40 protein-coding genes, 3 tRNA genes and 2 rRNA genes (1 of these 45 running past the window's edge) are annotated in these 45,247 nt (G+C 58.3%); 24 read left to right on the top strand and 21 right to left on the bottom strand.

Translation table 11 applies throughout. The features are described 5' to 3' along the window. The 6 genes from ACF0H7_RS26805 to ACF0H7_RS26780 all read left to right on the top strand — a co-directional run bounded on the left by ACF0H7_RS26805 (window position 1) and on the right by ACF0H7_RS26780 (window position 7,339). Window positions 1–76 (top strand) — tRNA-Ala (locus tag ACF0H7_RS26805). Window positions 77–322: 246 nt separating this feature from the next. Next, window positions 323–3,213: ribosomal RNA gene (locus tag ACF0H7_RS26800) — 23S ribosomal RNA — on the top strand. Window positions 3,214–3,349: 136 nt separating this feature from the next. Further along, window positions 3,350–3,465, top strand: a 5S ribosomal RNA gene (gene rrf, locus ACF0H7_RS26795). Window positions 3,466–3,761: 296 nt separating this feature from the next. Then, window positions 3,762–4,436 carry a paraquat-inducible protein A gene (locus ACF0H7_RS26790; protein WP_397449847.1) on the top strand — a complete coding sequence of 225 codons (675 nt, stop codon included), beginning with the start codon at window positions 3,762–3,764 and terminating at the stop codon, window positions 4,434–4,436. Then, complete coding sequence (locus tag ACF0H7_RS26785) at window positions 4,423–5,046, top strand: paraquat-inducible protein A (protein WP_397449846.1); 624 nt, start codon at window positions 4,423–4,425, stop codon at window positions 5,044–5,046. The genes ACF0H7_RS26790 and ACF0H7_RS26785 overlap by 14 nt, the downstream gene beginning before the upstream one ends. Continuing rightward, entirely contained in the window at window positions 5,039–7,339 is a 2,301-nt protein-coding gene (locus tag ACF0H7_RS26780; RefSeq protein ID WP_397449845.1) for an MlaD family protein, read from the top strand. The genes ACF0H7_RS26785 and ACF0H7_RS26780 overlap by 8 nt, the downstream gene beginning before the upstream one ends. Window positions 7,340–7,449: 110 nt before the next feature. Here ACF0H7_RS26780 and mksF read toward each other — a convergent pair whose 3' ends face one another. From mksF to mksB, 3 genes are read right to left on the bottom strand one after another with little or no spacing between them, the layout of a single operon-like run. Beyond that, entirely contained in the window at window positions 7,450–10,284 is a 2,835-nt protein-coding gene (gene mksF / locus ACF0H7_RS26775) for an Mks condensin complex protein MksF (protein ID WP_397449844.1), read from the bottom strand. Beyond that, window positions 10,281–10,994 (bottom strand): Mks condensin complex protein MksE, encoded by a 714-nt coding sequence (gene mksE, locus ACF0H7_RS26770; RefSeq protein ID WP_397449843.1) that lies wholly within the window; start codon window positions 10,992–10,994, stop codon window positions 10,281–10,283. Before mksE ends, mksF begins: the two co-directional genes overlap by 4 nt. Then, window positions 10,984–12,261: an Mks condensin complex protein MksB gene (gene mksB, locus ACF0H7_RS26765; RefSeq protein WP_397449842.1), complete on the bottom strand. Its 1,278-nt coding sequence runs from the start codon at window positions 12,259–12,261 to the stop codon at window positions 10,984–10,986. The genes mksE and mksB overlap by 11 nt, the downstream gene beginning before the upstream one ends. A 154-nt stretch (window positions 12,262–12,415) precedes the next feature. Between mksB and ACF0H7_RS26760 the strand changes: the two genes are divergently transcribed. Beyond that, window positions 12,416–13,204: an energy transducer TonB gene (locus ACF0H7_RS26760; protein WP_397449841.1), complete on the top strand. Its 789-nt coding sequence runs from the start codon at window positions 12,416–12,418 to the stop codon at window positions 13,202–13,204. A 22-nt stretch (window positions 13,205–13,226) separates the two neighbouring features. Then, window positions 13,227–13,679: a ribosomal protein S18-alanine N-acetyltransferase gene (gene rimI / locus ACF0H7_RS26755; protein ID WP_397449840.1), complete on the top strand. Its 453-nt coding sequence runs from the start codon at window positions 13,227–13,229 to the stop codon at window positions 13,677–13,679. Between the two features lie 3 nt (window positions 13,680–13,682). On the opposite strand, the gene ACF0H7_RS26750 is transcribed toward rimI, so the two are convergent. Continuing rightward, a complete protein-coding gene (locus ACF0H7_RS26750) occupies window positions 13,683–14,090 on the bottom strand; it encodes a serine kinase/phosphatase (RefSeq protein WP_397449839.1) in 408 nt (135 codons plus the stop codon). 151 nt (window positions 14,091–14,241) lie between these two features. On the opposite strand from ACF0H7_RS26750, the gene can reads away from it, so the two are divergent. Further along, on the top strand, window positions 14,242–14,883 hold the full coding sequence (can, locus tag ACF0H7_RS26745) for a carbonate dehydratase (RefSeq protein WP_397449838.1): 642 nt from the start codon (window positions 14,242–14,244) through the stop codon (window positions 14,881–14,883). Between the two features lie 48 nt (window positions 14,884–14,931). Here can and ACF0H7_RS26740 read toward each other — a convergent pair whose 3' ends face one another. Further along, the gene (locus tag ACF0H7_RS26740; protein WP_397449837.1) at window positions 14,932–16,101 is read right to left on the bottom strand and encodes a hypothetical protein; all 1,170 of its coding nucleotides are present in this window, start codon (window positions 16,099–16,101) and stop codon (window positions 14,932–14,934) included. 155 nt (window positions 16,102–16,256) lie between these two features. Then, the gene (locus tag ACF0H7_RS26735; protein WP_397449836.1) at window positions 16,257–17,615 is read right to left on the bottom strand and encodes a diguanylate cyclase domain-containing protein; all 1,359 of its coding nucleotides are present in this window, start codon (window positions 17,613–17,615) and stop codon (window positions 16,257–16,259) included. Window positions 17,616–17,990: 375 nt separating this feature from the next. Between ACF0H7_RS26735 and ACF0H7_RS26730 the strand changes: the two genes are divergently transcribed. Continuing rightward, window positions 17,991–18,590: a flavin reductase family protein gene (locus ACF0H7_RS26730; RefSeq protein WP_397449835.1), complete on the top strand. Its 600-nt coding sequence runs from the start codon at window positions 17,991–17,993 to the stop codon at window positions 18,588–18,590. A gap of 81 nt (window positions 18,591–18,671) precedes the next feature. Here the strand turns inward: ACF0H7_RS26730 and ACF0H7_RS26725 are convergent, their stop codons facing one another. After that, a complete protein-coding gene (locus tag ACF0H7_RS26725) occupies window positions 18,672–19,547 on the bottom strand; it encodes a Kdo hydroxylase family protein (RefSeq protein ID WP_397449834.1) in 876 nt (291 codons plus the stop codon). Window positions 19,548–19,901: 354 nt separating this feature from the next. Here ACF0H7_RS26725 and ACF0H7_RS26720 point away from each other — a divergent pair, with 354 nt between their 5' ends. The 5 genes from ACF0H7_RS26720 to ACF0H7_RS26700 all read left to right on the top strand — a co-directional run bounded on the left by ACF0H7_RS26720 (window position 19,902) and on the right by ACF0H7_RS26700 (window position 24,088). After that, window positions 19,902–20,207, top strand: coding sequence for a hypothetical protein (locus ACF0H7_RS26720; protein ID WP_397449833.1), 306 nt, complete (start codon window positions 19,902–19,904; stop codon window positions 20,205–20,207). Window positions 20,208–20,289: 82 nt separating this feature from the next. Next, window positions 20,290–20,766 carry a WbuC family cupin fold metalloprotein gene (locus ACF0H7_RS26715; RefSeq protein WP_397449832.1) on the top strand — a complete coding sequence of 159 codons (477 nt, stop codon included), beginning with the start codon at window positions 20,290–20,292 and terminating at the stop codon, window positions 20,764–20,766. Between the two features lie 149 nt (window positions 20,767–20,915). Beyond that, complete coding sequence (hflK, locus tag ACF0H7_RS26710) at window positions 20,916–21,950, top strand: FtsH protease activity modulator HflK (RefSeq protein WP_397449831.1); 1,035 nt, start codon at window positions 20,916–20,918, stop codon at window positions 21,948–21,950. Beyond that, window positions 21,947–22,831, top strand: coding sequence for a protease modulator HflC (gene hflC, locus ACF0H7_RS26705; RefSeq protein ID WP_397449830.1), 885 nt, complete (start codon window positions 21,947–21,949; stop codon window positions 22,829–22,831). The genes hflK and hflC overlap by 4 nt, the downstream gene beginning before the upstream one ends. 15 nt (window positions 22,832–22,846) lie before the next feature. Then, entirely contained in the window at window positions 22,847–24,088 is a 1,242-nt protein-coding gene (locus ACF0H7_RS26700; RefSeq protein WP_397449829.1) for a TerC family protein, read from the top strand. Here the strand turns inward: ACF0H7_RS26700 and ACF0H7_RS26695 are convergent. Beyond that, the gene (locus tag ACF0H7_RS26695; protein WP_397449828.1) at window positions 24,082–25,755 is read right to left on the bottom strand and encodes a SulP family inorganic anion transporter; all 1,674 of its coding nucleotides are present in this window, start codon (window positions 25,753–25,755) and stop codon (window positions 24,082–24,084) included. The two genes, ACF0H7_RS26700 and ACF0H7_RS26695, sit on opposite strands and share 7 nt — an antisense overlap. A 139-nt stretch (window positions 25,756–25,894) precedes the next feature. Between ACF0H7_RS26695 and ACF0H7_RS26690 the strand changes: the two genes are divergently transcribed. Further along, entirely contained in the window at window positions 25,895–26,203 is a 309-nt protein-coding gene (locus tag ACF0H7_RS26690; protein ID WP_397449827.1) for a DUF1272 domain-containing protein, read from the top strand. A gap of 156 nt (window positions 26,204–26,359) precedes the next feature. Beyond that, entirely contained in the window at window positions 26,360–27,469 is a 1,110-nt protein-coding gene (locus ACF0H7_RS26685) for a DUF2817 domain-containing protein (protein ID WP_397449826.1), read from the top strand. Between the two features lie 211 nt (window positions 27,470–27,680). On the opposite strand, the gene ACF0H7_RS26680 is transcribed toward ACF0H7_RS26685, so the two are convergent. Further along, window positions 27,681–27,757 (bottom strand) — tRNA-Met (locus ACF0H7_RS26680). A 173-nt stretch (window positions 27,758–27,930) separates the two neighbouring features. Between ACF0H7_RS26680 and ACF0H7_RS26675 the strand changes: the two genes are divergently transcribed. Next, window positions 27,931–30,129: a methyl-accepting chemotaxis protein gene (locus ACF0H7_RS26675; RefSeq protein ID WP_397449825.1), complete on the top strand. Its 2,199-nt coding sequence runs from the start codon at window positions 27,931–27,933 to the stop codon at window positions 30,127–30,129. 193 nt (window positions 30,130–30,322) lie between these two features. On the opposite strand, the gene ychF is transcribed toward ACF0H7_RS26675, so the two are convergent. From ychF to ACF0H7_RS26635, 8 genes are all read right to left on the bottom strand, one after another. Then, window positions 30,323–31,423 (bottom strand): redox-regulated ATPase YchF, encoded by a 1,101-nt coding sequence (gene ychF, locus ACF0H7_RS26670; protein WP_397449824.1) that lies wholly within the window; start codon window positions 31,421–31,423, stop codon window positions 30,323–30,325. Window positions 31,424–31,444: 21 nt separating this feature from the next. Continuing rightward, window positions 31,445–32,029: an aminoacyl-tRNA hydrolase gene (gene pth, locus ACF0H7_RS26665; protein ID WP_397449823.1), complete on the bottom strand. Its 585-nt coding sequence runs from the start codon at window positions 32,027–32,029 to the stop codon at window positions 31,445–31,447. Window positions 32,030–32,194: 165 nt separating this feature from the next. Beyond that, the gene (locus ACF0H7_RS26660; protein WP_397449822.1) at window positions 32,195–32,788 is read right to left on the bottom strand and encodes a 50S ribosomal protein L25/general stress protein Ctc; all 594 of its coding nucleotides are present in this window, start codon (window positions 32,786–32,788) and stop codon (window positions 32,195–32,197) included. A gap of 137 nt (window positions 32,789–32,925) precedes the next feature. Then, on the bottom strand, window positions 32,926–33,867 hold the full coding sequence (locus ACF0H7_RS26655) for a ribose-phosphate pyrophosphokinase (protein ID WP_397449821.1): 942 nt from the start codon (window positions 33,865–33,867) through the stop codon (window positions 32,926–32,928). 45 nt (window positions 33,868–33,912) lie between these two features. Further along, window positions 33,913–33,987 (bottom strand) — tRNA-Gln (locus ACF0H7_RS26650). A 34-nt stretch (window positions 33,988–34,021) separates the two neighbouring features. Beyond that, window positions 34,022–34,873 (bottom strand): 4-(cytidine 5'-diphospho)-2-C-methyl-D-erythritol kinase, encoded by an 852-nt coding sequence (gene ispE, locus ACF0H7_RS26645; RefSeq protein ID WP_397449820.1) that lies wholly within the window; start codon window positions 34,871–34,873, stop codon window positions 34,022–34,024. Between the two features lie 2 nt (window positions 34,874–34,875). Continuing rightward, complete coding sequence (lolB, locus tag ACF0H7_RS26640) at window positions 34,876–35,493, bottom strand: lipoprotein insertase outer membrane protein LolB (RefSeq protein WP_397449819.1); 618 nt, start codon at window positions 35,491–35,493, stop codon at window positions 34,876–34,878. Window positions 35,494–35,497: 4 nt separating this feature from the next. Then, window positions 35,498–37,225 (bottom strand): tetratricopeptide repeat protein, encoded by a 1,728-nt coding sequence (locus ACF0H7_RS26635; RefSeq protein ID WP_397449818.1) that lies wholly within the window; start codon window positions 37,223–37,225, stop codon window positions 35,498–35,500. A gap of 229 nt (window positions 37,226–37,454) precedes the next feature. Between ACF0H7_RS26635 and hemA the strand changes: the two genes are divergently transcribed. From hemA to ACF0H7_RS26605, 6 genes are all read left to right on the top strand, one after another. After that, window positions 37,455–38,732: a glutamyl-tRNA reductase gene (gene hemA, locus ACF0H7_RS26630; RefSeq protein WP_397449817.1), complete on the top strand. Its 1,278-nt coding sequence runs from the start codon at window positions 37,455–37,457 to the stop codon at window positions 38,730–38,732. Next, entirely contained in the window at window positions 38,729–39,811 is a 1,083-nt protein-coding gene (gene prfA, locus ACF0H7_RS26625; protein ID WP_397449816.1) for a peptide chain release factor 1, read from the top strand. The genes hemA and prfA overlap by 4 nt, the downstream gene beginning before the upstream one ends. After that, a complete protein-coding gene (gene prmC / locus ACF0H7_RS26620; RefSeq protein WP_397449815.1) occupies window positions 39,812–40,642 on the top strand; it encodes a peptide chain release factor N(5)-glutamine methyltransferase in 831 nt (276 codons plus the stop codon). It abuts the gene before it with no gap. Further along, the gene (locus ACF0H7_RS26615) at window positions 40,636–41,391 is read left to right on the top strand and encodes a molybdopterin-synthase adenylyltransferase MoeB (RefSeq protein WP_397449814.1); all 756 of its coding nucleotides are present in this window, start codon (window positions 40,636–40,638) and stop codon (window positions 41,389–41,391) included. The genes prmC and ACF0H7_RS26615 overlap by 7 nt, the downstream gene beginning before the upstream one ends. A gap of 5 nt (window positions 41,392–41,396) precedes the next feature. Beyond that, entirely contained in the window at window positions 41,397–42,194 is a 798-nt protein-coding gene (gene murI / locus ACF0H7_RS26610; protein WP_397449813.1) for a glutamate racemase, read from the top strand. Window positions 42,195–42,311: 117 nt separating this feature from the next. Next, entirely contained in the window at window positions 42,312–42,836 is a 525-nt protein-coding gene (locus ACF0H7_RS26605) for an acyloxyacyl hydrolase (RefSeq protein ID WP_397449812.1), read from the top strand. A gap of 122 nt (window positions 42,837–42,958) precedes the next feature. Here ACF0H7_RS26605 and ACF0H7_RS26600 read toward each other — a convergent pair whose 3' ends face one another. The 4 genes in view from ACF0H7_RS26600 to ACF0H7_RS26585 are tightly spaced (at most 54 nt apart) and all read right to left on the bottom strand, a layout consistent with a single transcriptional unit that may run on beyond the window. Next, the gene (locus ACF0H7_RS26600) at window positions 42,959–43,273 is read right to left on the bottom strand and encodes a YkgJ family cysteine cluster protein (RefSeq protein WP_397449811.1); all 315 of its coding nucleotides are present in this window, start codon (window positions 43,271–43,273) and stop codon (window positions 42,959–42,961) included. Window positions 43,274–43,327: 54 nt separating this feature from the next. Further along, window positions 43,328–43,840: a DUF2878 domain-containing protein gene (locus ACF0H7_RS26595; protein WP_397449810.1), complete on the bottom strand. Its 513-nt coding sequence runs from the start codon at window positions 43,838–43,840 to the stop codon at window positions 43,328–43,330. Next, window positions 43,833–45,095, bottom strand: a complete 1,263-nt coding sequence (locus tag ACF0H7_RS26590) for a class I SAM-dependent methyltransferase (RefSeq protein WP_397449809.1) — start codon at window positions 45,093–45,095, stop codon at window positions 43,833–43,835. The genes ACF0H7_RS26595 and ACF0H7_RS26590 overlap by 8 nt, the downstream gene beginning before the upstream one ends. Further along, window positions 45,082–45,247, bottom strand: the 3' portion of a protein-coding gene (locus ACF0H7_RS26585) for a DUF1365 domain-containing protein (RefSeq protein ID WP_397449808.1). The gene runs 635 nt beyond the window's last position; the window shows 166 of its 801 coding nt (coding positions 636–801); its start codon lies off the right edge, out of view; the stop codon is at window positions 45,082–45,084. Before ACF0H7_RS26585 ends, ACF0H7_RS26590 begins: the two co-directional genes overlap by 14 nt.

Below are 45,247 nucleotides of genomic sequence, written 5' to 3'. Positions count from 1 at the left end.
GGGGCCATAGCTCAGCTGGGAGAGCGCCTGCCTTGCACGCAGGAGGTCAACGGTTCGATCCCGTTTGGCTCCACCATTTACTGCTTCTGCGTTAGAGTTTAGAAATGAACATTCCATCCTGGTGATGGTGAATGTTGATTTCTAGTCTTTGATTAGATCGTTCTTTAAAAATTTGGGTATGTGATAGAAATATAGACTGGATGGCACTTTCACTGGTGTTCATTCAGGCTAAGGTAAAATGTGTGAGTTCTCTTAATCGAGAACAAGCAAATTTTCGGCGAATGTCGTCTTCATAGTATAACCAGATTGCTTGGGGTTATATGGTCAAGTGAAGAAGCGCATACGGTGGATGCCTTGGCAGTCAGAGGCGATGAAAGACGTGGTAGCCTGCGAAAAGCTTCGGGGAGTCGGCAAACAGACTGTGATCCGGAGATGTCTGAATGGGGGAACCCAGCTGTCATAAGACAGTTATCTTATGCTGAATACATAGGCATAAGAGGCGAACCAGGGGAACTGAAACATCTAAGTACCCTGAGGAAAAGAAATCAACCGAGATTCCCTTAGTAGTGGCGAGCGAACGGGGACCAGCCCTTAAGTTGTATTGAGATTAGCGGAACGCTCTGGAAAGTGCGGCCATAGTGGGTGATAGCCCTGTACGCGAAAATCTCTTTGCAATGAAATCGAGTAGGACGGGGCACGAGAAACCTTGTCTGAATATGGGGGGACCATCCTCCAAGGCTAAATACTACTGACTGACCGATAGTGAACTAGTACCGTGAGGGAAAGGCGAAAAGAACCCCGGAGAGGGGAGTGAAATAGATCCTGAAACCGTATGCGTACAAGCAGTGGGAGCCCACTTTGTTGGGTGACTGCGTACCTTTTGTATAATGGGTCAGCGACTTATTTTCAGTGGCGAGCTTAACCGAATAGGGGAGGCGTAGCGAAAGCGAGTCTTAATAGGGCGTCTAGTCGCTGGGAATAGACCCGAAACCGGGCGATCTATCCATGGGCAGGTTGAAGGTTGGGTAACACTAACTGGAGGACCGAACCGACTACCGTTGAAAAGTTAGCGGATGACCTGTGGATCGGAGTGAAAGGCTAATCAAGCTCGGAGATAGCTGGTTCTCCTCGAAAGCTATTTAGGTAGCGCCTCATGTATCACTGTAGGGGGTAGAGCACTGTTTCGGCTAGGGGGTCATCCCGACTTACCAACCCGATGCAAACTCCGAATACCTACAAGTGCCGAGCATGGGAGACACACGGCGGGTGCTAACGTCCGTCGTGAAAAGGGAAACAACCCAGACCGTCAGCTAAGGTCCCAAAGTCATGGTTAAGTGGGAAACGATGTGGGAAGGCTTAGACAGCTAGGAGGTTGGCTTAGAAGCAGCCACCCTTTAAAGAAAGCGTAATAGCTCACTAGTCGAGTCGGCCTGCGCGGAAGATGTAACGGGGCTCAAACCATGCACCGAAGCTACGGGTATCACTTAGGTGATGCGGTAGAGGAGCGTTCTGTAAGCCTGTGAAGGTGAGTTGAGAAGCTTGCTGGAGGTATCAGAAGTGCGAATGCTGACATGAGTAACGACAATGGGTGTGAAAAACACCCACGCCGAAAGACCAAGGTTTCCTGCGCAACGTTAATCGACGCAGGGTTAGTCGGTCCCTAAGGCGAGGCTGAAAAGCGTAGTCGATGGAAAACAGGTTAATATTCCTGTACTTCTGGTTATTGCGATGGAGGGACGGAGAAGGCTAGGCCAGCTTGGCGTTGGTTGTCCAAGTTTAAGGTGGTAGGCTGGACTCTTAGGTAAATCCGGGGGTCTAAGGCCGAGAGCTGATGACGAGTTGCCATTAGGCGACGAAGTGGTTGATGCCATGCTTCCAAGAAAAGCTTCTAAGCTTCAGGTAACCAGGAACCGTACCCCAAACCGACACAGGTGGTTGGGTAGAGAATACCAAGGCGCTTGAGAGAACTCGGGTGAAGGAACTAGGCAAAATGGCACCGTAACTTCGGGAGAAGGTGCGCCGGTGAGGGTGAAGCATTTACTGCGTAAGCCCATGCCGGTCGAAGATACCAGGCCGCTGCGACTGTTTATTAAAAACACAGCACTCTGCAAACACGAAAGTGGACGTATAGGGTGTGACGCCTGCCCGGTGCCGGAAGGTTAATTGATGGGGTTAGCTAACGCGAAGCTCTTGATCGAAGCCCCGGTAAACGGCGGCCGTAACTATAACGGTCCTAAGGTAGCGAAATTCCTTGTCGGGTAAGTTCCGACCTGCACGAATGGCGTAACGATGGCGGCGCTGTCTCCACCCGAGACTCAGTGAAATTGAAATCGCTGTGAAGATGCAGTGTATCCGCGGCTAGACGGAAAGACCCCGTGAACCTTTACTATAGCTTTGCACTGGACTTTGAATTTGCTTGTGTAGGATAGGTGGGAGGCTTTGAAGTGTGGACGCCAGTCTGCATGGAGCCAACCTTGAAATACCACCCTGGCAACTTTGAGGTTCTAACTCAGGTCCGTTATCCGGATCGAGGACAGTGTATGGTGGGTAGTTTGACTGGGGCGGTCTCCTCCTAAAGAGTAACGGAGGAGTACGAAGGTGCGCTCAGACCGGTCGGAAATCGGTCGTAGAGTATAAAGGCAAAAGCGCGCTTGACTGCGAGACAGACACGTCGAGCAGGTACGAAAGTAGGTCTTAGTGATCCGGTGGTTCTGTATGGAAGGGCCATCGCTCAACGGATAAAAGGTACTCCGGGGATAACAGGCTGATACCGCCCAAGAGTTCATATCGACGGCGGTGTTTGGCACCTCGATGTCGGCTCATCACATCCTGGGGCTGAAGCCGGTCCCAAGGGTATGGCTGTTCGCCATTTAAAGTGGTACGCGAGCTGGGTTTAGAACGTCGTGAGACAGTTCGGTCCCTATCTGCCGTGGACGTTTGAGATTTGAGAGGGGCTGCTCCTAGTACGAGAGGACCGGAGTGGACGAACCTCTGGTGTTCCGGTTGTCACGCCAGTGGCATTGCCGGGTAGCTATGTTCGGAATAGATAACCGCTGAAAGCATCTAAGCGGGAAACTAGCCTCAAGATGAGATCTCACTGGGACCTTGAGTCCCCTGAAGGGCCGTCGAAGACTACGACGTTGATAGGTGGGGTGTGTAAGTGCTGTGAGGCATTGAGCTAACCCATACTAATTGCCCGTGAGGCTTGACCATATAACACCCAAGCAATTTGCTTAGAGACAAGCAAATGCAGGTGTGAAGACGCAAACGACGAAAATTTGCAGCACACAGATTGCTATCACATACCCGATTTGCTGAAACGTTGAAAGACGTGTCAGTACCCGAATTTCTTGACGACCATAGAGCATTGGAACCACCTGATCCCATCCCGAACTCAGCAGTGAAACGATGCATCGCCGATGGTAGTGTGGGGTTTCCCCATGTGAGAGTAGGTCATCGTCAAGATTAAATTCCGAAACCCCTGTTTGCTAACGCGAACAGGGGTTTTGTTTTTGTGCGCGGAAAACCCTGAAATACCAAATCCCTGAAGGAGCTGCCGAAGGCTGCGAGATGTCGGCACCTGCAACACCTCAATACCTGACACTCCGCCATCGCAGCCTTCGGCAGCTCCTACAAAGGACGATGTTCAGCGTTACAAGCACGACATATCCCCCGCCACAAGCTGTACCAAATATGCACGGCTATTTTCTGAGCCGACCATTAGAATAGCCGGCTATCTTTTCGGCCAGAGTCCCCCTGTGATGCCCGATCAAGTCGACTCCAGCAGCCCAACTCAAGTATCACTGGACAGGCTGCCACTCGACGATCTGGTGGCTTGTCATGAGTGCGACTTGCTGATGCGCAAGCCGGTGTTGTCCCGTGGCGAAAAAGCCCTGTGCGTGCGCTGCGGTTACGAGCTGTATGCCCATCGACACAATGTCGTGCAGCGTAGCCTCGCTTTGGTGGTCGCCGCGTTGCTGCTCTACGTGCCCGCAAATTTTTTGCCGATCATGCACCTCAATATCCTCGGCCAAAGTGCTGAAGATACGGTCTGGAGCGGTGTTGTCGGCTTGTTTGACACCGGCATGCAAGGTGTCGCCGTCGTGGTGTTTCTGTGCAGCATGGGTATCCCGTTACTCAAACTGCTGTGCCAACTGATCGTACTGCTGAGCATCCAATGGAACGTTGGCCGTAGCTACGGTCTGTTGCTGTACCGCATTTATCACCACCTTCGCGACTGGGGCATGCTTGAGGTTTACCTCATGGGCGTACTGGTGGCGTTGGTCAAGTTGGCGGATCTGGCGTCACTGAGCCTCGGCCTGGGGATTGTCTGTTTTATTGGCTTGTTATTGCTTCAGATCTGGCTGGAAGTGGCAATGTCGCCCCATCAAATATGGCAGGCGCTTTCTGGGGAGGATGTGCATGCGGGCGATTGATGCAGGGATTTTTATTTGCGCGGAATGCCATGAACTGAACAAGGTTGATCCTGACCTGGAGAGTCCGACCTGCTCGCGTTGCGGTGCCCAGGTGCACGCCCGCAGCCCCAATAGCATGGCGCGCACCTGGGCGCTGTTGGTCACTGCCGCCATTCTGTATATCCCCGCCAATGTGCTGCCGATCATGACGGTCAGTTCATTGGGGCAGGGTGATCCTTCGACCATCATGTCAGGTGTCATTCAATTGATTCAGCACGGCATGTTGCCGATTGCCGCCGTGGTGTTCGTGGCCAGTATCCTGGTGCCCACTTTCAAGCTGGTCGGTCTCGGCCTGCTGCTGTTCTCGGTGCAACGTCGGCAGCCGCTGTCGGCACGGCAACGCATGGTCATGTACCGCTTTATCGAATTCATCGGTCGTTGGTCAATGCTAGACATTTTCGTGATCGCCATTCTGGTGGCGGTGGTGAATTTTGGTCGGCTGGCCAGCGTCGAAGCCAATCTTGGCGCAGTCGCTTTTGCCAGCGTGGTGATTTTGACGATGCTCGCTGCAGTAACTTTTGATCCCCGACTTATTTGGGATAACACGGAGTCGGATGACGACCATGAGTGATTTGCCTACCGCTAGAACCCGCCCTGCGTCGAACTGGTCAGCGATCTGGGTCTTGCCCCTGATCGCCTTGATCATCGGCGGCTGGCTCGGCTGGCGCGCCTACAACGAGGCAGGTATCGAGATTCAGGTTCGTTTCGAGAGCGGCGCCGGCATTCAGGCCAACAAGACCGAAGTGGTCTACAAAGGCATGCCGATCGGCAAGGTAAAAGCCTTGGCGCTGGATGACGAAGGCACTACGCGCGGCGTCATCGCGACCATCGAAATGAACAAGGACTTTGAACCGTCCCTGCGCACCAACACCCGCTTCTGGCTGGTCAAGCCCAGCGTGACACTGGCCGGCATCACTGGTCTGGAAACCCTGGTCTCGGGCAACTATATCGCCGCCAGCCCTGGCGAAGGCGAGTCGGAGCGTAAGTTCAAGGCGCTGTCGGAAGCGCCGCCGCTCTCGGATAAATTGCCCGGCTTGCACCTGACCCTCAAGGCTAATCGGCTGGGCTCGTTGAACCGGGGCAGTCCGGTGTTCTACAAGCAGATTCAGGTCGGGCAGGTGAAGAGTTACGTGCTCTCGGAAGATCAGAGCAAGGTTGAGATCAAGATTTTCATCGAGCCCACGTATGCCAGCCTGGTGCGTAAACACACACGATTCTGGAACGCCAGTGGCATCAGCATCGACGCCAACCTGTCCGGGGTGAAGGTGCGCAGTGAATCGCTGTCGAGCATTGTTGCCGGCGGTATTGCCTTCGCCACACCGGAGTATCGCAAGGACAGCCCGCCCACCGACCCGAGCCTGCCGTTCCGTCTCTATGAAGACTTCGACGCCGCCCAGGCCGGGATTCGGGTAGTGCTCAAACTCAATGACTTCGAAGGCTTGCAAGCCGGGCGTACCCCGGTGATGTACAAAGGCTTCCAGGTCGGGACCATGAAGACCCTGAAGGTTGACCCGGACCTTGCCAGCGCCACGGTGGAACTGGCGCTTGATCCACTGGCAGAAGATTATCTGGTGGAGGGCACGCAGTTCTGGGTGGTCAAACCGTCGATCTCTCTGGCGGGAATTACCGGATTGGAAGCGCTGGTCAAAGGTAACTACATTGCCATACGCCCTGGTGACAAAGGTTCGACACCAAGACGCGATTTCATCGCCAGAGCCAAGGCGCCGCCATTGGACCTGCGTTCGCCAGGCCTGCACATGGTGTTGTTCACCGACACCCTCGGCTCGCTGGATGTCGGCAGTCCGGTGCTCTACAAACAAGTGAAAGTCGGTTCGGTGCAGAGCTACCAATTCTCCCGCGACCAGAAGCAGGTGATTCTCGGCGTCCACATCGAGAAGGAATACGAAAGCCTGGTCAATGGCTCGACACGCTTCTGGAATGCCAGTGGCATTACGCTGACTGGCGGCCTCTCGGGGATTCAGGTCAAAAGCGAATCACTGCAGAGTCTGATGGCGGGCGGCATTTCCTTCGACACGCCACGGGCCAAGGTGCCCTTGAAGAAACACATCCCGCGTTTCCGTCTGTTTGCCAACCGTGAACTGGCGGTTCAGGACGGTACGCAGATCACCATTAAAGTCGACCGAGCAGACGGCCTGCGTCCCGGCACACCCATACGTTTCAAAGGATTGGACGTCGGCAAGATCGAGGACGTGGACCTGACCGATGACCTTCAGGCGGTAAAGCTGACGGCACGTATCACCGAAGTCCCGGATAAAATCGCCCGCGCCGGTTCGACGTTCTGGGTGGTCAAGCCGGAGCTAGGCCTGATCAAAACCGCGAACCTCGAAACCCTGGTCACCGGGCAATACCTGGAAGTGCTGCCGTCAAACAAGGGCACCACTGCGCAGACGAGCTTCGTCGCACTGAAACAACCGCCCAATGCGGCTGCCCGCGATGAGGGTTTGAGTCTGGTATTGAGCGCCGCGCGCCGGGGTTCGATCAAGGCAGGCGTCCCGGTGACTTACCGTGAAGTGAAAGTGGGTCAGGTGATGGGCACTGAACTGGGCGACACGGCGGATCGGGTGTTGATCCGTATCCTGATCGAACCGCGTTACGCCGCCTTGGTGCGCGGTGGCAGCCGTTTCTGGAACAGCAGTGGCTTTGGTGTCGATTTCAGTCTGTTGAAAGGCGCGACGGTGCGTACCGAATCGCTGGAGACACTGGTGGACGGCGGCATTGCCTTCGCGACACCAGAAGGCGAAAAGATGGGGAATCAGGCGCGAGCGGAGCAGACCTTCCCGCTGTTCGACAAGGCGGAAGATGACTGGCTGCAATGGGCGCCTAAAATCCAGCTGGGGAAATAAACATTGTAGGAGCGGGCTTGTCGGATCGCTGCACCGCCGCGATGGCGGTGTGTCTGGCACACCGCATCAAGCCAATCGCGGGCAAGCCCGCTCCTACAGGTTTTGTGTTATCAGGCCAACTCGGCCTCTGCCTCCAGATCATCCGCAACCACTTTCACTTCATCGCGGCGGCGGATGTATTTCCAGTCCGCCTCATCGATGTAGATCCCGTTCGGTCCGCTGCCACCTTCCAGGTCGATGGCCACATGCGCCGAAACCTGGGGTTTAACGCTGGCCAGAATCGGCACGAAACCTAACTGCAAGCTGGTTTCCAGCAAGGCCGCCTGGTTTTTCTCGTCGATGTCAGCCGCTTCGTCGAGGTAGTACGGCAGGCGAATACGCCCGGCTTGATCGCGATCCATCAAGTGCAGCAACAAGTACATGTTGGTCAACGCCTTGATGGTCATGGTCGTGCCGTTGGACGCCGCGCCGTCGATGTCGGTGTGGATGATCGGCTGGCCGTTGACCTTGGTGATCTCGAACGCCAGTTCGAACAAATCCTTCAGACCCAACTGGTTGTGGTTGGCCGCAACCAACCGTGCCAGATACTCCTTGGCCTCTTCGTTCTTGTTGTCTTGCTCGGCACTCTGGCTCAGGTCGAACACCGACAGCGTTTCGCCTTCTTCGTACTGACCGGCGCTGTGGATGATCTGATCGATATGCTTCAGCGCTTCCTTGTTCGGTGCCAGCACAATACGGAAGCTTTCCAGGTTGGAGACCTGACGCTTGTTGATCTCGCGGTTGAACAACGCCAGTTGATGCTCAAGGCTGTCGTAGTCGCTGCGGATGTTGCGTAGGGTGCGGGCGATGTCGGTGACCGCTGCCCGGCGTGCCTTGCCCAAGGTCAGGGCTTCGTCCTGACGGTGCGCGTACGCGTTGATCAGCAGGTGCAAGCGACGTTCGACATCGTCTTCGCTGTCGAACTTGGCCACGCCCTTGAGGCGAACCTGCGCGTACAACGCTTCAATCTGGCCATCGCTGCGTTGCAGGCCCTGCCAGCTGTCCTGATAGTCGTTGAGCAACGGCAGCAGGTTTTCCAGCGAGTCATCCACCGGCTCCATGAACGGGGTACCAAATGGCAAGTCAGCGGGCAACAACTGACGACGACGTAGGGCGTCATCCAGCGTGCGTTGTTTGGCTTCCATGTCGCCGATCTGCCGACCGACCAATTGCAGCTTGGCCGACAACTGCTGGACGCGTTCGGTGAAGGCATCGCTGGAGCGCTTGAGTTCGTCCTGCGCGCCTTCCATCTGCGCCAGTTGTTCGAGCTTTTCCGGCTCTTCGGCGCTTAAGGTCTGGCTGCGACGGAAATCTTCCAGAGCCTTCTGGGCATCCAATACCTGCTGATACAAAGCCTCGGTCTGGATCTTGCTCGCAGCGCGGTCAGCGGCCACGGCCTGCTGGGTTTTCAGCTGCTTGAGTTCTTTTTCCAGACGCTCTTTCTGATCACGCAACGCCGCACGGTCGGCCAAGGCTTGCAGCGCCGGTGGCTCGATGTGCGACAGGTTGATGGTCAGGCCCGGGACTTCGAAACGTTCGCCTTTGAAACCATCAAGGATGGCCTCCAGCGACTTGACCCAGGCGTCGCCGTCATCCAGCGCAATGCCTTGCTCGCCGAGGGGCAGGCTGAACAGGGCGCTGTTAAACAGACGCATCAGACGCTCGACGTCCGGCTGCGAGAATTCTTCACGCAGCCGCGCATAGCTGTTGTTGTCGGCGTGATCGAGTTGTTGCTTGACCGACTTCAGGCGTTTTTCCAGATCGCGGAGACGTTCATCCAGATCCTCGGCACTGAACTGCCGAGACTGGGCCAATGCCCCCGCCAGTTCATCGTGGGCGTCCTTGGCCGACAGCAGTTGCTGCTCCAGCACCTTGACGTCATCCACCAGCGCGAAGCGATTCTTCAGCACCGCCAATTCGCCGATCCAGCGCTGAATGCCGCTGATTTCACGTTCCAGGCGCATCAGTTCCTGAGTGCCGCCGCGCTGATCGTTTTGCAGCGAATCCTGTTCGTTGCGGTAATGCTCGGACTGAATCACCAGCTCTTCTTTGCGTGCGCTGGAGTAGTCCTGCCAGGTGCCCAGCAGCGAATCCAGCAACGGCGACAGGCGATGCAGTTTGCCGCGCAGCACTTCGCGTTGCTTGACTCCGGCCGCCAGCGCCTCGACCAACGGGCCGGCGAGAACCAGCGCGTTATAGTCCTGCTCCATGCGACGCACATCGCGGAAGGCTTCTTCGCACGCGGCGATGTAATCGACACTGCCGGAGCGCAGGCTGTGTTCGAAGGCATCGAGGAACAATTGCTTGAGCTTGGCCGCAGTGATTTCGCGCATGTGCAGCAGGTTGATGAACAGCGCGCGAAAAGTCTTCAGACTCTGTTCACTGGTGGAACGCAGCGGAATCAGGGTCAGGTCCAATGGGATCGACGTGTGACCGCCCACCAGCAGTCGGCGCAGTTCGTCGGGCTTCAATTCGTAGGCTTTGAGGCCCAGGCTATCGAGGTTGTTGAACAACTCTTTCTGCCGCAGACAGGTGTCGTTCTTCTGGTAATGCGCCAGGTCCAGCTTGCCGGCGTAGGCGAAGAACTGGTGACCGAAGCCACCGCCAGGACCGCGTCCGACCACACCAATCACATGCGGGCCGTGGGGCAGGGCGACTTCCACCAAAATGTAACTGGTGTCGGAGGCGAAGTAGAAACGCCGCGATTGTTCGAGGCTGTACTTGCCGAAACTCATGTCTGACATTCGCGCCAGAATCGGGAATTGCAGGGCGTTGATCGAGGCGCTCTTGCCGAGGTTGTTTGCGCCGTACACCGACAATGGGTGTTCCAGCGGGAACAGACCGAGGCTGTAACCCGCGGTGTTCAGCAGCGCGAAGCGGCGGATGCCATAGCGTTCCTGGCTCATGCGTCCATCTCCTGTTGCTCGGCGGCAATGGCACGCACCAATGCTTGCTCTTCGGTTTCTTCCTCTGAATCGGCGAATTCGGCGAGGTCCAGTGGGTCATCGGTTTCCAGCAGTTTTTCGTCGCTGTCGTCGTCGATCAACACCGGCGTCGGTAACGGCAGAACGCTGTGCAGGCTGGCCGCCAGATCGCGGTCTTGCTGGACAGAGAGGCAGACATCGAGGAAGCGGTGCATCGGCGGCAGGAAACGGTAGATGCCGTTTTCTTCGCTGGCGAAACCGAGCTGAGTCATGCGACGCATGATCTTTTCTTCCAGCTCTTCCTGGGTCTGCACTTCGGCCTGCAAGAACAGGTCGCGATATTTTTCCAGCAGCGACGGCAGTTCGTCGCGGCCCAGACTGCCACCATCGAGAACGGCAATCGGGTCACGGCCCTGATCGGCCAGGTGCTCGACGATGATGAAGGTGAACAGCGCCAGGCGCTGCGCAGTCTTGTTCACCTGCGCGGCGGCCAGGTCCGGCACGAAGTAATAGAAACCACGGGTATCGCACACCAGCTCAAAGCCCAGCGCTTTGAACAATGCGCGGTACTGATCCTGGAAGTTCGACAGTTGCGCGTACAGTTCCGGGTCGCGGCGGCTGACGTGATAACCCTTGAACAGCTCGCGGAAGATCGGCGCCAGTTGGGACAGTTCGGATAGATCAAGATGCATGAGGGGTACTCGCAGAAGTCTCCAGGGACTCATCTCGGCTGGAGAGCAGGGCGAAGGAGCGCAGGCTGACCTGGTGCTCCTGAGTGAAATAGTCGCGACGTTCGAGGCGCTCGCGAGCAAAACGCTTGTCTCGCGACAGGCGCGAGAACCAGTAGAGCAATTCGTCGGTGGCGCCGTTGGGTTCCTGCTCCAGCAACCAGACCATCAGATCCGGCATCGGCAGGGCGTCTTCGCAGCGCTCCAGCATCTCCTTGACGGTACGCGGCGCCTGGGGTGGCGCGCCCTTGCGGGTGACGTTGGCCTTGGGGAATTTCGCTGGCTTGGGTTCGAAACGGGCCAGTGCGTAAACATAGGCTTCGACCTGGCTGGCACTGCCGAGAAAGGTGCTTTGCGGCCGGGTAAACATTGGCATCGCGGCTTGCGGCACGGCATCGATGCCTTTACGACGGATGGCCGACAAGGCCAGTGCAGCACCACGGGTTACGGCGTTATGCCGGCGGGCTTCTTCACGCAACGGCAGCAGCAGTTCGCGGGCATGGCGCAGGGTCAGTTGCGCACTGGTCTGCATTTCCAGAATGCGCGCGTGGGTGCGCAGCAGCATGTCGTCGTCGACCAAATGGCCCAAACGCTGTTGCTCGGTGAGCAGGCGCAGCAAGACGTTTTCGACCTTGCGCACACCCTGCTCGAACGCGCCGTCGGCGTTGACCAGTTGAATCATCGGCTCGATGTATTCGTCCCAGGTGGCCAATACCTCGGCATAGCGCTGACGCAACGGAATCTGTCGGTCGCTGGTCTTGGCGCGGTCGGCGACGGCGATCAGTGCCTGCTCATCGTTGGCCAATTTCTTCAGGACGTCGCGCACGCGCATGTCCAGCAAACGCAGTTGGCGCGCGAGGTCGTTGGCGTCGCGGATGTCGAACGCGTCCTGGATATAACCGGCCAGACGCTCCAGATGGCGCAGATAGGCTTCGATTTCCAGGCACAGGCCCAGACGGTGTTCGCGGCGCAGGTAGGACAGGAAGTCGTGAATCTGTGCGTTCAATTCGAAACGGTTCGGGCTTTTGGCCACCGGAACCAGAATATCCAGACGAATCCACACGTCCAACAGGTTGGTAATGTCCTGGGGCGTGCTGTCCAGTTGCTGGGCGGCCAATTGCAGGCGCAACTCGCTCAGGCTCAATGTGCCCTGGTCGAAGTGCTCGCACAGTGGCTCAAGTAACGCCCAGTGCTCGGCAAGGGCGCGCAAGACGCGCTTAGGTTCGATCATTTAAAGGCCGGCTGTTGGCAAATAAAAGCGGAGATTGTACTGCATCAGCCGTTCAAAATTTCACCTTACAGACTGAGTGGACGATCAACTGCGGCGGGAATGGTCGAAGGGCGGTAGAATCAGCTTCTTTTACTTATCCACAGATGGCCGACCTTTGCTGAACGAGTCCCGCCGCCGCGCTTATCTGACCTCCATGCAGGTGGTCAGTTGGCTGCCTCGCACCGAACTGCCTTTCGCCGCGCCTTCGCGCCCGGAATTGCTCGCGCCTTTGCCAGCGGTCGACATCAGCGTGGTAGCGCCTGTCGCAACGGTGGCTGCGCCGGTCGTCGACGCGCCGGCAGTACGACCAACGGCCGAGCGGCCGAAAGTCGAGGTGCCGCGCCCGTCGCTGGCCAGCACCCGCACCAACGCCGTACCCGAAGAAGTCTCCGCACCCCCACCCGTCAAGGTTGCCGCAGTGCCGCCTCCGCGCTTCGCCTTGCAACTGCTACGCGCCGGGCGGTGCCTGTTGCTGGTGGAGTTACCCACAGGCGAGTCGTTTCAGAGCCGCGACCCTGCCTATATATTGCTCAAAGACATGCTGCGCGCCGCCGGTCTGCCAGACGCCCCGCAAATCATCGGCGAGCCCGTGCGTTGGCCATTGCTGGTGCGCGGCCAGCTTGATCAAGGCCCGGAAGCAGCGCGCGACTTCGTCCAGGGCTTTGTCCTGGCCCGGCTGGAAGACGAACCCTGCGCTTGCCTGTGGCTGATCGGTCTGCCGTCCGTGCGTTTTGCCGGTGAAGCCGACGCCGAATCGTTCAACCGCGAATTGCAGATAGAAGGTCTGGGTTCGGCTTGGGCGTTGCCGGGTCTGGAGTTGTTGATGGACGAGCCTCAGCGCAAGGGCGATGTATGGCAGGCCATGCGTCGGCTGATGACGCGCTGGAAGACACTCGATGAATGAAGCCTCTAAAAAGAATGCACTGATGACCGATTCTGTAACCTTCCGCCGGATGACCGAGGCGGATCTGGACGCTGTACTGAAGATCGAATACGCGGCGTTCAGCCACCCCTGGACCCGTGGCATTTTCCTCGACGGCCTCAAGTCCTATGAAATCTGGCTGATGTTCGAAGGCGCGCAGCAAGTCGGGCACGGCGTGATCAACGTGATCATCGACGAAGCGCACCTGCTGAACATAACCGTCAAGCCGGAAAGCCAGGGCCGAGGGTTGGGCTTGCGGTTGCTGGAACAATTGATGAAGCGCGCCTACGAAATGAACGGCCGTGAATGCTTCCTCGAATTGCGTGCGAGTAATCAGTCGGCCTACCGACTGTATGAACGCTTCGGATTCAACGAAATCGGCCGTCGTCGTGATTATTACCCAGCCGCAGGCGGGCGCGAAGATGCGCTGGTCATGGCCTGCACCCTGTTCGAGTAAGCCTTACTCAGGTTTACCATCCAGAGGGTCAAGGCGTCCGAGTTCGGCTTCATCCAGTCCGTCGCCACCACCAATGTCATTTTCATCGACGATACTCAGGTCCCAATCGGCCGGGTAGTCGTCACCGGCCTCTTCGGCAGAGCGAGCACCGTCTTCATCGATCATGGTTTCCGGACTCAAGTCGTCGTCGGTGGAGTGGTGATCCGAGGTGGTGGCACCGGTCATGCCGGCTTCGCGGACACGTTTTTCCGGGATGGCATGAGCGAGTTGGTCTTCCGGGATCAGGTCGCCGATCCGGCCGGAGGGCTGATCGTCATCGAAATCCAGTTCGCGCACCGAACCCATGCGGTCTTCGTTGTCGTCAATGGGTTCAGGCTGTGGAGCACTGTAAGGGCGACGTGATTCAGTCATGGCAAATCCTCGTTTTTGGGGCCGTATTAACCGTGGACCGGCCATAATCACGAAGATTCCGTTCTTTACTCGTCCAACTAGTGGCACATCGGCGTGACCCAGAGCGTCGGGCACCAGTCAAAGCTGGGCATCATCTTCGAGGCATAAAAGCATGAACCAACTACAAGATCTGATTGATAACAACGAGCGCTGGGCCGATGCGATCAAGCAGAAAGACCCTGATTTCTTCGCCAAGCTGGCTCGTCAGCAAACGCCGGAATACCTGTGGATCGGTTGTTCGGATGCGCGCGTGCCGGCGAACGAGATCGTCGGCATGTTGCCAGGTGATCTGTTCGTCCACCGCAATGTGGCTAACGTGGTGCTGCATACCGACCTCAACTGCCTGTCAGTGATCCAGTACGCCGTCGATGTGCTCAAGGTCAAACACATCCTGGTCACCGGCCACTATGGCTGTGGAGGCGTTCGTGCAGCGATGCAGGATCGCCAGCTGGGCCTGATTGATGGCTGGCTGCGTTCGATTCGCGACCTGTATTACGAAAATCGCGCACCGTTGGCTGCGTTGCCGACCGAGGAAGAACGGGTCGATCGCCTGTGCGAACTGAACGTGATTCAGCAGGTGACCAACGTCGGTCATACCAGCATCGTGCAGAACGCCTGGCATCGTGGGCAAAGCCTGTCGATTCACGGCTGCATCTACGGGATCAAGGATGGCCGCTGGAAAAGCCTGAACGCCACCATCAGCGGTTTCGAACAGCTGCCGCCGCAATACCGCCTGCGCCCGCTGGGTGAGTGAACGGCAAGGCGACTCAGTCCTTGAGTAGCCTTGTGCTGCTGCCAGGCGTTACAGCGATGGTTGGGGCAGCGCCGGGCTGATCGGCGCTGTCAGCTGATTCAATACGCTGGAGACGTCGGCCGTGCTGCATTTGGCCTTGGCGTCTTCAGGCTTCAGGTTGCGCACCGAGGTGTAGAACAGCTCGCAGGTCTGCACCTTGTTCGTCACTTGCCAGTTTTGCGTGCACTGAGTCAGGGTGGCCTGAGGATCGACGCCGGGCACCTTGCCCATTCCGGCCTGCCAACACGCGGCGCTCAAATCCTGGCCCATGACTGTCAGACCGACCGCATCGGCCTTCGCCTGATCACCGTCGTAGTTGTCCTTGTTCGCCGCCTGCCAGATATAACTCGGGTGGTTAGCCGCCAGCACCGGCACTTTCTGACCCGCACTCGGGCTGATGCTGCCCAGGCCCAATACCGCCAGATCAGCGCCATACTGCTGTTTGATCCACGCGCGCACCGGCGCGCCAAACGCCACCATCGGCAGCGATGAGCCTTTGCCGCTCAGGGTGAGCTGTTTCACCATGGTGGTCTGGTAGTCGTTGAAGTAGCCGTACACACCTTCCAGATCCTTGCCGGCAGATGCAGGCGCGGCAATCGGTGCGATGTCGATGATGGTTTGATAACCCGGTGTCTGCTCAGCGGCGACGCCGTTCACCGTCAATAGCGTGGCCCAACGATCGGTGGTGGCCGAGCGCAGGTAATCCTGATATTGGGTCAGCGAGTTATCCGGCGGAAAGTGCAGCAGCTCGACGCTTTTGCGGTTTTCCAGGGCCATGCCCAACGGCAGGAACAGGTACCAGCTGTATTGCCATTTACCGTCAGCGTTGAGCTTGCTGGCATCGTTGTAGGCCAAATCCCCGGCGTCGAGTAGGTTGTGGAGTGGTTTGGCGTAGTCATCGGGAACGCCGCTGATCATCGCGTAAACATCGTGGCCTTCGCGCTGCACGCGGACCTTGGCGGCGCTGTAACCGTCGCGCTGCACGCTCTGGGTCAGGTAATGCGCGACGGTTTGTTCCAGTGTCCAGTTGCGGAAGCAGATGACGCTGCAGTTGTTGGGGTACGCGAACAGATGCGTCACGCGTTCCTGGCTGCCCAGTTTGATCTGGACATCGGCGTGCGCGGCGGCGCTCAGCGTCAGGGCGGCGAGGGCGGTGGTAAAGACGGCGAGTTTTGACATTACCTTTCCTTGTCTGCGTTATCGACCCGAAGGGCCGTTTGTTGGCGCAGACACTCAAACAGGAGTTGGAGGATTAGGAAAGGCTCAACAGAAGCTTTTTGATATCGTTTTTTCACTTTGCGAAGTGGCTGTCAGAGACCCCCTCGCGCTAGGTGTCATTCCGAATTGCACACGGTCGGATGCCAGAAATGACTGCCGTTTTTCTTCGCCTGGTACATCGCTGCGTCGGCGTGCTTGAGCAGTTGTTTTTCCTCGGTGCCGTGTTCGGGATACAGCGCAATACCGATGCTCATCCGCGCACTCAGGTCGTAACCGTCGAGGACCAACGGTCGGTCGAGTTCCTGATGGATTTTCGCCGCCACCAGCATTGCGTCATCGACCCGCTGGATATTTTCCAGCAGCACCAGAAACTCGTCGCCACCGATCCGCGCCACCGTATCGACTTCTCGTACGCAGTGCTTCAGGCGTTTGGCCACCTCTTGCAACAACAGGTCGCCGACGGCATGACCCAAGGTGTCGTTGACCTGTTTGAATTTATCCATATCCAGGTAAAGCAGGGCGAATTGCCCTTGTTCGCGCCGCGCCCTGGCCAGTGCAGTCTGCAGCCGGTCATGGAACAGCCCGCGATTGGGCAGGTGCGTCAGCTGATCGTATTGCGCCATGTATTGCAGGCGCGCCTGCAGTTGCTTGCGCTCGATGGCGGCGGCAACCTGCGTCGAAACGAACTGCAACAACTCCAGATCCTTCTCGCTGTCGCGGCAAGACGTCGCGCGGCCCCTGACTACCAGCACGCCGATGGTTCCACGATGAGAATGCAACGGCACGCCGAGCCAGTATTGCGAATCGGTTTCGACCAGCGCACGTATCGCTTCGGGAAGTATGTGTACGGTTTCCGGTGTCAGGCGCAACGGTTGACCGCGCCGAATCACTTCGGCGCTCAGTGAGCCGGCAACCGCGCGCGGGGAGGTGTGCTCCAACTCGTCGACATGGTAGGCAAAATCCAGTTGATCGTGCTTTTCGTCGTACAGCACCACGGAAAAATTCATGGCTGGCAGCAATTCGCCAATGATCTGGTGGATGCGCTGGAACAGCGCGAGCAAATCTTCGGCCGCGTGGGCCGCCTCGGAAATTGAGTACAACGCGGTCTGCAGTGACTCGGCCTGTTTGCGCTCGGTGATATCGCGAGCAACACCGATCCTGAGTTGATCGGCCTCCGACCAGCGTGCCGACCACATGACATGCACAATTTGCCCGTCTTTGCGCACGTAACGGTTTTCGAAATGCGGCAGTGGCTCGCCGGATGAGACTTTGTCGGCGGCCGCCATGGTTCGGGCGCGGTCCTCGGGTAACACCATGTCGACGACATAGAGACCAACCATCTCCTCGGGGGTGTAGCCGAAGATCCGTTCACAGGCTGCGCTGACAAAAACGAAGCGTCCTTGTTTGTCGGCCACGCAAACCGCATCAAGCATTAGGTCGACGACGTTGTTCAACGGTACGCAGGTTTTTTCCATGAAGGGACTGACTGCCTTGAAGAATTAATGGGCAACGCCCGATATCCGTTGAGTCAGGTAGCAGTCAATAGTAGCTAATGCACAGCATGCTCTTCAATGTGTGAAATTGGATCCATTTTTAAAGACAGAGAGTTAACCGTTCATGGTGAGGATCGATTACCAGGTTGATGAGTTAAGTGACTGAAACAAAAGGGCAAATCCAAACGGTGTCATTCATCGGATAGTTCGTTTTTTTATAAAAAAATCAGGGATGGACGTTGTGGTTATTTAACGGCGAAGGCGGGCTTATCAAGTGAGCGACTGTTCAATATTTTTCATTCGATGGGCTATGATCGCCGGCAAATTTTTTCCTTTATGTCTGGAGCAGACTCATTCATGGCAGCCTCTCACCGCCGTCCGGTTCCATTGTCCAGGGCCTACCGTCTGCTCAACCACGGGCCCACCGTCCTGGTCAGCGCCGCCCATGGCGAGCAGCGCAACATCATGGCCGCGGCTTGGGCCATGCCCTTGGACTTCGAACCGCCCAAAGTTGCCGTGGTGCTGGATAAGTCGACCTGGACTCGTCAGCTGCTGGAGGCGACCGGTACCTTTGTGCTCAACGTTCCTTGCGTCGCGCAGGCCGATATCGTGCAGGCCGTGGGTTCTACCTCTGGACTTGAGCTGAGTCAGGGCCAAGGGCAAGACAAGTTTGCCACCTATGGCCTGGAAACCTTCGTCGGCGAAGTGGTCGATGCACCATTGCTGGAGGGCTGCGTGGCCTGGCTGGAATGTCGGTTATTGCCTGAACCGCATACCCAGCAGACGTACGATTTGTTTTTGGCGGAAGTGGTGTCGGCGCAGGCAGATGAGCGGGTGTTCTCGGACGGACGCTGGCATTTCGAGGGGCATGATGAATTGCGAACGCTGCACCATGTGGCCGGAGGGAATTTCCTGACCATCGGTGATCCGGTTGCCGGGAAGCCGTTGGACGCCTGATGTTATGGGACGTCTCTGAAGGAGCTCGCTAGTTAGCGAGAGGGTTTGCCTGACACACCGCTCTCGCTAACAAGTTCGCTCCTACACCAAACCACGCCCCGTCAGGCGCTCAAGCACTCGCAGCGGAGCCTGGGCAGGGTGACGCAGGAATTCGACCGGCAGCAGGAAGGTCTGCTCCAGGACAAACTGGCCACTCATGGCCGCGTGCGACACCTGGTCAGTGAACACCATCCAGGTGGTGTTGGCGGGAAACAACTGCTCGTGCTGATCCACTTCGGCCTGATATTTCAAGTCGGCTTTCATGCTGTCGTGCAGGCGTAGCATGTAGTGGTCGTACGCGCTGCGCGGGCATTTGGTGATGCCTAACGCATTGAGCACCGCGCTCGATCCCCACATGGGTTTCGGCACCGACGCCAGGTAGCGCTTGGCAACGCTCTCGAACGGTTCACCCAGGCGCCAGACGCGCGGCTGGTCGTTCGGATTGATGTTGCTGAAGACCCGCAGGATTCGCTTGCCCAGGGTCGGCGAAGACGGGAAGTTATCCACATGCAGGCGCGTATCGTCTTTACGCCACGACGTCGGGCGACCGGCAATTTCCACTGGGCGGAAGCTGGCGCGTGCCTGCTGCAAACCGTGTTCGTAAGGGCTAAGCAGGTTGTTGGCCAGGGTTCTGGTCGCCGTGGCGAAGCGCATCATCATGGCTTGCAACTGTTGCTGCTCGGCTTCGCTGCCTTTGCTGCCTTTGAAGCTGCCGTTGGACGGCGACAGGCTGACATTCTTGATGCCTTGCATGACGTCCGATTCAAGCAGCGGGCGCTCGTCGTCACGGACGACAAACGGCAGTTGCGGCAGCAAAACGACGTTGCCGGACTCCAGCGCATCGATGGCCAGTGTCTGTTGCTCACTGCTGATGGGCTGGTCCCACGACGTGATCGGTAGACTGACAATTTCAGTCATGTACTTGTCTCCGGTGTAACGCTTGTGCGCGCACAGTTACTAGGACTGGCTATGTAGTGAGTGTGCCGAAAATGTTGTCATCAGCGCTGGGCAAGGATGTAAGTGATTATGTCTCAAGCCACATAGCCTACAAATTAGTGCTGCAAAGGGCAATTGATTTGGCTCAAGGCCGGCGCTGTCTGGCAGCCAGACAGCCTGTAGTGAGGGAACTAGTCACGCGCCACGGTGACTGTTTTTCTATCGTTTAAAACTCTGGTTGGGCGTCGATCATGTATCCTGTGCCGCCCTGTAGTGCGCATTGATGCGACGCATGGCGGGTCTGTAGAGTGAAGGAATGTTGAGGAGTGCGCGCCAATGCACAGTAATGGGCTGATCAGGGACTTGCTGCATCTTAGTCTGTATCTGACAACGATCGTGATCTGGATGCATCTCTGGTTGATGTGTGTATTCAATGCCAATGGCTCTTTGAAGCGATTCTTCGGTAAGCACGCTATGTTGATTTGCGCGTTGGGTGTACCGGGGTTGGCCGCGATTCTGTTTGGCGGTGCGTTCGGTATTTTCGGCCGTGAGGGCATGCCCGGCAGCGCGGTCGTTTTCGGCCTGGTTTTTCCGTTGATCCTGCTGCAATTGCTGCGTCGACAGTCTTCACAGCTGATCTGATCTTCCGCAGAGCACACCGCACATGGTGCACTCGAGCGGGCTGGGACATAATTGGCTCCTTTGCCTGTCCCGGTAACCTCAAATGAAGCAGATCACCCCCGCAGACCTCAATGCTCTTGCCGCTCAGGCTCAGCAATCGCCACGCCTGCGCGCCAATCGCAACTTGCATGTTGAACTGGCGGACCCGATCCAGCGCCTGGCCATCGCCATGGAGCCAGGCACTTATGTGCGCCCCCACCGCCACCCCCACACTTGGGAATTGCTCTACCCGTTGAGCGGTCGTTTCCTCGTGCTCAATTTCGACGACTCCGGCCAAGTGATTCAGCGCACCGTGCTCGGTGAAGACTGCGCGGTGCTGGAAACTCCTGCCGGTTGCTGGCATGCCGTGCTGTCGCTGGACGTGGGCGGGGTGATCTTTGAAGTGAAACACGGCCCGTACATGCCGATCGCGGAAGAAGATTTTGCGCCTTGGTCCGACGCCGAAGGCCACTCGTCAGTGGCGACGCTGATGGCGTGGTACGCCACGGCGCAAATCGGCCAGCGTTTCTCCGACGTTTAAGGCAAGACCGGCGCAGACAAGACAGCCCGTCCCCAAAGCGGTGCGGGCGTCTTTTCCAGCTGATCCACGTCAGTGACGACGCCCGGTGGTTCAGGTATTCTGCCCGGCTTCGGCACCCCGCCATCGGGGTTGCATGTCGGAGCAAGCGCATGACCGATAGCCCCGCCCCTGTTCCGGTTGAAGCCGCCAGTTCGTCGGCCAGACTGCGTGAACACATCAATTACAGCATCGCTGTTCTGGACCTCAAGGGCCGAGGTCTGGCGCTGGTCGGCGGGCTGATTTTCCTCGCATGGATCGCCTCGGGCATCTACAAGGTGCAACCGGACGAACAAGGCGTAGTACTGCGCTTTGGCCGCTGGGCCGACACGACCGACTCCGGCCTGCATTACCACCTGCCTTATCCTGTTGAAAACGTGCTGCTGCCCAAGGTGACCCAGGTCAACCAGTTACAACTGGGCACTGCCAGTTCAACGCCTGTGTCCGGCAACAGTGGCTCCCGCGACAAACAAATGCTGACCGGTGATGAAAACATCGTCGAGGCCGATTGCACGGTGTTCTGGCGCATCAAAGACGCCGGGCAATACCTGTTCAAAATCAGCGATCCCGAGCGCTCGGTAAAAATGGCTGCCGAAAGTGCCTTGCGCGAAGTCATCGGCCGCACGCCGATTCAGGCGGCCATGTCTGACAAGCGCGCGCAGATCGCCGACGAGACCCGCGATTTGCTGCAACAATTGTTGGACCGTGATCAGGCGGGGATTCTGGTGACTCAGGTGCAGTTGCAGCGGGTCGATCCGCCGCCGCAAGTGATCGATGCCTTTAACGACGTGCAACGTGCTCGGGCCGATCAGGAGCGTGCACGCAACGAGGCAGAAGCCTACGCCAACGACGTCATTCCCCGCGCCCGTGGCGACGCGGCACGTATCGCCCAGGATGCAGAAGCCTACAAGGCCCAGGTCGGTAATCTGGCCGAGGGCGAGGCCAAACGCTTCCTGTCGGTCTATAACAGCTACGTGCAAGCCAAGGACGTCACCACCTGGCGCCTGTACATGGAAAGCATGGATGAAGTGCTGAAAAAGGCCTCCAAAGTCATCATCGATTCCTCTGGCAAGGGGATGTCCGGCGTTGTGCCGTACATGCCGCTGTCCGATTCGGGCAAGACCGTGCAGAAGGATGGCAAACCATGAGCCCGACCTTGAAGTGGCTGGCGGCCGGGCTTGGACTGGCCGCACTCTGGACCCTGGCGGCGTCGGTGTACGTGGTCGACGAAACCCAGCAAGCGTTGATCATTCGATTCGGCGCGCCAATGGGCGTGGCGGGGGCGCCGGGGCTGAAGTTCAAGGTGCCGTTCAGTGACTCGCTGGTGTTCTACGACAGCCGTTTGCAGATGCTGACCTCGCCGGCCGAGCAAATCATCCTCGGCGACCAGAAGCGGATCGAAGTCGAAACCTACACCCGTTTCCGCATCAGCGACCCGCTGCGCTTCTACCAGACGGTGGGCACGCTGGATCAGGCCAACGCGCAATTGACGCAGATGGTCAGTTCATCGTTGCGCCGCGAGTTGGGCCAGGTGGCGCTGCGCTCGTTGCTGTCGGACGAGCGTCGCACTGAAGTCGCGATCATCCAGAAAGACGTCGCGGAGAAAGCCCTCGGGCTGGGCGTAGAGGTGACCGAAGTGCGTTTGCACCGTGCCGATTTGCCGTTCGAGGCTAGCCAGGCGATTTACGACCGGATGAAATCCGAGCGCCAGCGTGAAGCCAAAGAGTTGCGAGCACAGGGTTTCGAGTGGGCGCAGCAGATTCAGGGCAAGGCCGATCGCGATCGCACGGTGCTGCTGTCCGAAGTCCAACGGCAGTCGGCAATTACCCATGGCGAAGCGGACGCCGAGGCCAACCAGATTCTTTCGGCGGCGTTCAGCAAGGATCCGGAGTTCTACAAGTTGTATCGCTCGCTGCAAACCTATCGGCAAGCGCTGGCCGAGAGCCAGCCGACGCTGGTGCTGACCCCGGATGCCGAGTTTCTCAAGCAATTTCGCACCGGTCCCGCTACGACCGCCCCCAGCAAATAAGGCGCGAGCACCACGATGTTTGACGGTTTACTGCACGCGATCAGTATGATTTTCCAGATATCACTGCTGGATCTGGTGCTGTCCGGGGATAACGCTTTGGTTATCGCCCTGGCCTGTCGCGGGCTGCCAGCGGAGCAGGTGAAGAAAGCGGTGATGATCGGGACCAGCGCGGCCATTGTGTTGCGCGTGCTGCTGACCACCCTGGCCGGTTGGCTGTTGCTGGTGCCGTACCTCAAGCTGGTAGGCGCCGGGCTGTTGATTTTTATCGCCATCAAGCTGCTGATCGACGAGGGGGCCGACGAAGACAGCGGCCCTGCCGAGAATATTTCGACCACCTTGTCGGGCGCTGTGGCCACTGTGCTGATTGCCGATCTGGTGATGAGCATGGACAACGTGGTCGGGTTGGCGGCTGTGGCCCAGGGCAGCATTTTCTATCTGGCGCTGGGGTTATTGCTGAGTGTGCCGCTGCTGATGTTTGGCAGCCTGCAAATCACCCGCTTGCTGCAACGTTTCCCGCTGTTGGTGCTACTGGGTGGCGCACTGCTGGGCTACGTGGCAGGCGATATCGCGATGACCGATCCGGTGTTGACGCACTGGATCAACACTCAGTCGCCAGCGCTTAACTTGGTGGTGCCGTTGCTGTGCGCAGTATTTGTCGTATTGCAGGCGAGGATTATTCGTCAGCGTCGTCCGCTGGTGCCGAAGCCTGCGCCACGGCTGCGAAAAATCACACTCGCGGAGGAGGCGATTCCCTCGCGCAGCGAAGTCCTGGTACTTGAGCAACCTGCGGTGGTTTTGCTGCTCGATACGCCAAAAGTGACGGTCGTTGTCGGCGATGAAATCCCGCTCGCAACTGATGCCAAAACGCCCACGCGCCCGCGCATATTCCTGAGCGGCCCGGTTCGGGTATTGCTCGGCCTTGGCGGCATTTCTATAGCGGCGTGGTTGTTATTCAGTGTCATCGGCAGTCTGGCAGGTGGCTTGTTGCCCAAACCGATGTCGGACAGCGCCTACGTGTGTCCGGGCTCGATTGCCACGGTCTACTACCGTCCAGGCGGCAGCACCGTTCGCATCGCGACGGGCAATGGCGAGGCGTCTGGCTACGTTAGCCTGCAAAAGATTCTGTGGGAAAATCCGGCAGCCGCAGTGCGTGATTTACGCCTCACGCCACCGAACGAAATCGAAAAAACCAGCAACAACGTGGTCACCCTCAGCGGCGGCAGCTTCTCGCAAATCCAATGCGTGCGCAGTCACTGACCTTCGCGCAACTTCAAAGCAACGCTGACCGCGTCGTCGACGCTGAGTGCCCCCCAGGTTTCCAGCGGCAAGCCGGCAATGGCAGCTCGAATCAACACCTGTTGCACCGGTGGCTTCAGGCGCGCGAACAGCAGGTGTTTGTGTTCGCCGATCATCGCGGTGCAAAAATCCTGCAACGCCTCCACGCTGGAGCCGTCCAGATCCGGCGACTCTTCAAGGCTGATGATGACCGTGTGCACGTGGTCGCCCGCCGCGCTGATGCACGTGCGCACTTGTGCCAGTACGCGTTCGGCGTTGGCGAAGAACAGCGCGGTGTCGGGGCGCAAAATCAGCAGGCCGGGGATCGCTTGCGCTTCAGGGTGCAAGGTTGTGCTGACGTAATCGTGGCCATGATCAAGCTGGGCCAGCACCGTTACGGCTGAGTCCGACAAACGTCTTAACATCATCACCAGACTGAAGGCAATCGCCGCCAGCAGCCCGTCCAGTACGCCGAAGACCAGGACTGCCAGCACCGAGGCGATCACGACCAGCCGATCACGGTGCAGAGTGAAGTAGGGCGCGAACACTGCGGGACGTAAGGTGTGTCCGACGGCGTAGGTGACAATCGCAGCCAGAATCGGCTCCGGCGTCAGCGCAATGCTGGGCAACAAGGTCAACACCACCACCAGCAAGGTCAGCGCCGCCGCCCAGCCCGCCAGCTTGGTGGTCGCCCCCGCGGCTTCGTTGGCGGCGGTGGCGGAATAACCCGCGCCCACCGGCATGCCGTGGAACAGTCCGGACAGCAGATTGGCGGCACCCAAGGCCAGCAAGTCGCGATTGGGGGAGACGCTGTCGCCATGCTTCATCGCGAAACTGCGAATCGAGCTGTAGGACTCAGCATACAAAATCAGCACCATGGCCACGCTCAGTTCGCCGATGCGCAACCATTGCGAGTAAGTCAGAGAGGGCAGTGTCGGTGCGGTCAGTTGCAAATCAATCGAACCCACCAGATCAATGCCGTACTGCGGCAAGTTCAGCCATTGGCCCGCAACAATACCGAGGATGATCACCAGCAATCCGCCCGGCAGATGCGGCACTCGCGCAAACAGCAGCAACAGCGCCCAGGCGCTCACGGCCAGCGCCACGGCCGGCCAGTTCCAGTGGCCGATCTGACTGCCCAGTTCCAGCAGAAAGCGTAAAAGATCACTGTGTTGCGGGTTCACACCGACCACGCTGGCCACCTGCTTCAACACAATCACGATGGCCAGGCCAAAGGCAAAACCGCGCAACACCGGCTTGGCGATAAACGCCGAGATACTGCCGACGCGCGCCAGTGCCGCTGCGGTAAACAGCAGGCCGGTGACCATCACCAATGCCACCGCGATCATCAAGCGCAGCCCGGTATCCGCGCCGGCCATTGTTGCCGAGGCCGCCGCCAGCACGGCGGCCGAGGACGAGGTGGCCGAAACAATGGCAAAGCGGCTGGTGCCCATCAGGCCGTAACACAGCAACCCGGCGAACAGCGCAATTACCCCGGCCTGCGGCGGCAGGTTGGCGATGCTCGAATACGCCACCGCTTCTGGCAGCAACAAACCGGCCAGCGACAACCCGGCAATAATATCGGGCCATGCGAGGTGCTTGAGCTTTGAGGTATTGTCCGATTCTGACTGCGGTTGTGGTTCGGGCATCGAGATTGCCTTGCTGAAGAGGAGAGGAGCGATGTCCTGAAATGTTCGAAATCGGACCCAATCGGGCTGGAGCATGTGTGTGCGTTACAGAATAATGTGTGTACGGGATACGCAAAATGCCTAACCGCAAGGAGCCTTTATGCTTGAACTCAGACCGAGCTGTGAACATTGCAACACCCCATTGCCTGCCGACAGTACTCAAGCACTGATTTGCTCCTTCGAGTGTACGTTTTGCGCGGAGTGTGTGAGTAAAGTATTGAATAACGTCTGCCCCAATTGCGGCGGAGGCTTCGCACCCCGCCCGATTCGCCCGTCCCGCGTCGACGTCGGCGGCAATACCCTGGCGGCCAATCCCATGAGTACCAGCGTCAAGCACCGACCGGTCGATCTACGCCGCCAGGCAAAGTTGGTGGCGACCATCGGCACCCTCGCGCCGGAACAGCGATGAACATGACGGCCGAGACCCAATTGCGCCGCAGTCGGCAACGCACACGCGACAGCCTCGCAAGAGAGGCCAACACCGAGTAAATAGAGGTACCTTATGCGCAAAACAATGACCGGCCGAAGCGTCTGGCCATGGCTGTCGGATTGAGCAGAGGTAAAGATGAGCAACGAATTTCCTACACGGGCCAGCTATCGCGCCCTGCGTGAACAATTCCTGGCGGCGGCAACCGCTGCTGGCGCGCAACTGACGGAATACCCGCATCCGCTTGCAGGACCGTTCGGCGAGCCATTGAGTACTGATGTCGCCGTGCTGGGCGATCTCGGCGCCAAACGCGTGCTGGTGGCCCTGAGCGGTACTCATGGGGTCGAGGGCTACTACGGGTCGAATTGCCAGCGCCAATGGCTTGAGGAATTCGGCAGGCGTCCGCTGCCCGCCGATACCGCCGTGGTGATGATCCATTTGATCAACCCGTGGGGTACCGCCTGGCTGCGCCGAGTCAATGAAGACAACATCGACCTGAACCGCAACCATCTGGACTTCAGCCGCCCATTGCCCGATAACCAAGCCTATGCGGCGCTGCACGATATTTATGCCTGCACTGAACTGCACGGCGCTGCACGCGAGCGCGCCGACGCACAGCTCAACGAACGAGTGGCGGCCCAGGGGTGGCCGACGGTGATGTCGATTGTCGAAGGTGGCCAACACAGCCACCCCGACGGCCTGTTCTACGGTGGTCTGGCACCGAGCTGGTCGAACAAAACCTTGCACGCGATCATTGAAAAACACCTATCCCAGGCCACAACCGCCCTGTGCTTCGACCTGCACACCGGCGCCGGTGCCTACGGCCATCCGATGCTGCTGACAGTGGCGCAACAGGCCTACCCGGCACTGCCCGACGCCCAAAAAATCTACGGACCGTGGCTCTACACCGTCCTCACCGGCGCGCAGACCCTGAGCAGCGACACCGGCATCGCAGCCACCGCCACCGGCTACACCTCGCAAGCACTGCTCGATGCCCTGCCGAACGTGCACCTGATTCCGCTGGTCATCGAATGCGGCACCTACCCGGGCGAAGACGTCCATCGTCATCTGCGGGATGATCAATGGCTGCACCTGCACGGTAACCCGCTGGACAGCGTTGGGCGCGAGATCAAGCTGGGACTGCTGGAGCAGTTTTATCCGGCGGACAGCGACTGGCAGGAGATGGTGTGGGTGCGGACGCGGCAGATTTGGCAGCGAGGGTTGGAGGCGTTGGCGCGGGTGGGTTGATTTGAAAGGCACACTCAGGCAAAACCGACATTGAGAAAGCCCTAGAGTGCTGGGGTGATTGCCAGCGGAGAACGTCATGAACCGATCGCGAAGTCACGATCAAAGTGTGATCTAGCAAGGTCAAAAGGCTCGGCAATTAGCCGGGCCAGGCGATGGTTTTCCATCGCCCATAAAAAAAGGGCCTACCTTTCGCTAAGCCCTTTTTAGTACTTGGTGGCTACACAGGGACTTGAACCCCGGACCCCAGCATTATGAATGCTATGCTCTAACCAACTGAGCTATGTAGCCAAGTGGCGCGCATTATTCGCGGAGAAGGGGTATGTGTCAAGCGTTGTTCGCAAAAATTTATGTATCTGATCAACCGCTTAGATTCTGACGCGCGCAATCCCCCGGTTTTCCTGTTCCTTTCTGCTTTTTTGATCTCGATCATCTGCCTGCCATCTTAATCTGACTAATGGGTGATGGCCTTCTGCCGGACGGCTATTTTGTGCGGTCCAATTCTTGCTTCACAAATCGAATATAAAACGGCGATCCGCGGTTTTTTTTGCATAGGCATCACCAGGGTCATAAGCCGTGGAAGGGTGCGAGATGAGGGGTTGGAGATGCAGTCTCTTTTGTCACCGGGAATTCGCCTGTTGGGGCGTTTTGGCTTTGCGCGCAAATTTCAGCTGCTGTTCTTGTTGTTCATGCTACCGCTGGTGGGCAGTCTGTGGATGATCGGGCAGGATTATCGGGACAAGTTTGCGCTGGTCTGGGGCGAGCGGGCCGGGGTGCACCAGTTATTGGCACTGGAAACGCTGGATGATTTGCTCGCCGCTCAGCGTGACCGGGCAGCGCGCTGGAAGGCTGCGGATATCCTGCATGAGCCGACTCCGGCTGCCCGTGAAGCCATGACTGCACTGGATGCCGCCAACCCCGGTATCGCTCAGGCGCTGACTGAAGTGGGGGCGGTGTTGCACGACGAAGGTGCGCAGGCCGATACCCTCAATCGTTACCAGACGCTACAAAAGGCGGCTACCGGGCTTGATACTGCGGCCTTGCGCACAGTGGGTTGGTGGCCGGACGGTTACGATCGTTTCACCGCCGCGTTGACCGCGCTGCAAAACCTGCGCGAGCAAATCGCTCTGGACAGTGGGTTGAACATCGACCCTTGGCGCGAAACCTATGTGTTGATGCAGATTTCGACGCAGCAGGCACCGGACCTGATCCAGCGCGTGGGTCAGTTGGCCAGCGTCGGGCAAACGTCGGTGGCGTCGGGGCAGTTCACCATGCAAAGCCGTTTGCAGATGCGCGACTTGCGTGGTCGTCTCGGCGAGGCACGGGAACAATTGAGCAAAACCGGTGCTTCTCTGCAGGCGAAATTGCCGCAGGGCATGCAGGCTTGGGCCGATCAGTACGGTAAGAGCCAGCAACGGCTGGACAACGAATTCAAAGTGCTGGACGACGGCTTGTTCGGTGGCAGCATCAGCCTCAAGACCGACGGATTTGAGCGCAGTGTCGATGGTTTGCTCACGGATCTTTCTGCGTTGCGTCGCCAGTCATTGACGTCGCTGGATGCGCGTCTGGGTTATTACCACGATCAAGCCATTCGCCAGTTGATCCCGGTGGCGCTGGTGTTTGGTTGCCTGTTGCTGGCGGCGCTTTATCTGTTCGTCTGTTTGCAGGCTTCGATTCGCCGCAGTGCCAGCGGTATCACCACCCTGGCTCAGTCGCTGCGTGACGGCAACCTGTGTGTTGAGGTGGCCGTAGAAGGGCGCGACGAGCTGGCTGCAATCAGCACTGCGCTGAACGTCGCGGTGGTGCAGTTGCGTAGCAGCTTGCGCGGTGTCGATCACGAGACCCTGCAACTGAGCGGGGCGGTGCAGACGCTCAATGCCCAATCCAATCGCACCCTGGATGAAGTCGAGGAGCAGCAACAGCAGATCAGCCAGATTGCGGCGGCGGCGACGCAGTTGGCCGCGACGTCCCAGGGCGTGGCGAAAAGTTGTGAAAATGCCTCGACCAGTGCGCGTAATACCCGACATGTGGCCGAGGCGAGCAGCCGTGACAGTCTCAGGACTACTGAGAGCATTAAGCAGCTCAATCTGCGCCTGACGGACACCGCCGCAGCACTGGGCCGTGTCAGCGAGCAAGGGCAGCAGATCCAGTCGGTGGTGGATGCGATTCGCGGCATTGCAGAGCAGACCAACTTGCTGGCGCTCAATGCTGCGATTGAGGCGGCGAGAGCGGGCGAGCAGGGCAGAGGCTTCGCCGTAGTGGCCGACGAGGTGCGCAGCCTGTCACAGCGTACACAGGCGTCCACAGCGCAGATCGCAGGGACGGTGGACAGCTTGCGCAACACGGTGAGCCAGGCGGTCGGTTTGATGGACGCGGCCTGTGGTCAGGCGGTGACGGACGCGGCGTCGGTCACTGAGCTGGGCTTGCGCCTTGGCGAGATCGCCACTGCCGTGCAAGGCGTGACCGACACCCTGGTGCAGATATCCACAGCCGTTGAAGAGCAGGCGGCGACGGCCGACGAAGTCAGCGGCAACATCCAGCAAGTGGATCAGGCGGCCGGTCGTTTGCTCGATGGCGCGCGGGCGGTGAATAAGGCAGCGGATACCTTGAGCAAGGGTAGCCGGGCGTTGAGCGATAACACGGCGCGCTTTCAGTTGGGGTGAGTTTGGCCTGTTCGCAGACAGTCTCTGGCGCCTGTTACACAGCCTATGCCAGCGAGTTGGCTCCCATAACAGGTATACCGCCTTCACAAGCGGGCTTGCAGGCGAAAGTGGTCTGTCAGTCACCTGGCATTTGGACACAACAGAAACGAAAAAGCCCCGAATAATCGGGGCTTTTTATTGGGCGTTTTACGACTTAAACGTTAAAGCGGAAGTGCATCACGTCGCCGTCTTTGACGATATATTCCTTGCCTTCCAGGCGCCATTTACCGGCTTCTTTGGTGCCGGCTTCGCCCTTGTACTGAATGAAGTCGTCATAGGCGATGACTTCGGCGCGGATGAAGCCTTTTTCGAAGTCGGTGTGGATCACGCCAGCGGCTTGTGGTGCGGTGGCACCGACGCGGACGGTCCAGGCGCGGACTTCTTCGACACCGGCGGTGAAGTAGGTCTGCAGGTGCAGCATTTCGTAGCCAGCGCGAATCACGCGATTCAGGCCTGGCTCTTCGAGGCCCAGGGCTTCGAGGAACATGTCTTTCTCTTCGCCGTCGTCGAGTTCGGCGATTTCAGCTTCGATCTTGTTGCACACCGGAACCACGATAGCGCCTTCTTCTTTGGCGATCGCGAGTACCACGTCCAGGTGCGGGTTGTTCTCGAAACCGTCTTCAGCGACGTTGGCGATGTACATGACCGGCTTGCTGGTCAGCAGGTGGAAGCCACGAATCACGGCTTTCTCATCGGCGCCCATCTTGGTCATCAGGCTGCGCGCAGGCTTGCCTTCGGTGAAGTGGGCGATGAGTTGTTCCAGCAGGCCCTTTTGGACGACTGCATCCTTGTCACCGCCTTTGGCGTTACGCGTGACTTTCTGCAGTTGCTTCTCGCAGCTGTCGAGGTCGGCGAAGATCAGTTCCAGGTCGATGATTTCGATGTCGCGTTTCGGGTCGACGCTGTTGGAAACGTGAATCACGTTCTCGTCTTCGAAGCAGCGGACCACGTGGGCGATAGCGTCGGTTTCGCGGATGTTGGCCAGGAACTTGTTGCCCAGACCTTCACCTTTCGACGCGCCTGCTACCAGGCCGGCGATGTCGACGAATTCCATGGTGGTCGGCAGGATGCGCTTTGGATTGACGATAGCCGCCAGGGCGTCCAGGCGTGAGTCTGGCATCGGCACGATACCGGTGTTTGGCTCGATGGTGCAGAAGGGAAAGTTCTCTGCCGCAATACCGGACTTGGTCAGGGCGTTGAACAGGGTGGACTTGCCGACGTTAGGTAGGCCGACGATGCCGCAATTGAATCCCATGGTGTTTCCCCTCGGAGTTAGTCAAGCCTTCTGGCTGTGCAAGGTTTTCATCGCGCGGTTCCATTCCCCGGCGAAGACATCCGGCAGCACGCCGAGGGCAAAATCGATACTGGCGTCCAGCATGTCCTGTTCGGCGCGTGGCGCTCGACCCAACACAAAACCGGAGACCTTGCTGGCGTCGCCTGGGTGGCCAATGCCAAGCCGCAAGCGATGAAAGGTATTCTGATTGCCGAGTTGCGCGATGATGTCGCGCAGCCCGTTATGACCGCCGTGGCCGCCGCCCTGTTTGAACTTGGCAACGCCCGGAGGCAGATCAAGTTCGTCGTGGGCCACCAGTATGGCGTCTACCGGGATGCGATAGAAACCCGCAAGCGCCGCGACGGCCTGGCCGCTGCGGTTCATATACGTGGTGGGGATCAACAGACGAACATCCTGACCCTGGTGACTGAAGCGCCCGGTCAGGCCAAAAAATTTGCGCTCGGCCACAAGATTGATGCGTTGTGCCGACGCGATACGCTCAACAAAAAGAGCCCCCGCGTTATGCCGGGTCTGTTCGTATTCGGCGCCTGGATTTCCCAGGCCAACGATCAGTTGTATGGCAGTCACGACAGGGGCTCTTCCTTGGAGTTGTGGATAACACCGCTTGGGGTAGCGGCAATGGTGGACGAAATGTGCTCATTTACCATGATGTAAACTCCGCGATTTCGCCCGCATTGCCTGACTATCGCTCGCGATGTTTCCTGAGCAACTCCAACGCTACCGAGTAATGAATTACTCAGCTGCGCCTTCAGTAGGTGCTACGCGTGGCGCGTGAACGTTGGCAACAGCCAGGTCGTTACCGTGAGCCAGTGCGACGAACTCAACGCCTTTAGGTGCTTTGAGGTCGGACAAGTGAACGATCGAACCGACTTCGGCGTTAGCCAGGTCGACTTCGATGAACTCAGGCAGATCTTTCGGCAGGCAAGACACTTCAACTTCAGCAACAACGTGCGAAATTTCGCCGCCTTTCTTCATCGGTGCTTCTTCGTTGATGAAGTGCACAGGTACGTGAGCGGTCAGTTTCTGACCAGCGATCACGCGTACGAAGTCAGCGTGCAGCACGTGGCCTTTAGCTGGGTGACGTTGCAGTGCCTTGATAACGACGTTCTGCTTGGTGCCGCCAACGTTCAGTTCGATAACGTGGCTGAAAGCAGCTTCGTTTTCGAGCAGTTTGGCAACTTCTTTAGCCAGCATGCTGATGGATTCAGGGGCTTTTTCGCCACCGTAAACTACAGCTGGAACCAGGCTTGCGAGACGACGCAGGCGGCGGCTCGCACCTTTCCCCAGGTCGGAACGCACTTCAGCATTCAGGGTAAAATCATTCATGTTGTTTCTCCAAAATAACCACATTCGCCCAGCGGTTGCGACCAGCGCTCAGGCGATATGGGCAAAAAAGCCCCGCACCAACTTATGGTTGGGGCGGGGCGCTTTTCGTCAACGGGATGCAGCCTAGGGCAGGGCCCTTAGCGGAACATCGCGCTGATCGATTCTTCGTTGCTGATGCGGCGGACCGCCTCGGCGACTACCGGTGCGATATCCAGTTGGCGGATACGCGCACAGGCTTGTGCTGCAGCGGACAACGGGATGGTGTTGGTCACCACCAGTTCGTCCAGCACGGAATTTTCAATGTTCTCGATAGCCCGACCCGACAGCACAGGGTGTGTGCAGTAGGCGAAGACCTTGGAAGCACCATGCTCTTTCAGGGCCTTGGCTGCGTGGCACAGAGTGCCGGCAGTATCGACCATGTCATCGACCAGAATACAGGTACGCCCTTCGACATCACCGATGATATGCATCACTTCAGAGTGATTGGCTTTCTCACGGCGCTTATCGATGATCCCGAGATCGACACCCAGGGATTTGGCAACAGCACGTGCACGCACGACGCCGCCGATATCCGGGGAAACAATCATCAGGTTTTCGAAGCGTTGATCTTCAATGTCATCCACCAGAACGGGGGAGCCGTAGATGTTATCTACTGGAATATCGAAGAAACCCTGGATTTGGTCAGCATGCAAATCAACCGTGAGAACACGATCGATCCCCACCACGGTGAGCATGTCAGCAACGACTTTCGCGCTGATAGCCACACGTGCGGAACGCGGACGGCGATCCTGACGGGCATAACCAAAGTATGGGATTACCGCCGTGATACGAGAAGCTGAAGAGCGGCGGAAGGCATCAGCCATCACAACCAGTTCCATCAGGTTATCGTTCGTTGGGGCACACGTCGGCTGGATAATGAAAACGTCTTTACCGCGAACGTTTTCGTTGATCTCAGCACTGATCTCGCCATCGGAAAATTTACCGACAGAGATATCACCTAGTGGGATATGTAGCTGACGAACTACGCGTCGAGCTAGATCGGGGTTAGCGTTCCCCGTAAAGACCATCATCTTGGACACGCGCAGTACCTGCCGGCTGAGGGTATACCTGGATGAGTATAAAAATGGCAGGGGCGGCTGGATTCGAACCAACGCATGGCAGGATCAAAACCTGCTGCCTTACCGCTTGGCGACGCCCCTGTAGTGATATAGCTGAGTGCCCAGCACTCAATTCCTATAACAGATCTTGTAACTCGCGATGCAACATCGAAACGTTGCTTCCCTTTGCTACAAACCCTGTGTGGGTCTCTGTAAGAAGGGCCGAGACTTTATCAGCTTCAGCTTTGTTTGGGAAGGCCCCAAACACACAACTTCCAGTTCCGGTTAATCTTGCTTCGGTATAATTACCTAACAATTTCAGGGCGTTATGTACAGCTGGATAACGCCTTGCTACAACCGGTAAGCAGTCATTTCGACTGTTTCCCTTGGGAACGGGGCGCACTTTAATGGGAGGAGTGTCACGTGTCAACAGCGGATCTGAAAAAATTTCTGCTGTACTTACAGACACTTGCGGCACAAGCACCAAATACCACGGTTCTTCGGGGTATTCGGGGGTCAAAATCTCCCCGACGCCCTCGGCGAAAGCCGCGTAGCCACGCACGAAAACCGGGACGTCGGCGCCCAGCGTAAGGCCCAGCGCGGCGAGGCGGTCTGCGTCCCAGCCGAGATTCCACAGGTGATTAAGGCCGAGCAGAGTGGTGGCCGCATCGGAACTGCCGCCACCGATTCCGCCGCCCATGGGTAAAACTTTTTTCAGCCAGATGTCGATGCCGAGGCGGCAAGCGGATTGATTCTGCAGGGCGCGAGCAGCCTTCACGATCAGGTTGCTGTCATGAGGAACGCCATCGATCTCGGTGTGCAGACGAATATCGCCGTCCTCGCGCACGGCAAAGCTCAGTTCGTCGCCGTAATCAAGGAACTGAAACAGCGTTTGCAGTTCGTGATAACCGTCGGGGCGGCGACCGAGAATGTGCAGCATCAAATTGAGTTTGGCGGGTGCAGGCAACGTCAGGCGATCGGCGCTCATGCTTATTGCCCCAGTTTGCGAGGTTGCCAGTCCTTGACCACCAGCGTGACGTCGAGGTCCTGACCGTGCAGCTTGATGCGCTCGGGCAGCCAGTAGCCGTTCTGCTGGGTATAACTCAAATATTCGACATGCCAGTCGTCTTGATCGAGGCTGGCGAGGCGGCTGTCACTGTCCAGGGTCAGGCTGCTTTTGCTGTCCGGAGCAGGCAGGCCGCGAACCCACCAAACAAGGTGTGATACCGGTAATTTCCAGCCCAATTGTGCTTTCAGCAGTTCTTCAGGGTTGCTCGCTTCGAAGCGACCCTGATTGGCGACTTCCAGCGAGACGGCGCCCGGACGCCCGGTCAGGCGGGCTGCGCCACGTCCCAGCGGGCCAGAAAGGCGAATGTCGTAATAGTCCTGGCGTTGCAGCCAAAACAGCGTGCCGCTGCCCGAGTCCTGTGGTGCGCGAATACCGACCTTGCCGTTGATCTGCCAGCCATCGAGGCTGCTCAGTTGGGTTTTATGTTCGCGCCACTTTGCGGGATCGCCCTGGCCCTGAAGGGCCTCGCGAGAGGTGAATCCGGCGCAACCGGCGAGCAGGGCAATCAGGCTGAAAACGATAACGTGGCGCAAAAACATAAAATTAAAGGGTCTCTGATCCGGTCAGGCGCCGCAGAGTGCTGCGCAGAATTGGGCTGTCAGGTTGTTGTTCCAGGGCTTTGCCCCAGACTTTGCGAGCTTCGCGCTGATTGCCTTTGGCCCACAGCACTTCGCCCAGGTGAGCAGCGACTTCGTGGTCCGGGAAACGCTCCAGCGCTTGTCGCAGCAGGCGTTCGGCTTCGTCGAGATTACCCAGGCGGTAGTTTACCCAACCCAGGCTGTCGAGGACGGCCGGGTCTTCCGGGTTCAGGCTATGGGCTTTTTCGATCAGATCCTTGGCTTCGGCGTAGCGTGTGGTCCGGTCTGAGAGGGTGTACCCCAGCGCGTTCAAGGCCATGGCATTGTTAGGCTCGCGCTTGAGGATTGCCCGCAGATCGATTTCCATCTGCGACAGGTCATCGCGTTTCTCTGCCAGCATGGCGCGGGTGTAGAGCAGGTTCAGGTCGTCAGGGTACTGCTTCAAGGCTTTGCCCAGCACGGTCCAGGCCTGATCGTTCTGCTTGTTGTTTTCCATGGTCTCGGCTTCGACCAGGTACAGCTGAATCGCATAATCAGGCTGTGCATCGCGGGCCGAGGCCAGCAGCTTCGAGGCGTCAGCGGTGCGGCCGTGGCTCATCAGGATATCGGCCTGACGCAACTGGGCTGGCAGGTAATCGCTGCCGGGGCCGACCTGAGCGTATTCGGTCAGGGCCTTTTGCGGGTCATTGCGTTCTTCGGCCACTCGACCAAGGTTCAGGTGTGCTGAATCAACGTGGCTGTCGCGGCTGATCAAGTCTTCCAGATAGCCAGAGGCTTCGTCCCAGGCTTTGTTTTCCAGGCACACCAGCGCCAACGAATACCGCAACTCGTCGTCGTCCGGGAATTGCTGGACCAGGCTGGAGAACTGTACTTTGGCGTCTTCCATGCGGTTTTGTTCGACCAGCATGCGCGCATAGGTCAGGCGCAGACGTTTGTCATCCGGGTACTTCTTGATGCTTTTTTCCAGCAGCGGCATCGCTTCTTTGCCGCGATTCATCCCTTGCAGGATGCGCGCGTGCAGCAGAATCGGCGCGATTTCACCATCGCTGGGTGGATTGTCTTCCAGCAGCTTCAAGGCGACATCAGTGTTGCCGTTTTGCTGCAGGAGCAGGGCTTTGCCGAAGATCAACTGGCCATTTTTCGGGTATTTGACCAGCAGGTTGTCAAAGCTTTTCAGCAAGCCATTGCGGGTGTCGGCATCGGTTTCGGCGGCAGAAAGCGCCAGAAAGTCGAAATGAGTATCACCCTGGCCTTGCAGGACTTTCTCCATGTAGACCATGGATTCGTCATAGCGCCCGGCGCGGGCCAGCTGGATCGCCGCAGCGCGCTGTGAGTCGGGGTTGGCCGGGTCGTTTTTTGACCAGATCAGCGAGGTGTCCAGCGCTGCCTGATCGGCGCCCAGGTACTCGGCGATGCGATAGGCGCGTTCGGAAACCCCGGGATCCTGGGTCTTGATCGCCTGGGTCACATAGTTGTCCAGCGCTACGTCGAAGCGATTGCGCTGTCCAGCCAGTTCCGCCGTCAGCAGGCTGACCACGGTGTCCGGGGTGAATGAGCTGTAGACCTGCGGCTTGGCGGCAGGTGCGGGAGTCGTCTCTGCCACCGGCTTTTTAGCGTCCGGTGAACCCGGAGCCATCATTTGGCAGCCATTCAGGAAGACGAAGGCGAGGAATAACGCGGAGGATCTATTCATATATGGGGAAAGGACAACTTTACCTGCGGTCGGATCATCATGACACAAGCCTAGTAGCAAACCCACAGGCCGTTCGAAAACTACTGGGCAGACGGGTGGAGCAATGGAAAACCGCCCTGTTCGCCGCTTTTCAGTGAACCCTTCTATAAGGACAATAGTCTACGGTGGTTGTTCTGAATCAGTCGAAGTAGGACAATTGCCGGCTTCACGTCACCATCAGCGACCTTGAATGGCCTTCCTTGCACTCGGTATCAACCACAAGACTGCGTCCGTAGACGTCCGCGAGCGCGTGGCCTTTACGCCTGAGCAGTTGGTTGAGGCCTTGCAGCAGCTCTGCCGTCTCACCGACAGCCGTGAAGCTGCGATCCTCTCGACCTGCAATCGCAGTGAGTTGTACATCGAACAGGATCACATCGGGGCCGAAACCATCCTGCGTTGGCTGGCCGATTATCATCATTTGAGCGTCGAAGAGCTGCGCGCGAGCGCTTATGTGCATGAAGATGATGCGGCAGTTCGTCACATGATGCGCGTCGCTTCCGGGCTCGACTCGCTGGTGTTGGGTGAGCCGCAGATTCTCGGCCAGATGAAGTCCGCCTACGCGGTCGCTCGCGAGGCAGGGACCATCGGCCCATTGCTCGGCCGTTTGTTTCAGGCCACCTTCAATGCCGCCAAACAAGTGCGCACCGACACAGCCATCGGCGAAAACCCGGTGTCCGTGGCGTTCGCGGCCGTGAGCCTGGCGAAACAGATCTTCAGCGACCTGCAGCGCAGTCAGGCGTTGTTAATCGGTGCCGGTGAAACCATCACCCTGGTTGCCCGCCATCTGCACGAACTGGGGGTGAAGCGCATCGTGGTCGCCAACCGGACCCTGGAGCGTGCCAGTATCCTGGCCGCCGAATTCGGTGCTCACGCGGTGTTGCTGTCGGACATCCCGGCGGAGCTGGTCAACAGCGATATCGTGATCAGCTCCACCGCCAGCCAATTGCCGATCCTGGGCAAAGGCGCGGTGGAAAGTGCGCTGAAGTTGCGCAAACACAAGCCGATTTTCATGGTCGATATCGCCGTTCCTCGTGATATCGAGCCCGAAGTCGGCGAGTTGGACGACGTTTACCTGTACACCGTCGATGACCTGCACGAAGTGGTCGCCGAAAACCTCAAGAGTCGCCAGGGCGCTGCGCAAGCGGCTGAAGAAATGGTGGCCGAGGGTGTTGACGAGTTTATGTTTCGCCTGCGCGAATTGGCGGCGGTGGACGTGCTCAAGGCGTATCGTCAACAAAGCGAGCGCTTGCGTGACGACGAATTGAGCAAGGCGCAACGCATGCTGGCCAACGGCAGCAGCGCTGAAGACGTGCTGGTGCAATTGGCGCGTGGTCTGACCAACAAAATGATGCACGCCCCAAGCGTGCAACTGAAAAAGCTGTCTGCCGAAGGCCGCCTCGATGCGCTGGCCATGGCCCAAGAACTTTTTGCCCTCGGTGAGGGCTCGACGGATAAACCCCCGCAATGAAAGCTTCACTGCTCAATAAGCTGGACATCCTCAACGATCGCTTCGAGGAACTGACAGCACTGCTTGGTGATGCTGAAGTCATTTCCGAGCAAACCAAATTTCGCGCCTATTCCCGCGAGTACGCCGAAGTCGAGCCGATCGTCGTCACCTACAACCAGCTGCTTAAAGTTCAGGGTGATCTTGACGGCGCGCAGGCGCTGCTCAAGGACAGCGACCCGGACATGCGTGAAATGGCTGTCGAGGAAGTCAAGGACGCCAAGGAACAACTGGTCGAGCTGGAAAGTCAGTTGCAGCGCATGCTGCTGCCCAAGGACCCGAACGACGGGCGCAACGTGTTCCTGGAAATCCGCGCCGGCACCGGTGGTGACGAAGCGGCTATTTTCTCCGGCGATCTGTTCCGCATGTATTCGCGTTACGCCGAGCGTCGTGGCTGGCGTCTGGAAATCCTCTCGGAAAACGAAGGCGAGCATGGTGGCTATAAAGAAGTCATCGCCCGCGTGGAAGGTGAGAACGTTTACGGCAAGCTGAAGTTCGAATCCGGTGCACACCGGGTTCAGCGCGTGCCGGAAACCGAATCCCAGGGTCGTATCCACACGTCTGCCTGCACCGTGGCGGTATTGCCTGAGCCCGACGAGCAGATGGCCATCGAAATCAATTCGGCGGACCTGCGGGTCGATACCTATCGTTCGTCCGGTGCCGGTGGTCAGCACGTCAACAAGACCGACTCAGCGATTCGCATCACGCACTTGCCGTCCGGCATCGTGGTCGAGTGCCAGGAAGAGCGCTCCCAGCACAAGAACCGCGCGCGGGCGATGTCGTGGTTGCAGGCCAAGCTGAACGATCAGCAAACCAGCGCCGCGGCTAACGCGATTGCCAGTGAGCGTAAATTGTTGGTCGGTTCGGGCGACCGCTCCGAGCGCATTCGCACCTACAACTTCCCGCAAGGGCGCGTGACCGACCATCGGGTCAACCTGACGTTGTATTCCCTCGATGAAGTTTTGGCGGGTGGAGTCGATGCAGTGATAGAACCGTTGCTAGCTGAATATCAAGCCGATCAACTTGCGGCATTGGGTGAGTAAATGACGATTATCGCCAGCTTGTTAAGAGGCGCCGAACTGCCGGATTCGCCGACCGCGCGTCTGGACGTGGAGTTATTGTTGTCGGCTGCGTTGGGCAAACCGCGCAGCTTTCTGCACACCTGGCCGGAGCGGATTGTCAGCACCGAGGCCGCGTTGACCTTCGAGGCTTACCTGCAACGCCGTCGTGATGGCGAGCCGGTGGCCTACATCCTCGGTCAGCAAGGCTTCTGGAAGCTCGACCTGGAAGTGGCGCCGCACACCTTGATTCCGCGTCCCGAAACCGAGCTGTTGGTGGAAGCCGCACTCGAACTGCTGCCCGCCACCCCGGCCAAGGTTCTTGACCTGGGCACCGGTACCGGCGCGATAGCGTTGGCCCTGGCCAGCGAGCGTCCGGCCTGGGCGGTTTGTGCGGTGGATCGGATTGCCGAAGCGGTGGCGTTGGCCGAGCGCAATCGCCAGCGTCTGCACCTGAACAACGTCAGCATTATCGAAAGCCACTGGTTTAGCGCGCTTGAAGGTCAGCGCTTCAATTTGATCATCAGCAACCCGCCGTATATCGCCTCGGCCGATCCGCATCTGGTGGCCGGCGATGTGCGTTTCGAACCGAGCAGCGCACTGGTGGCCGGCACCGACGGGCTGGATGACCTGCGGGTGATCATCGCCCAGGCGCCGCAGCACCTCGAGGCCGGTGGCTGGTTGCTGCTGGAGCACGGCTACGATCAGGCTGCCGCCGTGCGTGACCTGTTGCTCGCCCAAGGCTTTGAAGGCGTGCACAGCCGCGTCGATCTGGGTGATCACGAGCGCATTACGCTCGGCCATCTCCCGTGCTGAGCGACGATGAGCTGCTGCGTTATAGCCGACAGATTCTGTTACGGCAGATTGATATCGACGGTCAGTTGCGGCTGAAACAAAGCCGGGCGTTGATCGTCGGCCTTGGTGGTCTCGGTTCGCCTGTGGCGCTGTATCTGGCGGCGGCGGGCGTTGGTGAGTTGCATCTGGCCGACTTCGACACGGTGGACGTGACCAACCTGCAGCGGCAGATCATTCACGACAGCCACAGCGTCGGTCAGAGCAAAGTCGATTCTTCGATTGCGCGCCTCACGGCACTCAACCCGGACGTAAAGCTGATAGCTCATCGCAGTGCGCTGGACGCCGACAGTTTGGCGGCAGCGGTGGCGGCGGTGGATGTGGTGCTCGATTGCTCTGACAACTTCGGCACCCGCGAAGCGGTCAACGCCGCCTGTGTCGCTGCACGCAAACCGCTGGTCAGTGGCGCGGCGATTCGCCTGGAAGGGCAGTTGTCGGTGTTCGATCCGCGGCGCGCAGAAAGCCCGTGTTACCACTGCCTGTACGGGCACGGCAGCGAAGCGGAATTGACCTGTAGCGAAGCCGGTGTCGTCGGTCCTTTGGTGGGGCTGGTGGGCAGCCTGCAAGCACTGGAAGCCCTGAAGTTACTCGCGGGTTTTGGCGAGCCATTGGTGGGGCGTTTGATGTTGATCGATGCGTTGACCAGCCGTTTCCGTGAACTGAAGGTCAAACGCGATCCAGGGTGCAGTGTCTGCGGGGCCGCGCATGAGTAGACCGCATGAGTCGCAGTGACGCGCCGATTGGCGTCTTCGATTCCGGCGTAGGCGGCTTGTCGGTGCTGGGCGAGATTCGCAGCCTGTTGCCCAACGAGTCGCTGCTGTACGTGGCCGACTGCGGTCACATTCCCTACGGCGAGAAAACCCCTGAGTACATTCGCCAGCGTTGCGCGGTGATCGCCGAGTTTTTCCATCAGCAAGGCGCCAAAGCATTGGTGCTGGCGTGCAACACCGCGACGGTGGCAGCGGTCGCCGATTTGCGTGAGCGCTACCCGGACTGGCCTATCGTCGGTATGGAACCGGCGGTCAAACCCGCGGCGGCGGCCACCCGTAGCGGCAGGGTGGGCGTGCTGGCCACCACCGGCACCTTGCAGAGTGCAAAGTTCGCAGCATTGCTGGATCGTTTTGCGGTTGATGTCCAGGTTGTTACACAGCCGTGCCCAGGGCTGGTGGAACTGATTGAAACCGGCGACCTGACCAGCCCTGCCATTCGCCATTTGTTGCGCGGTTATGTCGAGCCGTTACTGGCTGCTGGCTGCGACACCATCATCCTCGGCTGTACCCACTATCCCTTCCTCAAGCCTTTGCTGCACGACATGGTGCCGGACTCGATCAGCTTGATCGACACCGGTGGTGCGGTTGCTCGGCAACTCCAGCGTTTACTCGCCCAATGTGATCTTTTGGGGGGCGGCCCTGCTCTAGATACACGGTTTTGGACCAGCGGCGACGTAGAAATCTTTCGAAACATTTTGCCATTACTCTGGCAAAAATCTGACAGTGTGCGATTCTTTGCACTGTAAGCATTGTGTCAAATCCGCAGGATTGAGAGGGAACCTTGCCTGAAACCGGATTTCTATAAAAAAGTCTGCTGAATTTCAATAATTTCTAAATCGGTTTAGGCAAATAAGGTGTTTCTAATGAGGCGACTGTTTTGTTTGGCTGCGCTTGCGGCCGCATTACTGGGGCAGAGTGTTGGTGCGCAAGCTGCAGGCATCGAGTTCTCTGCAGGGGAGACAGGAGAATCCACTCAGACTTACCGCTTGGGCGTGGTGTTTGACTGGGATAAAAGTTGGTTTCAGACTGACGTGGGGCGTTTGACGGGTAATTGGAACGCGGCATACACCTATTGGACTGGCGATAAGTCCTCAGGTAACAACAGCTTTTCGTTCTCTCCGGTATTTGTCTACGAATTCGGTAGTGGCAGCGTCAAGCCGTACCTGGAAGCCGGTATCGGCGGTGCACTGTTCACCAGCACCCGTGTAGAATCGCAAAACCTCAGTACGGCCTTCTTGTTCGAAGATCGTGTTGGCTTCGGCTTCCGTTTCGCCGGTGGGCATGAGATCGGCATTCGCGCGACTCACTATTCAAACGGCGGGATCAAAGAGCCGAACGCCGGTGTAGAAAGTTACGCGTTGCACTACACCATGCCGTTGGATTTCTAATACTGGAATGACAGCGACTCCTGTTGGAGCTGCCGCAGGCTGCGATAGACCCGTAGGGCCTTCAAGGTCGAAGGCGATCGCAGCCTTTGGCAGCTCCTTCAGGTAATGGTGTGACTTAGATATCAACGATACGCCGTCGCAATCCCCTGGCGTTCGTTCAAACAATCCGCTTCACCGGTCTCGAACTCGCGACAAATCAGCGGGCGCTTTTCATAGATGGTGCACATCATGGTGTTGCGATCCAACGCCGCGCACCAGCCATCGTCCAGCCGCAACATGACTTCGCCACCCCATTCGTCGGTATCGATATAGCGCTCGGGCACGCCGGTGTCGGTGATCAGCATCACTTCCAGTTGGCAGCAACAGGCGGCACAGGTCGAACAGGTGACAACCGATTCGGTAGGAATCTGTGTCACTGGGATATGGGAGTCGGTCATAGGCGCGCAGTGTATGCCGTTGTCGGCTGCCTGTGTTGCCGGACCGACCGACGATCAGTGCAGGCGGTGTTCGGTTTGCAAGCGAAAGTAATCGGCTACATACAACAACATCGGAAACAGCATCGCCCAGATCACGGCAAGCAGCAGCATGCTGGGCCACAGCCCCAACGGCAGCCGCACGCCTGCCAACTCTGAGCCCGCGTAATAAGACAGCGGTCCACACACTGCGCCCAGCAGGCAGGCGCGCCACAACGGCTTGGCGGTCCAGGCCAGGCCATGGTTGAGCGTGGTGGCCAGCAGCGCCCAGAGCACCACCAGCCATAGCGGGATTACGGGGCCGCCAGCGTCGAAATCAAAGACGTTACACGCCAGCAACAAACTGTCCACCAGGGTGCCGATCAACGTGACGCTGATGATCAGATCACCTTCGCTGCGCCATGAACTGGTCCACAACAGGTGCACCAGCAACACACCTGCGGCGACCAGCAACCACAGACTGGTGCCGCCCAATACGCAGGCGAACCAGCCAACCTGAAACAGCAACAGGTTGATCAGGTTTTTAGGCATCGAAACGCCCCAGCAGGGGTTGCGCTTGCGCATCGGGTTTCGCCAGCACCAGTTGCGCGGTGCCGATGGTCCGCTCCAGGAAACCGCCCTCGCAGTAGCACAGGTAAAACTCCCACAGCCGCAGGAAGTAATCGTCGTAGCCCAATTCCATCAAGTAGCCGTGAGCGTGACGGAAGTTGTCGTGCCAGATGCGCAGGGTGCGTGCGTAGTGCAGGCCGAAATCTTCCATGTGCATCAGGTTCATGTCGGTGTCGCGACTGACGATGTCCAGCATCCGCTGCACCGACGGCAGGGCGCCGCCGGGGAAGATGTAGCGCTGGATAAAGTCGACGTTGTTCTTCGCTTGCTCGTAGCGTTGCTCGCGGATGGTGATGGCTTGCAGCACCATCAAACCGTTTTTCTTCAGCAGTTGCGCGCACTGCTTGAAGTAGGTCGGCAGGAAGCGGTGTCCTACGGCCTCGATCATTTCGATGGACACCAGCTTGTCGAATTCGCCGGTGAGGTCACGGTAGTCCTCCAGCAACAAGGTAATCCGGTCCTGCAAACCCAACTTGATGATGCGCGCCTCGGTGTAGGCAAACTGCTCTTTCGACAGCGTGGTAGTGGTCACTCGACAGCCGTAGGACTGCGCCGCATAAATTGCCATGCTGCCCCAGCCGGTGCCGATTTCCAGCAAGTGGTCGGTGGGCTTGAGTGCGAGTTTCTGGCAGATGCGATCCAGTTTATTCATCTGCGCCTGTTCCAGGCTGTCGTCTGGCGTGAGGAACTGCGCCGCGGAATACATCATGGTCGGGTCGAGGAATTGCTCGAACAACTCGTTGCCCAGGTCGTAGTGCGCGGCGATGTTTTTCTGCGAGCCTTTGCGGGTGTTTCGATTCAGCCAATGCAGGCCTTGAATGAATGGCCGACTCAATCGGGCCAGGCCGCCCTCCATCGCATCCAGTACGTCGAGGTTGCTGACGAACACCCGGATGACCGTGGTCAGGTCGGGCGTACTCCAATAGCCGTGAATAAACGCTTCACCCGCGCCAATCGAACCATTGCTGGCGACCAGGCCCCAGGTCGCCGTGTCCTGAATGTGGATCTGCGCCTGCAGCAGCGCCCCGGCGGCACCAAACACATGACGTTCGTCGCCCTCAGTCACCACCAACTGTCCGTGTCGCAGTTGCTGCAACTGACGCAACACACCGCGCCGCAGCAGATGAGTGGTGAGGCTGTTGGTGCTGAAACTGGCCGTTACGCTACTGCTTTTCATGGCGAGAATCCTTTGGTTGCACGGCGGCAATGCGGTAGGCGCCGTCGGCGGCCTGATGGGAAAAAACCGGCATTCGCTTGATCAGCAGGCGTAAGGCTTGCCAATAGATCGCCAGACAGGTCTTGGCGGTCATCCACGGGTACGCGAGTAAA

Source organism: Pseudomonas sp. NA-150, from assembly GCF_044336365.1.
Lineage (GTDB): Bacteria > Pseudomonadota > Gammaproteobacteria > Pseudomonadales > Pseudomonadaceae > Aquipseudomonas.
Note: the sequence above shows the minus strand (reverse complement) of the source record. Positions and strands in the feature narration are given on the sequence as shown.

Bases quoted from the DNA above. Each gene is read 5' to 3' on its own strand.
- ACF0H7_RS26590 (WP_397449809.1), bottom strand. From the start codon at position 45,095: ATGAAAAGCAGTAGCGTAACGGCCAGTTTCAGCACCAACAGCCTCACC.
- lolB (WP_397449819.1), bottom strand. From the start codon at position 35,493: ATGTTTTTGCGCCACGTTATCGTTTTCAGCCTGATTGCCCTGCTCGCC.
- murI (WP_397449813.1), top strand. From the start codon at position 41,397: ATGAGTCGCAGTGACGCGCCGATTGGCGTCTTCGATTCCGGCGTAGGC.
- can (WP_397449838.1), top strand. From the start codon at position 14,242: ATGAACCAACTACAAGATCTGATTGATAACAACGAGCGCTGGGCCGAT.
- hflK (WP_397449831.1), top strand. From the start codon at position 20,916: ATGACCGATAGCCCCGCCCCTGTTCCGGTTGAAGCCGCCAGTTCGTCG.
- mksE (WP_397449843.1), bottom strand. From the start codon at position 10,994: ATGCATCTTGATCTATCCGAACTGTCCCAACTGGCGCCGATCTTCCGC.
- rimI (WP_397449840.1), top strand. From the start codon at position 13,227: ATGACCGATTCTGTAACCTTCCGCCGGATGACCGAGGCGGATCTGGAC.
- ACF0H7_RS26660 (WP_397449822.1), bottom strand. From the start codon at position 32,788: ATGAATGATTTTACCCTGAATGCTGAAGTGCGTTCCGACCTGGGGAAA.
- ACF0H7_RS26600 (WP_397449811.1), bottom strand. From the start codon at position 43,273: ATGACCGACTCCCATATCCCAGTGACACAGATTCCTACCGAATCGGTT.
- ACF0H7_RS26695 (WP_397449828.1), bottom strand. From the start codon at position 25,755: ATGCCCGAACCACAACCGCAGTCAGAATCGGACAATACCTCAAAGCTC.
- ispE (WP_397449820.1), bottom strand. From the start codon at position 34,873: ATGAGCGCCGATCGCCTGACGTTGCCTGCACCCGCCAAACTCAATTTG.
- ACF0H7_RS26635 (WP_397449818.1), bottom strand. From the start codon at position 37,225: ATGAATAGATCCTCCGCGTTATTCCTCGCCTTCGTCTTCCTGAATGGC.
- hemA (WP_397449817.1), top strand. From the start codon at position 37,455: ATGGCCTTCCTTGCACTCGGTATCAACCACAAGACTGCGTCCGTAGAC.
- prfA (WP_397449816.1), top strand. From the start codon at position 38,729: ATGAAAGCTTCACTGCTCAATAAGCTGGACATCCTCAACGATCGCTTC.
- prmC (WP_397449815.1), top strand. From the start codon at position 39,812: ATGACGATTATCGCCAGCTTGTTAAGAGGCGCCGAACTGCCGGATTCG.
- ACF0H7_RS26740 (WP_397449837.1), bottom strand. From the start codon at position 16,101: ATGTCAAAACTCGCCGTCTTTACCACCGCCCTCGCCGCCCTGACGCTG.
- ACF0H7_RS26685 (WP_397449826.1), top strand. From the start codon at position 26,360: ATGAGCAACGAATTTCCTACACGGGCCAGCTATCGCGCCCTGCGTGAA.
- ACF0H7_RS26785 (WP_397449846.1), top strand. From the start codon at position 4,423: ATGCGGGCGATTGATGCAGGGATTTTTATTTGCGCGGAATGCCATGAA.
- ACF0H7_RS26605 (WP_397449812.1), top strand. From the start codon at position 42,312: ATGAGGCGACTGTTTTGTTTGGCTGCGCTTGCGGCCGCATTACTGGGG.
- ACF0H7_RS26790 (WP_397449847.1), top strand. From the start codon at position 3,762: ATGCCCGATCAAGTCGACTCCAGCAGCCCAACTCAAGTATCACTGGAC.
- ACF0H7_RS26700 (WP_397449829.1), top strand. From the start codon at position 22,847: ATGTTTGACGGTTTACTGCACGCGATCAGTATGATTTTCCAGATATCA.
- ACF0H7_RS26750 (WP_397449839.1), bottom strand. From the start codon at position 14,090: ATGACTGAATCACGTCGCCCTTACAGTGCTCCACAGCCTGAACCCATT.
- ACF0H7_RS26595 (WP_397449810.1), bottom strand. From the start codon at position 43,840: ATGCCTAAAAACCTGATCAACCTGTTGCTGTTTCAGGTTGGCTGGTTC.
- ACF0H7_RS26735 (WP_397449836.1), bottom strand. From the start codon at position 17,615: ATGGAAAAAACCTGCGTACCGTTGAACAACGTCGTCGACCTAATGCTT.
- ACF0H7_RS26725 (WP_397449834.1), bottom strand. From the start codon at position 19,547: ATGACTGAAATTGTCAGTCTACCGATCACGTCGTGGGACCAGCCCATC.
- mksB (WP_397449842.1), bottom strand. From the start codon at position 12,261: ATGATCGAACCTAAGCGCGTCTTGCGCGCCCTTGCCGAGCACTGGGCG.
- mksF (WP_397449844.1), bottom strand. From the start codon at position 10,284: ATGAGCCAGGAACGCTATGGCATCCGCCGCTTCGCGCTGCTGAACACC.
- ACF0H7_RS26780 (WP_397449845.1), top strand. From the start codon at position 5,039: ATGAGTGATTTGCCTACCGCTAGAACCCGCCCTGCGTCGAACTGGTCA.
- ACF0H7_RS26690 (WP_397449827.1), top strand. From the start codon at position 25,895: ATGCTTGAACTCAGACCGAGCTGTGAACATTGCAACACCCCATTGCCT.
- ACF0H7_RS26675 (WP_397449825.1), top strand. From the start codon at position 27,931: ATGGCCTTCTGCCGGACGGCTATTTTGTGCGGTCCAATTCTTGCTTCA.
- ACF0H7_RS26715 (WP_397449832.1), top strand. From the start codon at position 20,290: ATGAAGCAGATCACCCCCGCAGACCTCAATGCTCTTGCCGCTCAGGCT.
- hflC (WP_397449830.1), top strand. From the start codon at position 21,947: ATGAGCCCGACCTTGAAGTGGCTGGCGGCCGGGCTTGGACTGGCCGCA.
- ACF0H7_RS26720 (WP_397449833.1), top strand. From the start codon at position 19,902: ATGCACAGTAATGGGCTGATCAGGGACTTGCTGCATCTTAGTCTGTAT.
- ychF (WP_397449824.1), bottom strand. From the start codon at position 31,423: ATGGGATTCAATTGCGGCATCGTCGGCCTACCTAACGTCGGCAAGTCC.
- ACF0H7_RS26730 (WP_397449835.1), top strand. From the start codon at position 17,991: ATGGCAGCCTCTCACCGCCGTCCGGTTCCATTGTCCAGGGCCTACCGT.